Source organism: Streptodolium elevatio (genome assembly GCF_053592165.1).
Genome location: NZ_JBSFVE010000013.1, coordinates 1 through 57,671 on the forward strand (window position 1 = coordinate 1; position 57,671 = coordinate 57,671).

The 57,671-nt window shown below is 72.3% G+C and carries 49 protein-coding genes and 2 pseudogenes (1 of these 51 running past the window's edge); 33 read left to right on the forward strand and 18 right to left on the reverse strand.

Features of this window, described 5'->3' with window-relative positions; genetic code table 11:
• The first annotated feature begins 290 nt into the window (after positions 1-290).
• From ACWD12_RS23215 to ACWD12_RS23245, 7 genes and pseudogenes are all read left to right on the forward strand, one after another.
• Positions 291-2,420, forward strand: coding sequence for a S9 family peptidase (locus ACWD12_RS23215; protein ID WP_450101125.1), 2,130 nt, complete (start codon positions 291-293; stop codon positions 2,418-2,420).
• A 288-nt stretch (positions 2,421-2,708) separates the two neighbouring features.
• A complete protein-coding gene (locus ACWD12_RS23220; protein ID WP_358359342.1) occupies positions 2,709-3,011 on the forward strand; it encodes an urease subunit gamma in 303 nt (100 codons plus the stop codon).
• A gap of 116 nt (positions 3,012-3,127) precedes the next feature.
• Positions 3,128-3,454, forward strand: a pseudogene (locus ACWD12_RS23225) (urease subunit beta); the annotation flags it as partial.
• Between the two features lie 134 nt (positions 3,455-3,588).
• Entirely contained in the window at positions 3,589-5,310 is a 1,722-nt protein-coding gene (locus tag ACWD12_RS23230) for an urease subunit alpha (protein WP_450101126.1), read from the forward strand.
• A gap of 116 nt (positions 5,311-5,426) precedes the next feature.
• The gene (locus tag ACWD12_RS23235) at positions 5,427-6,116 is read left to right on the forward strand and encodes an urease accessory protein UreF (protein ID WP_358359334.1); all 690 of its coding nucleotides are present in this window, start codon (positions 5,427-5,429) and stop codon (positions 6,114-6,116) included.
• Positions 6,106-6,777: pseudogene (gene ureG, locus ACWD12_RS23240) on the forward strand (urease accessory protein UreG); the annotation flags it as partial. The gene ACWD12_RS23235 and the pseudogene ureG, both read left to right, overlap by 11 nt.
• A gap of 154 nt (positions 6,778-6,931) precedes the next feature.
• A complete protein-coding gene (locus tag ACWD12_RS23245; protein ID WP_450101127.1) occupies positions 6,932-7,876 on the forward strand; it encodes an urease accessory protein UreD in 945 nt (314 codons plus the stop codon).
• Positions 7,877-8,060: 184 nt separating this feature from the next.
• On the opposite strand, the gene ACWD12_RS23250 is transcribed toward ACWD12_RS23245, so the two are convergent.
• The 6 genes from ACWD12_RS23250 to ACWD12_RS23275 all read right to left on the reverse strand — a co-directional run bounded on the left by ACWD12_RS23250 (position 8,061) and on the right by ACWD12_RS23275 (position 15,333).
• Positions 8,061-9,158, reverse strand: coding sequence for a hypothetical protein (locus ACWD12_RS23250; RefSeq protein ID WP_450101128.1), 1,098 nt, complete (start codon positions 9,156-9,158; stop codon positions 8,061-8,063).
• Positions 9,159-9,284: 126 nt separating this feature from the next.
• Positions 9,285-10,259, reverse strand: coding sequence for a substrate-binding domain-containing protein (locus ACWD12_RS23255; RefSeq protein WP_435839134.1), 975 nt, complete (start codon positions 10,257-10,259; stop codon positions 9,285-9,287).
• 163 nt (positions 10,260-10,422) lie between these two features.
• Positions 10,423-11,913 carry a GH1 family beta-glucosidase gene (locus ACWD12_RS23260; protein ID WP_450101129.1) on the reverse strand — a complete coding sequence of 497 codons (1,491 nt, stop codon included), beginning with the start codon at positions 11,911-11,913 and terminating at the stop codon, positions 10,423-10,425.
• Positions 11,914-11,970: 57 nt separating this feature from the next.
• Complete coding sequence (locus tag ACWD12_RS23265; protein ID WP_450101318.1) at positions 11,971-12,888, reverse strand: carbohydrate ABC transporter permease; 918 nt, start codon at positions 12,886-12,888, stop codon at positions 11,971-11,973.
• Positions 12,889-12,902: 14 nt separating this feature from the next.
• Complete coding sequence (locus ACWD12_RS23270) at positions 12,903-13,871, reverse strand: carbohydrate ABC transporter permease (RefSeq protein WP_450101130.1); 969 nt, start codon at positions 13,869-13,871, stop codon at positions 12,903-12,905.
• Positions 13,872-14,019: 148 nt separating this feature from the next.
• Entirely contained in the window at positions 14,020-15,333 is a 1,314-nt protein-coding gene (locus ACWD12_RS23275) for an ABC transporter substrate-binding protein (RefSeq protein ID WP_358359320.1), read from the reverse strand.
• 465 nt (positions 15,334-15,798) lie between these two features.
• Between ACWD12_RS23275 and galE the strand changes: the two genes are divergently transcribed.
• The 4 genes from galE to ACWD12_RS23295 all read left to right on the forward strand — a co-directional run bounded on the left by galE (position 15,799) and on the right by ACWD12_RS23295 (position 17,980).
• The gene (gene galE, locus ACWD12_RS23280) at positions 15,799-16,749 is read left to right on the forward strand and encodes a UDP-glucose 4-epimerase GalE (protein ID WP_358359317.1); all 951 of its coding nucleotides are present in this window, start codon (positions 15,799-15,801) and stop codon (positions 16,747-16,749) included.
• A gap of 162 nt (positions 16,750-16,911) precedes the next feature.
• On the forward strand, positions 16,912-17,121 hold the full coding sequence (locus ACWD12_RS23285; protein WP_450101131.1) for a type II toxin-antitoxin system VapB family antitoxin: 210 nt from the start codon (positions 16,912-16,914) through the stop codon (positions 17,119-17,121).
• A gap of 242 nt (positions 17,122-17,363) precedes the next feature.
• A complete protein-coding gene (locus tag ACWD12_RS23290; protein WP_450101132.1) occupies positions 17,364-17,564 on the forward strand; it encodes a type II toxin-antitoxin system VapB family antitoxin in 201 nt (66 codons plus the stop codon).
• On the forward strand, positions 17,561-17,980 hold the full coding sequence (locus ACWD12_RS23295) for a PIN domain-containing protein (RefSeq protein ID WP_450101133.1): 420 nt from the start codon (positions 17,561-17,563) through the stop codon (positions 17,978-17,980). The genes ACWD12_RS23290 and ACWD12_RS23295 overlap by 4 nt, the downstream gene beginning before the upstream one ends.
• 71 nt (positions 17,981-18,051) lie before the next feature.
• On the opposite strand, the gene ACWD12_RS23300 is transcribed toward ACWD12_RS23295, so the two are convergent.
• The gene (locus ACWD12_RS23300; RefSeq protein ID WP_450101134.1) at positions 18,052-19,734 is read right to left on the reverse strand and encodes an N-acyl-D-amino-acid deacylase family protein; all 1,683 of its coding nucleotides are present in this window, start codon (positions 19,732-19,734) and stop codon (positions 18,052-18,054) included.
• A complete protein-coding gene (locus ACWD12_RS23305) occupies positions 19,731-20,915 on the reverse strand; it encodes an amidohydrolase family protein (protein WP_450101135.1) in 1,185 nt (394 codons plus the stop codon). Before ACWD12_RS23305 ends, ACWD12_RS23300 begins: the two co-directional genes overlap by 4 nt.
• 114 nt (positions 20,916-21,029) lie before the next feature.
• On the opposite strand from ACWD12_RS23305, the gene ACWD12_RS23310 reads away from it, so the two are divergent.
• The gene (locus ACWD12_RS23310; protein ID WP_358359306.1) at positions 21,030-21,659 is read left to right on the forward strand and encodes a TetR/AcrR family transcriptional regulator; all 630 of its coding nucleotides are present in this window, start codon (positions 21,030-21,032) and stop codon (positions 21,657-21,659) included.
• A gap of 138 nt (positions 21,660-21,797) precedes the next feature.
• Here the strand turns inward: ACWD12_RS23310 and ACWD12_RS23315 are convergent, their stop codons facing one another.
• Positions 21,798-22,961, reverse strand: coding sequence for an aromatic ring-hydroxylating oxygenase subunit alpha (locus ACWD12_RS23315; protein WP_450101136.1), 1,164 nt, complete (start codon positions 22,959-22,961; stop codon positions 21,798-21,800).
• Between the two features lie 217 nt (positions 22,962-23,178).
• Here ACWD12_RS23315 and ACWD12_RS23320 point away from each other — a divergent pair, with 217 nt between their 5' ends.
• Complete coding sequence (locus ACWD12_RS23320) at positions 23,179-24,084, forward strand: alpha/beta hydrolase (protein WP_450101137.1); 906 nt, start codon at positions 23,179-23,181, stop codon at positions 24,082-24,084.
• A gap of 10 nt (positions 24,085-24,094) precedes the next feature.
• On the opposite strand, the gene ACWD12_RS23325 is transcribed toward ACWD12_RS23320, so the two are convergent.
• Positions 24,095-24,427: an ATP-binding protein gene (locus ACWD12_RS23325; RefSeq protein WP_358359301.1), complete on the reverse strand. Its 333-nt coding sequence runs from the start codon at positions 24,425-24,427 to the stop codon at positions 24,095-24,097.
• A gap of 330 nt (positions 24,428-24,757) precedes the next feature.
• Between ACWD12_RS23325 and ACWD12_RS23330 the strand changes: the two genes are divergently transcribed.
• The 3 genes from ACWD12_RS23330 (at position 24,758) to ACWD12_RS23340 (ending at position 29,672) form a co-directional block, all read left to right on the forward strand.
• Complete coding sequence (locus ACWD12_RS23330; RefSeq protein WP_450101138.1) at positions 24,758-25,633, forward strand: helix-turn-helix domain-containing protein; 876 nt, start codon at positions 24,758-24,760, stop codon at positions 25,631-25,633.
• Positions 25,630-25,884, forward strand: a complete 255-nt coding sequence (locus ACWD12_RS23335) for a DUF397 domain-containing protein (RefSeq protein ID WP_450101139.1) — start codon at positions 25,630-25,632, stop codon at positions 25,882-25,884. Before ACWD12_RS23330 ends, ACWD12_RS23335 begins: the two co-directional genes overlap by 4 nt.
• A 206-nt stretch (positions 25,885-26,090) precedes the next feature.
• Positions 26,091-29,672: an AfsR/SARP family transcriptional regulator gene (locus ACWD12_RS23340; RefSeq protein ID WP_450101140.1), complete on the forward strand. Its 3,582-nt coding sequence runs from the start codon at positions 26,091-26,093 to the stop codon at positions 29,670-29,672.
• A gap of 41 nt (positions 29,673-29,713) precedes the next feature.
• On the opposite strand, the gene ACWD12_RS23345 is transcribed toward ACWD12_RS23340, so the two are convergent.
• Positions 29,714-30,373 (reverse strand): maleylpyruvate isomerase N-terminal domain-containing protein, encoded by a 660-nt coding sequence (locus ACWD12_RS23345; protein ID WP_450101141.1) that lies wholly within the window; start codon positions 30,371-30,373, stop codon positions 29,714-29,716.
• Positions 30,370-31,386 (reverse strand): sigma-70 family RNA polymerase sigma factor, encoded by a 1,017-nt coding sequence (locus tag ACWD12_RS23350; RefSeq protein ID WP_450101142.1) that lies wholly within the window; start codon positions 31,384-31,386, stop codon positions 30,370-30,372. The genes ACWD12_RS23345 and ACWD12_RS23350 overlap by 4 nt, the downstream gene beginning before the upstream one ends.
• Positions 31,387-31,591: 205 nt before the next feature.
• Between ACWD12_RS23350 and ACWD12_RS23355 the strand changes: the two genes are divergently transcribed.
• Entirely contained in the window at positions 31,592-33,139 is a 1,548-nt protein-coding gene (locus tag ACWD12_RS23355; RefSeq protein ID WP_450101143.1) for an MFS transporter, read from the forward strand.
• Here the strand turns inward: ACWD12_RS23355 and ACWD12_RS23360 are convergent, their stop codons facing one another.
• The 3 genes from ACWD12_RS23360 to ACWD12_RS23370 are packed head-to-tail and all read right to left on the reverse strand — an operon-like array spanning position 33,140 to position 35,153.
• Positions 33,140-34,045, reverse strand: a complete 906-nt coding sequence (locus ACWD12_RS23360) for an ABC transporter permease (RefSeq protein WP_450101144.1) — start codon at positions 34,043-34,045, stop codon at positions 33,140-33,142. It abuts the gene before it with no gap.
• The gene (locus ACWD12_RS23365) at positions 34,042-34,191 is read right to left on the reverse strand and encodes a hypothetical protein (protein WP_450101145.1); all 150 of its coding nucleotides are present in this window, start codon (positions 34,189-34,191) and stop codon (positions 34,042-34,044) included. Before ACWD12_RS23365 ends, ACWD12_RS23360 begins: the two co-directional genes overlap by 4 nt.
• The gene (locus ACWD12_RS23370; protein WP_358359275.1) at positions 34,188-35,153 is read right to left on the reverse strand and encodes an ATP-binding cassette domain-containing protein; all 966 of its coding nucleotides are present in this window, start codon (positions 35,151-35,153) and stop codon (positions 34,188-34,190) included. The genes ACWD12_RS23365 and ACWD12_RS23370 overlap by 4 nt, the downstream gene beginning before the upstream one ends.
• Before the next feature lie 244 nt (positions 35,154-35,397).
• Between ACWD12_RS23370 and ACWD12_RS23375 the strand changes: the two genes are divergently transcribed.
• The 9 genes from ACWD12_RS23375 to ACWD12_RS23415 all read left to right on the forward strand — a co-directional run bounded on the left by ACWD12_RS23375 (position 35,398) and on the right by ACWD12_RS23415 (position 48,098).
• The gene (locus tag ACWD12_RS23375) at positions 35,398-36,213 is read left to right on the forward strand and encodes an ABC transporter ATP-binding protein (RefSeq protein WP_450101146.1); all 816 of its coding nucleotides are present in this window, start codon (positions 35,398-35,400) and stop codon (positions 36,211-36,213) included.
• A gap of 265 nt (positions 36,214-36,478) precedes the next feature.
• The gene (locus ACWD12_RS23380; RefSeq protein ID WP_450101147.1) at positions 36,479-37,810 is read left to right on the forward strand and encodes a hypothetical protein; all 1,332 of its coding nucleotides are present in this window, start codon (positions 36,479-36,481) and stop codon (positions 37,808-37,810) included.
• Entirely contained in the window at positions 37,807-38,841 is a 1,035-nt protein-coding gene (locus ACWD12_RS23385; RefSeq protein ID WP_450101148.1) for a glutamate ABC transporter substrate-binding protein, read from the forward strand. Before ACWD12_RS23380 ends, ACWD12_RS23385 begins: the two co-directional genes overlap by 4 nt.
• Positions 38,838-40,244 (forward strand): hypothetical protein, encoded by a 1,407-nt coding sequence (locus tag ACWD12_RS23390; RefSeq protein WP_450101149.1) that lies wholly within the window; start codon positions 38,838-38,840, stop codon positions 40,242-40,244. The genes ACWD12_RS23385 and ACWD12_RS23390 overlap by 4 nt, the downstream gene beginning before the upstream one ends.
• Positions 40,231-42,516: a tetratricopeptide repeat protein gene (locus ACWD12_RS23395; protein WP_450101150.1), complete on the forward strand. Its 2,286-nt coding sequence runs from the start codon at positions 40,231-40,233 to the stop codon at positions 42,514-42,516. The genes ACWD12_RS23390 and ACWD12_RS23395 overlap by 14 nt, the downstream gene beginning before the upstream one ends.
• Positions 42,507-43,781: a PP2C family protein-serine/threonine phosphatase gene (locus tag ACWD12_RS23400; RefSeq protein WP_450101151.1), complete on the forward strand. Its 1,275-nt coding sequence runs from the start codon at positions 42,507-42,509 to the stop codon at positions 43,779-43,781. The genes ACWD12_RS23395 and ACWD12_RS23400 overlap by 10 nt, the downstream gene beginning before the upstream one ends.
• Positions 43,782-43,786: 5 nt before the next feature.
• Positions 43,787-45,103 carry a VWA domain-containing protein gene (locus tag ACWD12_RS23405; RefSeq protein WP_450101152.1) on the forward strand — a complete coding sequence of 439 codons (1,317 nt, stop codon included), beginning with the start codon at positions 43,787-43,789 and terminating at the stop codon, positions 45,101-45,103.
• A 93-nt stretch (positions 45,104-45,196) separates the two neighbouring features.
• Positions 45,197-46,378 (forward strand): FHA domain-containing protein, encoded by a 1,182-nt coding sequence (locus ACWD12_RS23410; RefSeq protein ID WP_450101153.1) that lies wholly within the window; start codon positions 45,197-45,199, stop codon positions 46,376-46,378.
• A gap of 70 nt (positions 46,379-46,448) precedes the next feature.
• The gene (locus ACWD12_RS23415; protein WP_450101154.1) at positions 46,449-48,098 is read left to right on the forward strand and encodes a beta-N-acetylhexosaminidase; all 1,650 of its coding nucleotides are present in this window, start codon (positions 46,449-46,451) and stop codon (positions 48,096-48,098) included.
• Positions 48,099-48,138: 40 nt separating this feature from the next.
• Here ACWD12_RS23415 and ACWD12_RS23420 read toward each other — a convergent pair whose 3' ends face one another.
• A complete protein-coding gene (locus ACWD12_RS23420; protein WP_450101155.1) occupies positions 48,139-48,795 on the reverse strand; it encodes a DsbA family oxidoreductase in 657 nt (218 codons plus the stop codon).
• A 138-nt stretch (positions 48,796-48,933) separates the two neighbouring features.
• Here ACWD12_RS23420 and ACWD12_RS23425 point away from each other — a divergent pair, with 138 nt between their 5' ends.
• The 7 genes from ACWD12_RS23425 to ACWD12_RS23455 all read left to right on the forward strand — a co-directional run bounded on the left by ACWD12_RS23425 (position 48,934) and on the right by ACWD12_RS23455 (position 55,236).
• The gene (locus ACWD12_RS23425; RefSeq protein WP_450101156.1) at positions 48,934-49,587 is read left to right on the forward strand and encodes a class I SAM-dependent methyltransferase; all 654 of its coding nucleotides are present in this window, start codon (positions 48,934-48,936) and stop codon (positions 49,585-49,587) included.
• 50 nt (positions 49,588-49,637) lie between these two features.
• The gene (locus ACWD12_RS23430; RefSeq protein WP_450101157.1) at positions 49,638-50,258 is read left to right on the forward strand and encodes a MarR family winged helix-turn-helix transcriptional regulator; all 621 of its coding nucleotides are present in this window, start codon (positions 49,638-49,640) and stop codon (positions 50,256-50,258) included.
• A gap of 160 nt (positions 50,259-50,418) precedes the next feature.
• On the forward strand, positions 50,419-51,621 hold the full coding sequence (locus ACWD12_RS23435; RefSeq protein ID WP_450101158.1) for a cupin domain-containing protein: 1,203 nt from the start codon (positions 50,419-50,421) through the stop codon (positions 51,619-51,621).
• Positions 51,618-52,502: a hypothetical protein gene (locus ACWD12_RS23440; protein WP_450101159.1), complete on the forward strand. Its 885-nt coding sequence runs from the start codon at positions 51,618-51,620 to the stop codon at positions 52,500-52,502. Before ACWD12_RS23435 ends, ACWD12_RS23440 begins: the two co-directional genes overlap by 4 nt.
• The gene (gene fahA, locus ACWD12_RS23445) at positions 52,499-53,722 is read left to right on the forward strand and encodes a fumarylacetoacetase (protein WP_450101160.1); all 1,224 of its coding nucleotides are present in this window, start codon (positions 52,499-52,501) and stop codon (positions 53,720-53,722) included. Before ACWD12_RS23440 ends, fahA begins: the two co-directional genes overlap by 4 nt.
• Positions 53,723-53,830: 108 nt before the next feature.
• Positions 53,831-54,604: a CoA transferase subunit A gene (locus tag ACWD12_RS23450; RefSeq protein ID WP_450101161.1), complete on the forward strand. Its 774-nt coding sequence runs from the start codon at positions 53,831-53,833 to the stop codon at positions 54,602-54,604.
• Positions 54,604-55,236 (forward strand): 3-oxoacid CoA-transferase subunit B, encoded by a 633-nt coding sequence (locus ACWD12_RS23455; RefSeq protein WP_450101162.1) that lies wholly within the window; start codon positions 54,604-54,606, stop codon positions 55,234-55,236. Before ACWD12_RS23450 ends, ACWD12_RS23455 begins: the two co-directional genes overlap by 1 nt.
• Positions 55,237-55,243: 7 nt before the next feature.
• Here ACWD12_RS23455 and ACWD12_RS23460 read toward each other — a convergent pair whose 3' ends face one another.
• The gene (locus ACWD12_RS23460; RefSeq protein WP_450101163.1) at positions 55,244-56,203 is read right to left on the reverse strand and encodes a helix-turn-helix domain-containing protein; all 960 of its coding nucleotides are present in this window, start codon (positions 56,201-56,203) and stop codon (positions 55,244-55,246) included.
• Positions 56,204-56,609: 406 nt separating this feature from the next.
• Positions 56,610-57,671 carry the 3' portion of a glycosyltransferase family 39 protein gene (locus ACWD12_RS23465; protein WP_450101164.1) on the reverse strand. The gene runs 1,233 nt beyond the window's last position, so only the last 1,062 of its 2,295 coding nucleotides appear in the window; its start codon lies off the right edge, out of view; its stop codon occupies positions 56,610-56,612.

Here is a 57,671-nt window from a genome sequence, read left to right on the forward strand (position 1 = left end):
TACCTGGCGGTATCACGATCTTTTGAGTGGCTCGTCCGGGGGCCGCGCCGCCCCCGGCGGGGCGGCCCCTCCTCAACCGCCCTCCTCCGACCAGCCTGCTCGACGGCCCTGGTCGGCCGCGCTGCTCGGCTCGGCTGGTTGGTGTTGGATTTTTTGGGATGGGGTTGGGGGAGTGAGTTGGCGGGGGTGGGGCACGTGGGGGTGGGGCGGGGCGTTGGAAGAGGGAAGGGTCCGGTGGTACCGGGGTTGCGGGCGGACTCGTGCCGCGGCAAGACGACAGAATCGAGCTCATGAGTACTCAGACCGAACTTCCGTACGGGTCCTGGCCGTCTCCCATCACCGCGGAGGCGCTGGTTGTCGGTGCCGCTTCACCGGGCGAGGTGCGGGTCGACGGGCGCGATGTCTGGTGGTCGGAGTCGCGTCCGTCGGAGGGCGGGCGCGATCAGTTGGTGCGGCGCGCGCCGGACGGGACGCGGGCGGACGTCCTGCCGGACGGCGTCTCCGCCCGTACGCGCGTGCACGAGTACGGCGGCGGCGCGTGGGCCGTGCGCGACGGGGTGCTCGTGTACGCGAACTGGGCGGACCAGCGGCTCTACCGCCTGGACCCCGGCGCGGCGGAGCCCGTGCCGGTGGCGCCGGAGCCGAGCGTCGCGCACGGGTGGCGGTACGCGGACGCCGAGATCGTCCCCGCCGGCGTGTGGGGCGAGCGCGCGTGGATCGTCGCGGTGCGTGAGAGCCACGAGCCGGAGGTGGTCGAGGCGCACGGGGAGGCGGTCAACGAGCTGGTCGCCCTGCCCTTGGACGGGGCCGCCGTCGCCGATCCCGCGCAGGTGCGCGTGCTGGTGACCGGCCCCGACTTCGTCTCGTCGCCGCGCGTGGCGCCCGGCGGGACCGCGCTCGCCTGGACGCAGTGGGACCACCCCGCGATGCCGTGGGATGCGACGGAGCTGGTGGTCGCGCGCGTGGACGTCGTCGGTGGCGTGCCGGAGCTGACCGGTGCCGAGGTGATCGCGGGCGGGCCCGGCGAGTCGGTGCTCCAGCCGACGTGGGCGCCCGACGGGTCGCTGTGGTTCTCGTCGGACCGCCGCGACGGGTGGTGGAACCTGCACCGTGTCGGGGCGGGTGGCCAGGTCGAGGTGGTCGCGCCGGTGGACGGCGAGATCGGCGGGCCGCAGTGGGTCTTCGGCCAGCGGCAGTTCGCGTTCCTCGCCGACGGGCGGGTGGCGTGCGCGCTGGAGAGCGACGGCCTGTACGATCTGGCCCTCGTCGACCCGGCACGCCCCGAGCAGCCGCCGCAGGCGATGGTGACCGGCCTGACCTGGGTGGACCAGGTCGCGGCGGGCCCGGAGGGCGGCGCGGACATCGTGCTCATCGGCGCCGGCCCGGCCGAGGAGGCGGAGCCGCTCGGCATCTCGCTGCCGGACGAGCACGAGCGTCCGGTCGCCGACGAGTCCGACCCGGTCTTCGACCGCGACATCGACGACACCGAGACCGACATCGGCGATTTGGGCGAGGAGCGCGAGGGCGGCGGTCACGCGCTGCTGGAGCGCCTGCGTCCGGCCCGCGCCGCGGTGGTCACGCCGGACTGGTTCTCGATCCCCGAGCCGATCTCGTTCCCGTCCGCCGACGGCCGCACCGCGTACGGCATCCTCTACCGCCCCCGCCATCCGGAGGTACGCGCGCCCGAAGGCACCCTGCCTCCGCTGCTCGTCACGATCCACGGCGGCCCCACGTCCATGGCCCGGGCGATGCTGACCCTCGACGTGCAGTACTGGACGACGCGCGGTTTCGCACTCGTCTCGGTGAACTACGGCGGCAGCACCGGGTACGGCCGCCCGTACCGCGAACTCCTGAACGACGCCTGGGGAGTTGTGGACGTCGAGGACTGCGACGCGGCCGCCCGCCACCTCGCCGCGACCGGGGTCGTCGATCCCGGAAGGCTGGCGATCCGGGGCGGTTCGGCGGGCGGGTTCACGACGCTCGCGGCGCTGGCGTTCGGCGACACGTTCGCGGCCGGGTCCAACCACTTCGGCGTCGCCGACCTGGCGGCACTCGCGCGCGACACCCACAAGTTCGAATCGCGTTACCTGGATGGGCTGGTCGGCCCGTACCCGGAGGCCGCGGACCGCTACAAGGAGCTGTCGCCGATCAACCACACCGCCGAACTGACCTGCCCGCTCGCGGTGTTCCAGGGCCTGGAGGACAAGGTCGTGCCGCCCGCGCAGTCGGAGATGATCGTCGAGGCGGTCAAGGCGAAGGGGCTGCCGTACGTCTACCTCGCCTTCGAGGGCGAGCAGCACGGCTTCCGCAAGGCGGAGAACATCATCCGCACCCGCGAGGCCGAACTGTGGTTCTTCGGAAAGGTGTTCGGATTTGAACCCGCCGACGCCGTCGAACCCCCGCCGGGCGGTGGCTTCTGACAGAACGTCACTTCGCAGGTACGCCCGTGCCCGACGGGGCCGATTCGCGCGCGTGAGAGCGCGTGCATCGGACAACGCGCGCCGACCGCTCACCCGTTCGGCCGGGCGTGCCTGCGATGTGGTCGACGTCTCACCCGGGAAACCGCTGGTCAGCCACCCCAATTGCGGGGAATGAAAATTTGGATACCTCCCGGTAACAATGACCGCACCAGCGGGTAACACGAGCCGTGAATTCTCGAGTCAGCCAGGAGGACACACCGGTCGACTTGAGGAACGGGGGACCGACGCGTGCTGCTCACCCCGCACGAGCAAGAGCGCCTCATGCTCTCGTACGCCGCCGATCTCGCCCAGCGGCGCAGGGACCGCGGGCTGCGACTCAACTACCCGGAGGCGGTCGCCGTGCTGTCCTCCTTCCTGCTCGAAGGGGCCAGAGACGGACGGTCCGTCGCCGATCTCCAGGAGGCCGGGCGCCACGTCCTCGGCCGGGACGACGTCATGGACGGCGTCCCCGAGATGCTGGGGGAGGTGCAGGTGGAGGCGACGTTCCCCGACGGCACCAAACTCGTGACGGTGCACCACCCGATCCCGTGACCGGCGCGTCCTCGCCGACGGGCGGCACCAACTCCGGTTCTCCCGGCGGCGGTACGCCCAGCGGCGGCAAGTCCCGCACCGGCTCGCCGGGCGGCCGGGCGAAGGCCCCCCGTCCCGTCGTCCCGGGCGAACTCCTCCTCGGCGCCGACCCGGTGCCGCTCAACCCCGGCCGCCCGGTCACCGTCCTGCGCGTGCTCAACACCGGCGACCGGCCCGTCCAGGTCGGCTCGCACCTGCACTTCCCGGCCGCCAACGACGCGCTCGACTTCGACCGCGGCGCGGCGTGGGGGCGGCGGTTGGACGTCCCGGCGGGCACGGCGGTCCGCTTCGAGCCGGGCGTCGCGCGCGAGGTCTCCCTCGTGCCGCTGGCCGGCTCACGCGTCGTACCGGGCCTCAAGGCGGGTCGCGGCGGCATCCTGGACGGTACCGACGAGACCGGCAGCACCGACGGCACCGGCACCACCCCGGCGACAACCGGCGGCACCGCGGCCGCCGGCCCACCCGCCCCCGCCGCCGTCCCCGAACCCTCCGCCAACGGACAGAGCCCGCAGGCGACTCCGACGTCGGAGGTGGAGAAATGAGCTCGATCGACCGCCACCGCTACGCCCTGCTGTACGGCCCCACCACCGGCGACCGCATCCGCCTCGCCGACACCGACCTGGTCGTCGAGGTCACCGAGGACCTGTGCCGCCCGCACGGCGCCGGCGGCGACGAGGTGATCTTCGGCGGCGGCAAGGTGATCCGCGAGTCCATGGGCCAGTCCGTGGCCACGCGCGCGGACGGCGCACCGGACACCGTCATCACCGGCGCGGTCATCCTCGACCACTGGGGCGTCGTCAAAGCCGACATCGGCATCCGCGACGGCCGCATCGTCGGGATCGGCAAGGCCGGCAACCCCGACACGATGGACGGCGTACACCCCGACCTGGTGATCGGCCCGTCCACCGAGATCATCTCCGGCAACGGCCGCATCCTCACCGCGGGCGCCGTCGACTGCCACGTGCACCTCATCTGCCCGCAGCAGTTCGGCGAGGCACTGGGCGCGGGTGTCACCACGATGATCGCGGGCGGCACCGGGCCCGCGGAGGGCAGCAAGGCGACCACCGTCACCCCCGGCGCGTGGCACCTCGCGCGCATGCTCGAATCGCTCGACGAGATCCCGATCAACTTCGTGCTCCTCGGCAAGGGCAACACCGTCTCCGAGGAGGCGATGTGGGAGCAACTGCGGGCGGGCGCCGCCGGGTTCAAGGTGCACGAGGACTGGGGGTCGACGCCGGCCGCGATCGACGCGAGCCTGCGCGTCGCCGAGGCCGCGGGGGTCCAGGTCGCCCTGCACAGCGACACGCTCAACGAGACCGGCTTCGTGGAGGGCACCCTCGCGGCGATCGGCGACCGGACGATCCACGCGTACCACACCGAAGGCGCGGGCGGCGGGCACGCGCCCGACATCATCACCGTCGCCTCGATGCCCAACATCCTCCCGTCGTCCACCAATCCGACGCGGCCGCACACCGTCAACACCGTCGAGGAACACCTCGACATGCTCATGGTGTGCCACCACCTCAACCCGTCGGTTCCGGAGGACCTCGCGTTCGCCGAGTCGCGGATAAGGCCGTCGACCATCGCCGCCGAGGACGTGCTCCACGACCTCGGCGCGATCTCGATGATCGGCTCGGACAGCCAGGCCATGGGACGCGTCGGCGAGACGATCATGCGGACCTGGCAAACGGCGCACGTCAACAAAGTTCGGCGCGGTGCTCTTCCCGGTGACGGCGTGTCAGACAATTTGCGCGCCCGCCGCTATGTGGCGAAGTACACAATCTGCCCGGCCGTCGCGCACGGGCTCGACGACGAGATCGGGTCGGTCGCGGTCGGCAAGCTCGCCGACCTCGTCCTGTGGGAGCCGGCGTTCTTCGGGGTACGGCCGCACGCGGTGCTCAAGGGCGGCGCCATCGCGTACGCGGCGATGGGCGATGCCAACGCGTCGATCCCCACCCCGCAACCGGTGCTCCCGCGCCCGATGTTCGGCGCCGCCTCGCGTACCGCCGCCGCGACGAGCCTGCATTTCGTCGCGCCGGCGGCACTCGAATCGGGGCTCGCCGACCGGCTCGACGTGCGGCGTCGCCTCGTGTCCGTCGCCGACGTGCGGGGCCGCGGCAAGAGCGCGATGCCGCTCAACGACGCGATGCCGCACATCGAGGTGGACCCTGGCACGTTCGCCGTGCGCATCGACGGCGAGAAGGTGGAGGCGCAACCGGCGGCAACCCTGCCGATGGCGCAGCGTTACTTCCTGTTCTGACGGCCCATTAACAATGGGCGGGTAGCTTGACAGGAGCGTCGACGGACGACGTGGACAGCAGCGGTGACCGGCCAGATCCCGGAATCGACGGCTAGAACGGTAAGAGGTGGTTGGCAATGGCGGCAGGACTTCTCCTCCTGGGCGACTCACGACTCCCGGCGGGCGGGCACGCCCACTCCGGCGGACTCGAGAACGCGGTGGCACGCGGCGAGGTGCACGACCTCGACACGCTCACCGACTTCCTGCTCGGACGCCTGTACGGAAACGGATCCGTCCAGGCCGCATTCGCCGCATGCGCGGCACTCGTCGCGGGACCGTACGGGCTGAGCACGGACGGGCCCTGGGCGGAACTCGACACCGAATTGGACGCACGTACCCCGTCCGCACCCGCCCGCGCCTCCTCGCGCGCCCAAGGCCGTTCGCTGCGCCGCATCGCGCGCGCCGCCTGGCCCGAGGAGCCCTGGACCGCACTCGGCGTCTCGCCGCACCACGCGATCGTGCTCGGCGCCGCGGCCACGCGCGCGCGGCTCGACGAGCGCGAGGCGGCCGTACTGGCCGCCACCAACACCGTCAACGGCCCGGCCTCGGCCGCCGTGAAACTCCTGTCCTTCGACCCGATCGCGGTCACGGTCGTCCTCGCCGAGATGGCCGGGCACTGCGACCAGGTCGCCGAGGAGGCCGCGACCGCGGCCCGCACCGTGCTTGCCGACGGCGACTGGGACCGCCTGCCCGCGTGGTCCGCACCGGGCTTGGACGTATGCGCCGAACTGCACGCCCGCGAGGAGGTCGTTCACTTTGCATCTTGATCACGACAGCAGCTCCGGCGGTGGCGGGCACACGCATCGGGTACCCGCGGTGGTGCCCGGTTCGCGCCCGCTGCGGGTGGGCATCGGAGGGCCGGTCGGCTCGGGGAAGACGGCGCTGGTGGCGGCGCTGTGCCGGGCTCTCGTCGGCAAGGTCTCGCTCGCGGTGGTGACCAACGACATCTACACCACCGAAGACGCCGACTTCCTGCGGGCCGCGGGCGTACTTGCCGCCGACCGCATCGCGGCGGTGCAGACGGGTTGTTGCCCGCACACCGCGGTACGCGACGACATCAGCGGCAACCTCGACGCCGTCGAGGACCTCGAAGCGGCCCACGCGGACCTCGAGTTGGTGGTCATCGAGTCGGGCGGCGACAACCTGACGATGACGTTCAGCCGGGGCCTCGCCGACGTGCAGTTGTTCGTGATCGACGTGTCGGGCGGCGACAAGGTGCCGCGCAAGGGCGGTCCCGGCGTCACGCGGTCCGACCTGCTGGTGATCAACAAGACCGACCTCGCCCCGCAGGTCGGCGCCGACCTGGGCGTCATGGACCGCGACGCGGCCCGGATGCGGCCGGGGACTCCGGTGGTGTTCCTGTCCCTCCGCGGCGAACCGGGGGCGGCGCCGGTGACCGAGTGGGTGCTCGCCCAACTCGGTGCCTGGCAGACGGGCACCGCGGTCCCGGTGGCCGCCGCGATCGGCGTCACCCCCGGCGTCACCTCGGGCGGCGGCTCAGGCCGCAGTTCGGGCGACAGTTCGGGCGGCACGTCCGCGGCGCCGACGGTGTCGACCGCGTCCACGGCGGGGTGACCTGACGATGGAGGCCGGCGCGGTCGTCCGGGCGGAGACGGCGCCGATGCGCCGGGGAGGGCGCGGCTCCGGGCCGGTGACCCGGATCGTCGAGGTACGCGGCCAAGTGCCGCTGCTGCCCCGCATCGCCTCCGTGCCCGGCCCGGGCGCGGAGGTGGTCTTCGTCGCGGGCGCCGCGGGGCCGCTCGGCGGCGACGAACTGACGGTACGCATCGAGGTCGGCCCGGGCGCGCGCCTCACGGTCCGCACCGCCGCTGCCGCCGTCGTGCTGCCCGGCACGGGCGAACCGGCCCGGCAGTCCGTCGAGATCGTGGTCGACGACGGCGGCGAGCTGGAGTGGCTGCCGGAGCCTGTCGTGGTGGCGGCGGGCGCGCGCTACGAATCCTCGGTGAAGGTCACTTTGGGCCGCGCGACTCGGCTCCTCATGTGCGAGACCCTCGTGCTGGGCCGCGCCGCGGAGCCCTGCGGCGACGCGGTCTCGCGCTGGGACGTCGCCGCGGAAAGCCGCCCGCTGCTGCGCCAGCAGTCGGCGTACGGCCCGGCCGCCAAGCCCGGTTGGCGCGGTCCCGCCGGTACCGCGGGGGGCACGGTCGTCGCGAGTCGGCTGCGCTTCCCGGACATCCCGGGCACCACGCCGCGACTGCCCAGCGCGGTAGGCCGGGCCGTGTGCGAACTGGCCGGGGGAGGGCTCCTGACGACGGTGACCGCCGCCGACACCCTTACCGCCGAGCGGCTGTTGAACGAGGACGCCCCGCAATCGCCCGCGCCGGCCACGGCTTCGGCTTCGGCTTCGGAACGTCGTCCTCCGACCGACGACGCGCCTGCCGGGCCTTCCGCACCGGCCGCGTCCAGCGGGCCGAACGAGCCCGGTCCCGACGGACCCAACGGTCCCAGGGGGTCGAGAGGGTCCACAGGGGCCACCGCCTCCCGGCCGACCGCTGTGGCCCGCTGACACGACTCGTCGGCTCGGCCCAACCCGGACCGTTGACCGGTCCCGGGCCTGGCCGTCGACGGAGCCGGAGTCGGAGCTAGACCGGCCCCGGTCCCGGTCCCGGTCCCGGTCCCGAATCCGGAGCCGGCCTGGCCTGGCCCCCGAGCGGGACCTGACGCCCCGCCAATTCCCGCGTACGCCCCGGCTACGGCTCCTCGTCGCTGCCGAAGGCGACCGCGGGGAGGTGGACCGTACCGAAGTCCGGATGGTCGAAGGACGGCTGCACGGGGCGGAGTTGACTCCCAAAACCGTCCGGGGCGAGCATCCCGGTGGCGGAGAGGACCGCCTCGATACGGCGGATGGCGGCGGGCCGCCCGGTGACGGCGACGCGGACGGCTCTGGGCTCGCGGCGCAGGAAGTGGTTCTCGTGGCGCTGGATTTCGATGTCGGGCAGCGGCGTCTCGGCCATCTGCCGTACGAGGGCGAGCAGGTCCTCGGCGGTTACCGGCGACGTCGGCGGGCGCGGTTTGCCGGTGCTCGGGTCGATGTCGCCCCGCCACACGGCTGCCGGATGAGGGCCGGCCCTGCCCTTCAACTGCCCCCAGATACCGTCCTCGGCCAGACCGAAGTCGACGCGCAGGGCCTGCCCGGCGGTGTGCACGTGCCTCACCGCGCTGTCGAGGCCATGCCAGAAGACCAGGCGGCGTCCCGCGAGGGCGGCGCGCAGTTCGTCGGCGCCCTGCTGGGCGGGGAGTGCGTCCGCCGGGGCGTCGGGGTGGGTGGACGGGATCAGTTGCGTGAACACGCCTGCCAGTGGCCGACCTTCGCGATCGATGACCTCGATGTGCCCGGCGGCGGGACGGGTGTGTTCCGGGCCGCGGCCGGGGACCGGGACGGCGCCGACGAGTCGTACCGCCAGCACGGCCAGGGTTTCGTCCGCCAGATCCGCCCGGGCGGCTTCGATGTACATCGCCCGCAGGCGCATGTTGGCGCGTTGGGCGTCGCGCAGCCGCACGATGTGGTCGCAGGTCTCGCACAGCGGCCGGTTGTCGACCCACGTGCACGGTGACTCGCAGAACGCACCGCAGTCGGCGCACTCGTGCGCCATCGGTGGGCATTCGGCGAGAGCGTACAGCGGCAGGACGCGGTACTCCGGGGTGCGTACCTGCCCGCGTACGCGGCCGCCGGGCACCCGGGGGTACGGCAGGCCGGCCAACTGCTCCGGCGTCAGCAGTCCTTCGGGGACGTCCTCGAAGCGCGCGTACAGAGGCTGTTGGGGGTACTTCGGCGGCTTGTAGGGCATGCGGCGTCTCTCCCGTCCGGTCCGCCCCCCAGCATGCCCGGTGCGAGCGCGGGCGCGTCCCACGCCCATTGCCTCACGCTCCTCTGCCCCAGGCCTCTCCGCCCCACGCCCTGCCCGCTGTGCGGGTCAGGCCGACGCGCGGGTCACGAGGTGGGTGGGCAGGATCACCGGCTCGGCCCCGCTGCCCGCGACGACGTGGTCGAGGAGCAGGCGCGTCATGCGTCGGCCCTGCTCGTGGACCGGCTGGTGCACGGTCGTCAGCGGCGGGTCGGACCACAGCGCGGCCTCGACGTCGTCGAACCCGACGACCGCGACGTCCTCCGGGACGCGGCGGCCCGACTCGCGCAGCACCGACACGGCCGCCGCGGCCATGAGGTCGGAGGCCGCGAAGACGGCGTCCACGTCGTCGGCGGTACGCAGCAGTTCGCGCATCGCCGCAGTGCCCGAGTCGCGCGTGAAGTCGCCGTGCACCACGACCGGTTCGCCGTCGACCTCGTCCAGGTAGCCCTTCAGCCGGTCGATGCCCGCGCACATGTCCTGCGGCCCGGCGATGGTCGCGATCCGCCGCCGACCGCGCTCGTGCAGGTAGCGGGTGGCAAGCCGGGCGCCGCCCACGTTGTCGGCGTCGACGTACGTGATGCCCTCGGCGCGGCCGAGCGGCCGACCGCCGACCACCACGGGGATTCCCGCCTGGACAAGGCGGTTCGGCAGCATCGCGTCGCCGTGCAGCGAGACGAGCAGCGCCCCGTCGACGTGTCCGCCGCGCAAATAGCGCTCCAGGCGCTGCTGGTCGGCGGACGTGCGGACCATCATCAGGACCAACTGCGTGTCGGTGCCCGAGAGTTCCTCGCTCACCGAGCGTACGATGCCGGTCAGGTACGGGTCGCCGAACAGATGGGTCTCCGGCTCCTGGATGACCAGCGCCACCGAGTCGGTCCGCCGCGTGACCAGGGTCCGTGCGGCGCGGTTCGGCACGTACCCGGTTTTCGCGATCGCCGCCTCGACGACCTCGCGGACCTGCGGGCTGACCTTCGGCGAGTTGTTGATCACGCGCGAGACGGTGGCGCGCGAGACCCCGGCCACCGCGGCGACCGTCTCCAGGGTGGGGGCGTCCGGCGGGGGCGGCGCCGTACCGGTCGCCCGCGCCGAACCGACCGCCGAACCGACCGCCGAACCGACCGCGGAACCGGCGGTGGAACCGGCCGCGGAACCGACCGGCGACCCGTCCGACGGTCCGTCCGGCGCCCCTCCCGGCGTCGTCTCGTCAGGCACCCTGCGGCTCCCCGTTCCCGTTGCGGCCGCGGTGTGCGGCGATGACCGACGCGTACCAGTGCGCGCTGTCCTTGAGGGTACGGCGACCTGATGCGAAGTCCACGTGGATGATGCCGAACCGTTTGGCGTAGCCGTACGCCCACTCGAAGTTGTCCAGCAGCGACCACACGAAGTAGCCGCGCACGTCGGCGCCGTCCGCGACGGCCCGGGCGACTGCCGCCAGGTGGGCGGCGATGTACGCCTGCCGGCCCGGGTCGGCGACCGTGCCGTCGGGGCCGACGGTGTCGTCGTACGCCGCCCCGTTCTCGGTGACCAGCAGCGGCAGCCCGGGGGCTTCGGCCCGCACCCGCATGAGCACGTCGTACAGCCCGGTCGGGTCCACCGGCCAGTCCATCGCGGTCCGCGGCCCGGGCGCGTGCCGGAACCGCACGTCGTCGCAGCCGGGCCAGGGCGAGTGCGCGCTGACGCCGTGGCCGTCGTTGCGCGGCTCGCCCGGCTTCGCGCCCCCGCCGACGAGTGAGGGCGTGTAGTAGTTGACGCCCATCTCGTCGATCGGCCGGGAGATCGCGGCCAGGTCGCCGTCCCGGATGTGCGACCAGTCGGTCAGGGACGCGGTGTCGGCCAGCACGTCGGCCGGGTAGGCGCCGCGTATCACCGGACCGAGGAAGATCCGGTTGGCCAGTCCGTCGATGCGCCGCGCGGCGTCCACGTCGACCGGGTCGTCCGAGGCCGCGCGTACCGCCGCGGGGTTCAGGACCAGCGAGATCCGTCGGCCCGCGGGCAGTACGGCACGCAGCGCGGCCACACCCTCGCCGTGTGCGAGGAGCAGGTGGTGATGGGCCGTCAGCGCGGCGGCGGGATCGGTGATGCCGGGCGCGTGCACCCCGGAGGCGTAACCGAGGAACGCCGCGCACCACGGCTCGTTGAGCGTCGTCCACATGGGTACGCGGTCGCCGAGCGCCCGGCCCACGGCCTCCGCGTACTCGGCGAACCTCGCGGCGGTGTCGCGGTTGGTCCAGCCGCCGGCGTCCTGGAGGTACTGCGGCAGGTCCCAGTGGTAGAGCGTGAGCGCCGGTACGACACCGGCCTCCAGCATGGCGTCCACGAGCCGGTCGTAGAAGGCCAGCCCTCGCGCGTTCGGCCGACCGCCCGGCTCGGGGACCACGCGCGACCACGCGACGGAGAAGCGGTAGGCGGACAACCCGAGTTCGCGCATCAGGCCGACGTCGGTGCGGTACCGGTGGTAATGGTCGGCGGCGACGTCGCCGGTGTCCCCGTTGTGCACGCGGCCGGGCGTACGCGAGAAGGTGTCCCAGATCGACGGCGAGCGCCCGTCGTCGGCGACGGCGCCCTCGATCTGGTAGGAGGCGGTTGCCGCGCCCCACAGGAACCCGGCGGGCAGGGCGGCGGCGAGTTGGGCGGGGGCGGCTTGCCCGCCGGGCAGCGCGCTGGCGGGGGAGTCTTCGTCGGCGGTCGTACGCACGCGTCGTCCTTCTCTGTGCGGGGAGTTGGTGGGGGGTGGTGGCACGGCGGGCGGAGGTCAGCCCTTCACGGCGCCCTGCATGATGCCGCCGACGATCTGGCGGCCGAGCAGGCCGAAGACCACCAGGACGGGCAGCGTGCCCAGGACGGTGCCGGCGAGGATGACCGACTGGTCCGGCACATAGCCGCCGCCGAGCGAGTTGATGGCCACCTGCACGGTGGGGTTGTCCTGGCTGAGCGCGATGATCGGCCAGAAGAAGTCGTTCCAGGTGGTCATGAAGGTCAGCAGGCCGAGGACCGCCATCGCGGGGCGCGCGATCGGGATCACGATGCGCCAGAAGATCCGGAAGTACGAGGCGCCGTCTACGCGTCCCGCCTCGATCAGCTCGTCCGGCAGCGCCTCGGCGAGGTACTGCCGCATGAAGAAGACGCCGAACGCGGTGACCAGGGTCGGCAGGATCACCGACTGGAGCTCGTTCCCCCAGCCGAGCTTCGCCATCATCATGTACAGCGGGATGAGGCCGAGTTGCGGCGGGATCATCATCGTCGCGACGGTGAACGACAGGAGTGCGCCGCGGCCGCGGAACCGCAGCTTCGCGAACGCGAATCCGGCGAGCGTGCAGGCGAGCACGGTACCCAGCGCGACCGTTCCGGACACGATCGTCGAATTGACCAGTGCCTTGGTGATGTTCGCCTGCTCGTTCGCGCGCTCGAAGTTGTCGGTGAGCCCGCCGACGGGGAGGAACGGCGGCGGCACCGAGTTGATCTCGGCATTGGAGCGGGTGGCGGCGACGATGGACCAGTAGAAGGGGAAGGCGGAGACGACGGTGGCGAAGATGAGGATCGCGTACGTCACGACCCCGGCCCGGTCGTGGGCGCGCGGGCGCCGCCGCTTGGCGCGTCGTTCGGCGGGCGGCGAATCCACGCTGTCGACACGGGACTTGGCGGTAATCGGGCTCGCGGTCGCGGCGGTCATGTCGGTCACGTCGGTCACCCCTTCCCGTTCCGCGACTTGGCCGCGGTCAGCTTGGAGCGGTAGCGGGCGATCGCCGCGTTGGCGCCGATCACCAGGACGATGACGAGGAAGAGCAGCCACGCGATGGCGGCGGCCTTGCCGAGCGAGAAGTACTGCCAACCGGTCTGGTACATGTAGAGGCCGGTGGTCTGGTACTGGCGCGACGCCCCGCCGTTCATGCCGGTGGTGCCGCCTTGCAGCAGCAGCGGCTCGCCGAAGATCTGGAGTGCGCCGATCGTCGACACGATGATCGTGAAGATGATCGTCGGGCGCAGTCCCGGCAGCGTCACGTGGCGGAACTGCCGCCAGGCGTTGGCGCCGTCCATCATCGCGGACTCGTAGCGGTCGCGCGGGATGGCCTGCATGGCGGCGAGGTAGATGAGCGCGTTGTAGCCGGTCCAGCGCCACGTCACGATCGTCGAAACGGCGATCTGCGACGGCCACTTCTCGTTGAACCAGTCGACGGGGTCGACGCCGACGAGGCCGAGCGCCCAGTTGAGCATGCCGTAGTCGCGGCCGAACAGGCCGGCGAAGACGAGAGTCGCCGCGGCCACGGAGGTCGCGTACGGCAGGAGCAGCACGACCCGGAAGAAGGTCCGGCCGCGCAGACGGTAGTTGAGCAGGTGCGCGAGCCCGAGGGCGAGGCACAGCTGCGGGACCGTCGAGATGACCCCGATGGTGAAGGTGTTCTTGAGCGAGTTCCAGAAGAACTCGTCCTTCAGCAGCGTCGTGTAGTTGTCGAGGCCGACCCAGGCCATCGCGTCGGGGTTCTGCAGCCGTACGCGGTGCAACGAGACGTAGCCCGTGTAGATCAGCGGGAACAGCCCGAACGCCGCGAAGAACACGAAGAAGGGGGCGACGAACGCGTACGGTGCGGCCTTGGTGCCGCGCCGCCGCCACAACTGGCGGCGGGTCGGCACCGTTGCCGGGGACGAGACGGCCATGCGGGAAGTCCTCGGGTCGCGGGGGAGGGGTGACGCGGTGCGGCGGGTGATTCGGCGGAACGGAGGGCCGGCGCCGGGGCCGTGCCGGACGGCGTGATGCCGTGCGAACGGCGGGGGCCGTGACGGCCCCGGCGCGGTCGGCCCGGGCTCAGCCGAGTGCGGCCTTGACCGACGCCTTGGCGTCCTTCCAGGCGTCATCCGGCTTCACGCCCTGCGCCTCCACGGCGTTCAGGGCGTTCTGGATCGCCACCTTCACGTCGTTGTCGCGAACGCCGAGCGTCTGCGCGGGCATGGCCTCCGCGGACTTGCTGAAGATCTGCCCGATGGGCGCGTTGTTGAAGTACGGGTCGGTCGTCCCGGCGACCTGCGAGATGGCCGTCGTGCGGGACGGGAACGAGCCGCGCTTCTCGAACAGCTTCACCTGCTGCTCCTTCGCGGTCAGCCAGGTGAGCAGCTCGTACGCCTCCTTGGCGTGCTTGGCCCCCTTGGGGATCGCGAGGTACGAGCCGCCCCAGTTGCCGGTGGCGCCGGGTGCGGCGGCGACGTCCCACTTGCCCTGCGTCGCGTCGCCGGCCTTCTCCTTGATGTAGCCGATCATCCACGACGGGCACGAGACGGTGGCGAAGCCGCCCTTGGCGAACGCCTGGTCCCAGTCGGTCTGGAACTGCACGAGCTTGGCGCTCAGTCCGTCCTGTGCCGCCTTCGCGGACAGGTTGAAGGCGTTCTGGACGGCCGGGTTCGTGTCGTAGATCAGCTTGCCCGAGGCGTCGTAGTAGAAGGTCTGCTGCTGCCCGATCATGGCGTTGTACATGCCGGTGACGCTGTCCATGTACGCCGAGCCCTTCGGCGCCTTCGCCGCGAACTGGCGGCCCACGTCGAGGTATCCCTCCCACGTCGACCAGCGCTGCGCCAACTCGTCGCGGCCGGTGGGCAGTCCGGCCTGCTGGAACAGGTCGGTGCGGTAGCAGATGGCCATCGGTCCGATGTCGGTGCCGAGCGCGAGCACCTTGCCGTCCGGGGTGGTCGCCGCCTTGGACTTCCAGCCCAAGTATTCGGCGGTCTGCGTCTGCGCGCCGAGGGTGTTCAGGTCGAGCCACTTGTCGGCCTGGTTGTTCGCCACGTCGACGATGCGGCCGACCTCGATGCCCTGGATGTCGTCGAGGTCACCGCCGCCGCCGAGACGCGTCTGCAGCGCCGGCCAGTAGACCTCTTCCTTCTGGGTGGCGTTCTGCTTGATCTTGATGTTCGGGTGGAGGGCCTCGTACTCCTTGTAGAGACCGGCCTCTTCGAAGCCGAACGAGCCGAACAGGCCGACGCTGAGCGTGATCTGCCCGCCGGGGTCGCCGGAGGCGGACGGGTCCTTGTCGTCGTCGTCGGAGCCGCAGCCGGCCAGGGCGGAGCCGGCGAGGACGGCGGCGCACAGTACGGCCAGCGTTCTGGAGCGGCCGGAAGGCAAGCGCATGGGGGACCTCCTGGGACGGGGATCAGGCGGGAGTGGGCGTGCGGATGTGCGGACGTGCGGACGAGCAGGCGTGCGGGTTGGGCGGCGTACCGGAAATGCGGGCTTGCTGAAGCCGTGCGGGCGTGCTCAAGCTGTGCGCGGGTGCTGCGTGGTGTGCCGCGCGTTCGTATGCGCGGTGCCACGCGCGGAGGATCGTGAGCCGTGCGGTGGTTCAGCGCGTGGAGAAGGGCGCGGCAAAGCCTGCTGCGGGAGCGCTCTATCCTGCTGTGAGAGCGCTCTCACAGCAGTGAGACTGACGCGTACCGCGCACAGTGTCAAGGCTCGGAACCAAGCGTGACCCGCCGAACCGGGCGATCGCCGGCACCGGACCGGCGGACCGCTCACCGGACGATCACCGGTTTCTCAGCGGGATCTCAGGCCCGCGGCGCATCCTGGTCACTCGGCGCACAAGCGAAGGTGGATCAGATGCGACTTCTCGTCACCGGCGGGGCCGGCTACATCGGCTCGGTGACCACGGCGGTTCTGCTGGCGGCCGGACACGACGTCACGGTCCTGGACGACCTGTCCACCGGGCACCGCGACGCGGTCCCGCCGGGCGCCGGGTTCGTCGAGGGCGACGTCGCCGACGCGGGGCTGGTCCTGGCCGCCGAACGCCACGACGGCGTCCTGCACTTCGCGGCGCGCTCGCTGGTCGCCGACTCGGTCGCCGACCCCGCCGAGTACTGGCACGTCAACGTCGGCGGGACACTGGCCCTCCTCGACGCGGTCCGCAAGCACGACGTGCCGCGCTTCGTCTTCTCCTCGACCGCTGCGGTCTACGGCGAGCCGGCGACCACGCCGATCCCCGAGACGGCCGAGACGCGTCCGACGAACCCGTACGGCGCCTCGAAGCTGGCCGTCGACCACCTGCTCACTTCGTACGCGAACGCCTACGGCCTCGCCGCGGTGTCGCTGCGCTACTTCAACGTCGCCGGCGCGTACGCGGGGCTGGGCGAACGCCACGTCCGCGAGACCCACCTGATCCCGATCGTGCTGCAGGTCGCCGAGGGCGTACGGGAGCACATTCAGGTCAACGGCACCGACTGGCCGACCCACGACGGCACCTGCGTCCGCGACTACCTGCACATCGCCGACCTGGCCCGTGCGCACGTGCTCGCCCTCGACGCGGCCGCGCCCGGCCGCCACGAGATCTGCAACCTCGGCAACGGCGTCGGGTTCTCCGTCCTGGAGGTCGTCGAGACCGCGCGCCTGGTCACCGGCCACCCGATCCCCGCGGTCGAGGCCCCGCGCCGCCCCGGCGACCCGGCCGTCCTCGTCGCCTCCGCGGACCGCGCCCGCAACCTCCTCGGCTGGAAGCCCGAGCACCCCGACCTGGCCCGCATCATCGCCGACGCCTGGGCCCTCACCGCCCCATAACCCGAGCGGCCACCGACAGGTGGCCGAAAACCACCGCAGGGCCGCAGGAAGGCCGCGGGAAGCAACAGCACCAAAAAAGCGGAAGGGCACCCGGCCAAGGAACCCGCTTGATGTTGGTCGTGTGCTCCTTTTTGTACATAACCAACAGTCGCTGGAGCGGCCGTGTCCGTCACGCAGATCGACATCGACGACGATGCCTTGGAACGTGTCAAGGCGCTGTCCAACGCCAAAACCAAGAAGGAGGCGGTCGGTCTCGCCCTCCGGTACTACGCCGAGCACCAGGAGCGTGCCGCGCGCATCAGCCGCCACTTCGAACGCGCCCGTAGCGGGGGGCGGTGGAGGACGCCGAGCGGAGGCACCGGGCGCGCCTGATCTGAGCGAGCACAGCATCTACGACGTCGGCTGACAGCGACCGCCGTCGGCGCCGGAAAAGCGGAAGGGCGCCCGGCCAAGGACGCCCTTCCATGCGAACTACACAGGTTCGCGAGCGACGCCAGCGTATCGCACGCTGTCGCGCAGGTTGATATCAGGCGGAGTGACTGCTTGATATCGTGGTCTCGCTCGCTACTTGTCATGACGAGTGACGTCGTAACGTTGCTGTCGGGAGGTCGACTATGAGCCGCACTGTGATTGATGTGGATGACGAACTCCTGGCTGAGGCGCAGGAACACTTCGGTACCGCAACGAAGGTCGCCACTGTCAACGCTGCCCTGTTGGAGGCGGTGAAGCTGGCAAGGCGCCAGGCGTTCGCCCAGGCGATCATTGATGGAGAGTTCGACCTGCTTGAGCGCGAGCCCAGGCCGGACGCCGGGTGACCACGAGCCGCTACCTGGTGGACAAGTCGGCGCTGGCCCGCTGGAATCGACCGGCAGTTGGCGAGGTTTTGAGCGACCTGTCCCACCGAGGACTCTTGGCCGTCACCGGCGTCGTCGAGTATGAGGTTCTCTACAGCGCACGCAGCCTTGACGAGGCCCGGCGTATGCGGCGGCTCCTGAGTGGATTCGACTACGTCCACTGCGGCGATGAGGTCTGGGATCGTGTCCGAGAGGTGCAGGTTCGGGCGATCGAGAAGGGCTTCCACCGCACCTTGTCGATGGCCGATGCGCTGATTGCCTCTGCCGCGGAGCGACATGACCTTGTTGTGCTGCACTACGACGGCGACTACGACATGATCGCGAGCATCACCGGGCAACCCACGCAGTGGGTGGTGCCCGCAGGGCAGGCCGACTGAGTCATGGGCGAAGCCCGTCCCGCGGCCGCCACGGTGCGGAGGTGGGACGGGCTTCGTTGTCGTGGGCGGGGTCAGTTGCGGACGGGGACTCGGACCACCTGGCCGGGGAGGCCGGCGTTGGCGGTTCGGGTGCCGTCTATTTGGATGGCGTGGCCGTTGACGAGGACGTGGCGGATGCCGGTGGGCTGGTCGGCGGTGAGGCGTTCGCCGTCCGCGGGGAAGTCGCGGACGCGGCGGATGGGGCCGGGGGCGACGGTGGCCGGGTCGAAGACGACGACGTCGGCCCAGTAGCCGGGGCGCAGGTAGCCGCGGTCGGTGAGGCCGAGAATGTCGGCCTGGACGCCGGTCAGCTTGCGGACCGCCCGCTCGACCGGCATGAGGTCGCGTTCGCGGACCCACTTGCCGAGGAAGTCCGTGGCCTGCGGGGCGTCGCAGAGCTGGCCGACGTGGGCGCCGGCGTCGGACAGGCCTAGGGTGCAGTTCTCCTCGGCGAGGATGCCGAGGAGCGCGTCGACGTCGTCGTTGGCCAGGACGCAGCGCATGCGCAGGTTGAGGCCGGGCTCGTCGAGTGCGAGGTCGAGCAGGGTGTGGAACGGGTCGGTGCCGCGTTCGGCGGCGATGTCGGTGAGCGGGCGGCCCAGGAGCTCCGGGTGGGCCGAGGACTCGTCGACGGTGTACGTGCCCCAGCGGGGGACGAGGAACGCGCCTTCCGCCTGCCAGGCGGCGAGCGCCCGCTCGCGGAAGGCCGGGTCGGCGTACGCCGCCCGCCGCTCGTCCGCGCCGCCCGCCATCAGCTCGCCGAAGACCGGGTTGGAGTTGAGGGTGAAGGGCTCGGCGAGGGTGAAGGAGAAGGTCAGCGGCCGCGGGCTGACCTGCGGCCAGACCTGGGCGCCCTTCGCCCAGCCGTCGCGGTTGAGCTGGACCAGGCGCTCGTGCGCGCCGGTGGGTGTGGTCATCAGCGCGGTGTAGGTGAACGGGACGCCGATGTCCGGCTGGATCTCGTACAGGTCGTCGATGCCGAGCTGCTCGCCCGGGGTGAACTCCACGACGCCGCGCCGCTCTTCGCGTACCACGGCGAGGAGCGCGTCGATCTCGGCGCGGTCGGCCAGGCGCGAGGGCACCGGCTTGCCGTCGATGCCGCGGTGGGTCTTCGCGAAGCTGGTGGCGAACCCGGCGGCCCCGGCGCGCAGCGAGGTGCGCAGCACCTCGCCCATCTCCGCGACTTCCGGTGCGGTGGCGGCGCGTTCGTAGGCGTCCATGCCCATCACGTACAGACGCAGCGCGGTGTGGCCGATGTACGCGGTGTAGTTGAGGCCCACGCCGCGCCGCTCGACCGAGTCCAGGTAGCCCGGGAAGTCGCTGAAATCCCAGGGGATTCCGGCCTCCAGAGTGGCGACGTCCATGTCCTCGACGTTCTCCAGGGTGCGGGCGATCACGCCGTGGTGTTCGGGGCGTGTCGGGGCGATGGAGAAGCCGCAGTTGCCCGCGACGACGGTCGTGACGCCGTGGAAGCAGGACGGCGTCAGCGCCGGGTCCCAGAAGACCTGCGCGTCGTAGTGGGTGTGGATGTCGATGAAGCCCGGAGCCACGATGTGGCCGGTGGCGTCCAGGGTCTGACGGCCGGTCAGCCCTTGGCCGATGGCCGAGATGCGACCGTCCGTGACCGCGACATCGGCCGCGTACGGTGCCGCGCCGGTGCCGTCCACCACCGTGCCACCGGTGATCACCAGGTCGGCGGTCCTGTCAGCGGTCATGCCGGTATGTCCTTTCGTGCGGGGGACTCGCCGGTCTCGGGGGCCCGGTGAGGGAGGGAAAGCCCGTACAATTCGGCGCAGTTGCGCCACAGGATGTCGTCGCGCACGTCCTCGGCCAGGTGCGCGGTGTGGTCCGCGAGCACCTGCTGCGAGTGCGGGAACGTCGAATCGGAGTGCGGGTGGTCGTTGGCCCACATCAGACGGCGGTGGTCCATCAGATCGGTGACCCGGAACGCGACCGCGTCGTCCTGGAACGTCAGGTAGACGTGGTCGCGGATGTACTCGCTGGGCAGCCGGCCGAGCGCGCGGTCGCCCAGCCAGTTGCCGTGGTAACGGACGGCGTGGTCGGCGCGGTACATCCAGTGCGGCATCCAGCCGGCGTCCGCCTCGACGCACACGACTTTCAGGCGCGGCTCGCGGTCGAAGACGCCGCCGAACACCATCGTGCCGATGACGTCCTGGCAGCCGCGCATGATGCCCAGGAAGCTGTTCATCTTCGGCCCGCGGTACTGCTGCGCGCCGAGTTGGTCGTTGCCGGACGTGAGGATGTGGAAGGCGAGCGGCAGGCCGAGGTCGGCGGCGGCGCGCCACAGCGGGTCCCAGCGCGGGTCGTCGTAGTCGCCGGCTTCGCCTTCGCAGGCGGCGTGGCCGGGCATCATGACGCCGCGCAGGCCGAGTTCCCTGATGCGGGCGAGGTCGTCGACGCCTTCCTCGACGCTGCGCAGCGCGGTCTGGCCCATGCCGATCAGGCGGTCGGGGGCGTGCCCGGCGAACTCCTCGGCCATCCACAGGTTGTACGCGTCGAAGCACGCCTTCTTGTAGTCCGCGTCCGGGTGGTTGCACAGCAGCATGCCGACCGACGGGTACACGACCTCGGCGGCGACGCCGTCCCGGTCCTGCTCGGCGAGCCGGGCGACGGGGTCCCAACCGCCTTGGTGCAGCTGGTCCCAGTCGGTGTACTCGAACGGGCCGACGGTCTCCGGGGGCCGCCCGGCGGCCGCCACCATGCCGTACGGGATGCGGCTGCGCCCGTTGTCGATGTCCATCACCGCCCCCATGCGCGGGTCGGTCGTGGCGACGGGCGCGCGGTCGCGGAAGGCCGGGTCGATGCGGTCGAGGTAGCAGTCGCCGGGCTCGGTGACATGCGAGTCGGCGGATATCGCGAACAGGGGCGTCCCCATGGCGGTCCTCTCACGTGCGGCCCCGGGCCGCGGAGTGCGGCTTCGGAGCGTGTGGCGGCGGGCACGCAATTGATGAGTGCACATTAAGTACGGGGTCCGTTAGTTTCAACACTCGTGGGACGCAATCCAGAGGCCACGCGCCGAGAACTGCTCGACAGCGCCGCCCGGCTGTTCGCCGAGCGCGGCATCGCCGCGGTGTCGCTCAACGAGATCAACACCGCGGCCGGGCAGCGCAACGCGTCCGCGCTCCAGTACCACTTCCGCTCCCGCGAGGGCCTGCTGCGCGCGATGCTGGAGCGGCACATCCCCCAGGTGCGGGCGCGGCGCGACGAACTGCTCGCGCTGGCCGACGCACACCCGGAGAAGGTGCGCAGGTCGGCCGAGGCGTTCGTGCTCCCGCTGGCCGAGCAGTTGGACGGCGACTGGCGGGGCCGCGCGTTCCTGCGCATCACCGCCGAGCTGATGGCCGACCCGTCGCGCAGCGCGCCCGAGGTGCGGGAGCTACTGACGCAGACGCTGGCGGACGAGGCGTACGCGCGCATCTGGAAGCACGGCCACCACGTCCCGGCGCTGCTGCGGCCCGAGCGGATGCGCGTCGGCGGCACGATGGTGCTGCACGCGCTCGCCGACCGGGCGCGGCTGCTGGAGTTCGCGGGCAGGCCGACGCAGATCGCCCCCGAGCTGTTCGTGGGCAACCTGGTCGACATGTTCCTGGCGGCGACGCTGGCTCCGGTCGCGCGCTGAGCGCCGTCGCGGACGCGTCCCCGGGCCGCGCGGGTTCGCCCTGAGTCTGGCCGGGTTCGTCCCGGTCGGTCCCGGGTCCGTGCGGGACCGGCGACGCGGAGGAGCCGCCGGGCCCGCAAGGACGATTTCGGGGTGCGGTCAGGACGCGTCGGCGAGCGCCTTGTCCCACACGTTGTGCCAGTGCGCGACGGCCGATTCGCCCATCCCGACCACCATCGTGTCCAGGCCCGACGCGAACCCGCGCTGACACGCCTCGGCGCCCGGGAAGTCCTCGTTCCGCAACACGCGCTTGTTGGTCTCGTGGTTGTTGCGGGCGGTGGCGATGCTCTGCTCGTCCAGCGGGTCCCACGTGCCCTCGGTCATGGTGATGTACGACTCGCCCGGCACCTGTCCCGGGTAGATCCGCAGCATCGTCGTGCTCAGCGGGCTCTCCAGCAGCACGGTCGACGGCAGCACCGTCTGCACGTTCACCATCGGCAGCCGGGCCGGCCAGTTCTCCTCGGGCAGCGCCGCCAGCGACTCGAAGCCGGCGATCGGCACCGCGAACCGGCTGTGCGGGCCGAACGTGTCGACGATGCCGTTGTTGAGCACGATGCCGTGGATCGTGGCCTTGTGCAGGAAGGGGATGTGGTAGCCCTCGAGGTTGATGTCGACGGTGAGCTTCCAGTTGGCCTTGAGCCTGAACGTCTCGTTGACGACCGTGCGGGTGCGGTCGTACGGGAAGCCCGCGAACGCGTCGGCCACGTCGTCGAGCGCGCCCGCGACCTCGACGTCCGGCCGCAGGCCGACCACGATCAGGCCCGCGGAGATCGCCACCGGCAGCTTCTTGAGGCCGAACCCATCCGGGTCGATGCCGGGGAACTGCGGTCGCGACGGCAGGCCGACCAGCGAGCCCGCCGAGTCGAACTGCCAGCCGTGGTAGCCGCAGATGAACCGGCGCGCGCTGCCGCAGCCCGTCCCCTCGGTGCCTTCGCGCGCGGAGTCCTCGGCGGCGACCGGCATCCCGCGGTGCGTGCAGGCATTGAGGAACGCGTGCATTTCGCCGTCCTGGTCGCGCGTCACCAGGACCGGCACGCCGTCCACGTCGCGCGCCAGGAAGTCGCCGGGCTCGGCGACGTCGCCGGCCCAGCCGACCACCTGCGGCGTACGCCGGAACAGCACCTCGCGTTCGCGGGCCAGGCGCTCGGGGTCGGTGAAGACCGAGGCGTCCACGCGCAGCGGCGCCTCGCCGAGGTCGAGCGTGCGTTCGGCCAGGTGGTCGATGATCCGGCGGCCCGTGCTAACGACGTCCTCGTGCTTCATGGCCCCTACTCCCGTGCCGTGTCGTGTGCGTTGCCGTATGCGTTCCGGATGCCTTGTCGCGTGCCTGTCGCGTGCCCGGTCGCATGCGCTGCCACGTGCCCTGCCGGGTGCCCGACGGCGAACTAATGAGAGTTCATTATGTGAAGGGGGTCATGACACCGTCAATGACGTATGTGGTGTCATCGGAGGGAGAGATCACGCGGAGGTCGGCGCACGCATGCAGCACCAGGTCGAGACGGTCCACTACGACGTGGGCGACGTACGCCTTTCCGGGCTCCTGGCCAGGCCCGCCGCGGGCCCCGGGCGGGGGACGGTCCTGGCCCTGCACGGCGGCGGCTCGCGCGCCGCGTACTGGCACCGCGACAACGCCGGCGAGGCCTCGCTCCTGGTGCTCGGGGCCGCACTCGGCTGGACCGTCCTGGCCATCGACCGGCCCGGGTACGGCGCCTCGGCCGGGATGCCGCGCGACCGCCAGAACCTCGACCACCAGGTGGGCGTGGTGTTCGGGCTGATCGACGCGCTGCCCGCGCACCTCGGCGACGACCACGGCGGCGGCGTCTTCCTCGCCGCCCACTCGATGGGGGCACTGCTCGCGCTGCGCATGGGCGCGAGCGACGACGGCCGGGCGCTGCTGGGCATCGCGGCAGGCGGCGTGCCACTGCGCTACAGCGCGGAGAAGTCCGCCGCGATGGCCGCGGTGCCGACCGACCGCTGGGACATGGTGCCGCCGATGCGCGGGCCCGGCACCGGCTCGGCGACCTTCTTCGGCCCGCCCGGTTCGTTCGACCCCGCGCTGCTCACCCGCGAAGGCCGCATCGTCGCACCGGTCCCGATGGCCGAGTTCATCGACGCCCGGGACAACCCGGAGACCATTCCCGGTGTGCTGGGCAAGGTACGGGTGCCCGTGCACTGGACGATCGCCGAGTTCGAGAACTCCAACCAGGCGGGCCCGGAGGCCCTGGCCGAGGCCGGGCGCCTGCTCGTGCAGGCGCCGCGCGTCGAACTGCACACGCAGCCCGGCGTCGGGCACAACATGAGCCTCCACCATGCGGCGCGGGCCTATCACCTCCGAATCCTGGCCTTCGCCGAGGAGTGCCGGGAGGCCCGCGCCAACTTCACCTGATCGGGTGAACTTAGCCGTCGCCCCTGAGGGTGAACCAGACGACCTTGCCGTTCGGGAGTGCGTCCGCGCCCCAGGTGTGCGCGAGGCACTCCACGAGCGCCAGCCCGCGGCCGAACTCGTCGTCGAGCCCCCCGCCGCGCGACGCCGGCAGCCTCGGACAGGCGTCGCGCACCTCGACGCGCAGACACGAGCCGTCGTGGCGCACGGTCAGCGAGTGCCAGGACCCCGGGCCGACGTGGATCAGCACGTTGGTCAGCAACTCGCTCAATAACAGCGTTGCGACGTCGGCAAGTTCGCCGATGTCCCAGGTCCGCAGCAGGTGTTCCACCTCCCCGCGGGCCATCCGGACACCCCGGTCCGAGGCCGAGAGTTGAACGCAGTAATGACGGACGTCTTCCGTCAACACCGGCATAGTCATCCTCCGAACACACACGCATGGACTGCGTGAGATCGGGGCCGAACCGGTCGGGGAGTTGGCGACCGAGAGCGACCCTAAGGCGACGGTGAGTCAGATCGGACATTCAGGTTGCCGTGCGACCACTAAGCCTGCAACTCCCATTCTTGGATTGTCGGGCGTTTTTCCGTAGTGGTCACGAAGCGGGCCAACGTGGTGCACACTGTCCCCCCATCGCAGCCGCGAAATCCAACCGGCTCCACCTCTTGGAGGCGCACCGTGGCATTAGCCCCCAACCCCACCGTCCGCCAACGCCGGCTCGGCACCGAACTGCGCAGGCTCCGTGACGCGTGCGGCCTGAGCCTGGAAGCCGTCGCCGCCCGCCTCGAATGCTCCGACTCCAAGGTCAGCCGCATCGAACTGGGCCGCAGCGGCGTACGCCCCGTCGACCTGCGCATCCTGCTCGACCTGTACGCCGTCGACGACGAGGGCGAGCGCGAGGCGCTGCTCACGCTGGCCCGCGAGGCCAAGAAGCGCGGCTGGTGGCGCAGTTACTCGTCGGTGCTGCCGCCGTCGTACACCGAGCTGCTCAGCCTGGAGGCCGACGCCTCGGGTATGCGTGGCTTCGAACTCTCCCTGGTCCCGGGCCTGTTGCAGACCCCCGACTACGCCCGGGCGGTGATCTCGTCGGTACGCGCCGACCTGACCCAGGACGAGGTCGACACCCTCGTGCGGGTCCGCGCCGAACGGCAGACGATCCTCGACCGGGTCGGCTCCGACGGCGAACCCAGCTTCCAGCTCACGCTGGTGCTCGGCGAAGCGGTGCTGCGGCAGGCGGTCGGCGGCCGCGAGAGCATGCGCGCGCAGTTGATGCACCTCGCCGAGGCGGCAAATCGCCCGAACATCCGCATCCAGGTTCTGCCGTTCGCCTCCGGCGCGCACCCCGCGATCGAAGGCGCCTTCGCCATCATCGATTTCCCCGCATTGTCCGATCTGGACGTAGTGGTTGTAGACACGCGCACGAGTAGCCTCTATCTCGAGGAACCCGACCACGTCCGCGTCTATCAGCGGATGTTCGAGGACATCCGCGCTTCCGCGCTCTCGTACGGGGACTCGTCGTCCATGATCGAGCACGCTGCAAAGGAATTGTCTTGAGCAACGCACAGCACGATCCATCTCCCCGAAGGCTCGTCGCGACGGAGGCCGTCGCCGCAGCTCACGCGGGATTGTCCTGGCATCGCAGCACATTCAGCGGCGGCGCCAACAACTGTGTGGAAGCCGCAGGAACCAACGAGTTCATCCGGGTCCGCGATTCCAAGTCGGTACCCGGTCCGATCCTCCCCGTGGCATCTGCCGCGTGGTGTGAATTCCTGGGTCGGGTGCGCTGCGAAGGCTCGGCAGGCTGAGCTTTTCGCCCTGGCGAATTCACTCGTAAGAGTGGTGGTTATTACCCGGACGAGTGAATTCTCACGATGATCGTTTTGGTCTCCGATGCGGTCTCGTCCTGAAGCGGGCCCGCGACGCCTCGGCCCCGAGTCCGAGGACGACGCGTACGCTCCCCCGCCGCGGCACCCGACGCCCCGTTCCCGGTTTCACCTGGAAGAGTGGGGGTGTGTATGTCTCGGTGCTGGGCCCGCTTCAGGTGCGGGACGACAGAGGGGACCCGGTAGCGGTCTCCGGTGCGCGCCTGCGCGTGCTCCTGACCCGCCTGGCGCTCGACCCCGGGCGTCCGGTGCCCTCGGACGGCCTCGTCCGTGCGGTGTGGGACCAGGACGAGCCCTCCGGGGCCGCCAACGCCCTTCAATCCCTCGTCTCCCGGCTGCGCCGCATGCTGGGCCCGGAAGCCATCACTTCGGGCCCGGCAGGATACGTCCTGGCGCTCGCCCCGGACGCCGTCGACGCCCACCGCTTCGAGCGGGCCGCCGGCGAAGGCCGCCGCCTCCTGGCAGCCGGTGACCCCACGGCCGCGGAGCGCGTCCTCACCGACGCGCTCGACCTGTGGCGCGGCGCCGCGCTCGCGGACGCCATCGAGTCCGGCTTCGCCGCCGGGCCCGCCGCGCGCCTCGAGGAGCAGCGGCTCACCGCGGTCGAGGACCGCGTGGACGCCCGGCTCCGCCTCGGCCGCGCCGCGGAGGTGGTACCCGAGCTCGAACAACTCGCCACCGAACACCCCCTGCGCGAACGCCTGCACGGCCAACTCATGGCCGCGCTGGACGCCGTCGGACGCCGCGCCGACGCCCTCGCCGTCTACCACAAACTGCGCACCGAACTGGGCGACGCACTCGGCATCGACCCGTCGCCGGAACTGGACGCGGTGCACATGGCCGTGCTGCGGGGGGAGAGGGTGGCGGCGTACGCCGACCACGCGCGGGTCGGGAACACCGGTGCCGGCAGCGGTACGAGCGGCGGCGGGCGCGGAGGTGGGCACAGCGGCGTTTCGGCTGCGGCGGTCGGCGCGCTGCCCGCGGATTCGCCGGCTGCCGATGCCAGTCCCCATGCAAATCCCGACGCCAATGCCAATGCCAATGCCAATGCCGAGGCTGCCGCCGCCTCCGTCGCCCCGGCGGCGGGCGCAGGGTCTTCGCCCCCGGAGTCCGCCGACACCAGTTCCCCGGACGCAGGGACTTCCGGCACGCGTCCCTCCGATGTCGGGCAACGCCCCGCGGCCGACCGGCCGTCCACGGCGCAGCCGAACGCCCAGGCCGCCTCGACGCCCACGACAACCCCGACCGCCCCGACGTCCACGACTTCGCCGACGAACCTCACCACGCGCCTCACCAGCTTCGTCGGCCGCGACGACGAACGCCTCCGGCTCGCCCAACTCCTCCGCGATTCCCGCCTCGTGTCCGTCGTCGGTCCCGGCGGCGCCGGAAAGACCCGGATCACCGTCGAGACCGGCACCCAACTGCTCGCCGAATTCCCGGCAGGCGTCTGGTTCGTCGAACTCGCCCCGGTCCACGACCCCGCCGACATCCCGCAGGCCATCCTCGGCGCCCTGGGCCGCCGCGAGTTCGGCATCATCAGCTCCATGGCGGACACCTCCGGCAGCATCAACGCCGGAGACGCCCTCGCCCGAGTGATCGAAGTCCTCGCCCGCCGCCCCGCGTTGCTCATCCTGGACAACTGCGAGCACCTGGTCGCCGGGGCCGCCGACATCGCCGACACCCTCCTCACCGAGGCGCCCGCGCTGCGCATCCTCACCTCGACGCGCGAACCGCTCGGCATCGTCGGCGAGGCGCTGTACCCGCTCGGCCCGCTGTCGCTCCCGGACGCCCACGCCGACACGGCGACCGTGCTCCGCTCCGCGGCCGTACGTCTGTTCGCCGACCGCGCCAAAGCCGTGCGGCCCAGCCTGAGCATCGACGGTGCCAACGTCGCCGCCGTCGTCGAGATCTGCCGGCGCCTCGACGGCATGCCGCTCGCCATCGAACTCGCCGCCGCCCGCACCCGATCGCTCACGCCCACGCAGATCGCCCGGCGGCTGGACGACCGTTTCCGGTTGCTGACCGGCGGCAGCCGTACCGCGATGGCGCGCCACCAGACGCTGCGCGCGGTCGTCGAGTGGAGCTGGGACCTGCTCGACGACCGGGAGCGCGCGCTGCTGCGCAGGCTCTCGGTGTTCGCGGGCGGAGCCTCCCTGGAAGCCGCCGAGACGGTGCTCGCCGACGGCGAACTGGTGCACCGGGACGACGTCCTCGACCTCCTCGCCGGTCTCGTCGACAAGTCCCTCGTGGACATGTTCGGAACCGGCGAGCCGCGCTACCGCATGCTGGAGACCATCGCCGCGTTCGCCGCCGAGCAACGCGACGACGACGGTGCGGACGCCGGCGTCGCGCGGCGGCACGTGGCGTGGTGCGTCGCGATGCTGGAACGCGCCGATCCGATGCTGCGTACCGCCGACCAGTTGGAGGCCATCGCCGCCATCGTCGAGGAGCACGACAACGTCGCCACCGCGCTGCGGTTCGCGGTCGACACCGGTGACGCGGCGTCCGCGGTACGCCTCGTCGCGCTCATGGCCTGGTACTGGACCATCCGCGGCTACCACCGCGAAGCCACCGCGTGGCTCGGCGACGCGCTCACCATGCCCGGGGCCGAAGACATCGAGGACCGCGAGTCACAGATCCTCGCCGGCTGGTTCTACGGCACGACCCTGGTCGTCACCACCAGCGAGATGCAGGGCCTGCGCTGGATGATGCGCAGCCGCTGGCACCTGCGGCACTTCACGCCGTCCCCCGAGCACCCGGTGTTCGTGCTCATCGAGGCCATGAACGAGGCGTTCCACGACTACACGTCGGGCAGGGGACGGCCACTGGCGAGCGTCGAGGAACACCGGGACCCGTGGGTCCGCGGCGTCATCGACCTGATGCGCGGGCACATCTCGATCAACGCCGGACGCACCGAGGAGGGCCTCGACCGCCTGCGCCGCGCCCGGCTGCGCTTCGTGGAACTGGGCGACCGCTGGGGGCGCTCGTCGGCGGTCGCCGGGCTCTCCGAGGTGTACCGGTACACCGGGCGCTTCGCGGAAGGTCTTGCCGCGATCGACGAATGCCTGGAGCTGGTCGCCGAGTTGCGGTCGGACGAGGACGTGCCGTTCCTGTTGCTGCGCCGCGGGATGATGCACCTGCAACTGGGTGACACGGACGCCGCCCGCGAGGACCTGGCGGCATCCGTGGAGACCGCGCAGAGCGCCGAGACCGTCGGCGGCCTCCTGATCGGCTACGCGGGCAGCGGCGACCTGGCCCGGCTGCTGGGCGACCGCGAGGAGGCCGACCGGCGGTACGCCCTGGCGCTGGCCGAGTTGCCGCGTGCGCGGGTGGTCCCCGGGCAGATGCTCGCGATGCTGCAACTGAGCCTGGCGTACCACTACGGCAGCCAAGGGGAGCGCGGGAAGGCCCGGTTGGCGCTGGATGCTTCGCGCGTCGCGGCGATGGACAGCCACGACATGCCCGTTATGGCGTCGACGACCGAAGGCATGGCGTGGTGGGCGTTGGGCTCCGGGGACGCCGAGCAGGCGGCCGTGCTGCTCGGCGCGGCGGTCGCGCTGCGCGGGCACGAGGACTTGGGCAGCCTCGACACGATCGACACCACCGCCAAGGTGCGTGCGGCACTCGCCCCGGAGGCGTACGAGGCGGCGTACGCGCGCGGCGCGGCGCTCTCCCAGCAGGAGGCGGCCGAACTGCTCGCGCGGAGCTGAGCCGCACGCGCGGGGCCGTGGGCGCTCCGGCGGCCGGGCGGTCAACCGGGATCGCGGCCCAGGAAAGCCACCAGCCGGTCGCTCGGGCAGGCCGTCACGGGCACCTCGGCCTGCGGTGCGAAGAACGGGTGGCGGTCGTTCGCCGGGACCAACACCGCTCCCACCGAAAAGAGTTCGACCGCGACGGCGGCGGGGATCGGCAGGTCGCGCCGACAGCTGCGGGCGATGTCCCAGGCGTGCACCGCGATTTCCAGCGCACCGGCGGCCGCCATCAGGTCGGCGGGCATGGCGCGGTCCGCTACGCCGACCACGCGCGGCGTGACCGTCCAGAGGGAGGGCAGCCGCCGTGCGCGCTGCCGGAAGGTCGTGAGGAGGTCGCGGGGCGGGCCGACGAGAGCGGAATGTCCGTCGGCCCGGCCGTGGCAGGGGCTTGTCGGTCCGTCCGGCTCCCGATGGCCCGACTCTCGTTCGCTCGGCGCCAGTTCGTCCGGCGCCAGTTCGTCCGGCGCCGGCGGCGCGACGTGCCCGGCGACCGCCCCCTCGGCCAGCGCGGCCAGCGACTCGTTGGCGTGCGCGAGGAGCATCGCCAAGTCCCATTCCCGGCAGGGAGTGGGGCGAGACAACTGGGCGTGAGGGATGTCGCGCGTGACGGCCAGCGCGTACCGGACGGCCTGTTCGAGGAGCGGCGGCGCGGCGTTCATGGGACCAGTACCCCGCGGTGCACGAGCGGCAGCCCGAACGTCGGGAACAGCCCGGCGTCGTGGAACGAGACGACATGCGCGACGGCACCCGCGTCCGGAGCCGTGGTGGCGACGCAGTCGAGCAGATGGATGCCCTGCGCGTGGTACGTCCCGTCCTCGCCCGCCATGTAAACGGCAAGCGCCCGCTGCCCGTTGGCGCGGGTCGGCAGTACGCGGGAGCCCCGGAAAAACGCCGGGCAGTGCCGTTCCACCAGGCGCCCGATGGCCGCGCGCCCACGGAACCACGACGGCACGGGCGGCATCTCCCACACCGCGTCGTCGGTGAGCAGCGCCATGAGCGCGTCGATGTCCGAGGACTCGAAGGCGGCCGCGTACCGGTCGAGCAGCGCGCGCTCGGCGTCGTCGGACGGCCGGACGACCTCGTCGGCGACCGGCGCCGCGTCGGCCAGCCTGGCCCGCGCCCGCTGCAACGTGCTGTTGACCGCGGCCTCGCTCGTCCCGAGCAGGTTGGCGACCTCGGCGGCGCGCCACGCGAGGACGTCGCGCAGGATCAACACCGCCCGCTGCCGCGGCGGCAGGTACTGGAAGGCGGCGGTGAGGGCCAGCCGCATCGATTCGCGCGAGCCGACCACGGCCGCCGGATCGGCGGCGGAGTCGGCGGAGGCGACGAGGGCGTCCGGCAGCGGTTGCAGCCAGCTGTGGCCGGGCCGCTCGGGGGCGAGTGGCAGGTCCGGGTCGGCGTCCGGGCCGCCGAGCCCGACGGGCAGATCGCGGCGCTCACGGCGTTCCAGCGCGCGCAGGCACACGTTGGTCGCGATGCGGTAGAGCCAGGTGCGCATCGAGGCGCGGCCCTCGAAGTCGCCGTACGCCTGCCACGCGCGCAGCAGGGTCTCCTGCACCAGGTCCTCGGCATCGTGCACCGAGCCGAGCATGCGGTAGCAGTACGCCAGCAACTCGGGCTGCATCCCGCCCGTGTTCCGGAGGAAGTCCTCGTCGCTGCGCGGCGCTGCCATGACCGGTCCCTTCGTCGCCCCTTGTGAGTACAGACCCGCGCGGCCGCCGAAACTCATCGCGACCGGGCGCCGCGTCGCGCGCGCGTGCTGGGGTCACCGGCCGATGCGAACGCCTCTGACCTGCGCCTATTGCCCGCGGCGATGAGTTCTCGGAAGCCCGCGGATCGGTATTGGTGAGGCTTCGGAACGAACCAGGGAGACGGATATGAGCGGCGAACCGAGGACACAACTCGGAGATACGAAGGGCACGGGCGGTGCCGAGCCGGCCACCACCGCGGTCCGGCGCTGGGCGCTCGCCCTGGGCGCGGTGGCGTCGGTCATGGCGGCACTGGACACCCTGGTCGTGTCGACCGCGCTGCACACGATCCGGCTCGACCTGGGATCGTCGGTGGAAGAACTCGAGTGGACCGTCAACGCGTACAACCTCAGCTTCGCCGTGCTGCTGCTGACCGCCGCCGCGGTCGGCGACCGCTTCGGGCGGCGCCGGATGTTCGCGGCGGGCCTGCTGCTGTTCACCGCGGGATCGGCGGCGTGTGCGCTGTCCGGCAGTGTCGCGGCGCTGATCGCCGCGCGGGCCGTCCAGGGCGTCGGGGCAGCGCTGATCATGACGCTCGCCCTCGCCCTGGTGAGCGCCGCGTTCCCGGCCCATCGGCGGGGCGCGGCCATCGGCATTCTGGAGGGCGTCACCGGGCTGGGCGTGGCGCTTGGCCCCCTGGTCGGCGGCGCGGTCGCCGAGGGCCTGGCGTGGCAGTGGATCTTCTGGATCAACGTGCCGATCGGACTGGCCGCCGTACCGCTGGTGCTGCGCAAGCTACCGGAGAGCCACGGCCCGGACGGCGCGCTCGACCTGCCCGGTGTGGGGCTGGTGACCGCCGGGTCGTTCGGGGTCGTCTGGGCGCTGGTACGCGGCAACCCGGCAGGCTGGGGGAGCGTGGAGGTCGTCGGCGCGCTGCTGGGCGGCGCGGCCCTGCTGGCCGCTTTCGTACGCTGGGAGCAGCGGACGCCCGAACCGATGCTGCCCTTGCGGTTCTTCCGGTCCCGGGCCTTCTCTGCGGGCAACGCCGCGTTGTTCTTCACGATGGCGTCGTTGTTCGTGGCGGTGTTCTTCCTGGCGCAGTTCATGCAGACCGTGCTCGGCCACGGCCCGCTCGGGGCGGGGCTGCGCCTGATGCCGTGGACGGCAACGCTGTTCTTCTGCGCGCCCGTTGCCGGTGCCCTGGTCGACCGGATCGGCGAACGCCCGCTGCTCTCCGGGGGCTTGGCGTTGCAGGCCGTGGGGCTGGGGTGGATCGCGCTGGTGGCGGAGCCGGGGGTGGCGTACGGGACGCTGGTCGCGCCGCTGGTGATCGCGGGCTGCGGGGTGTCGATGGCCATCCCCGCGGTGCAGACCTCGGTCGTCGGCGCGGTGGAGCACGTGGAGATCGGCAAGGCGGCGGGGGCCAACGGCATGATGCGCGAACTGGGCGGCGTGTTCGGCATCGCGGTCGCCGTCGCGGTCTTCTCCGGTACGGGCGGCTACGCGACCGCGGAGCAGTTCTCCGACGGCTTCACCGCGGCACTCGGCGTCGGTGTGGGCCTCGCGCTGCTGGGCGCCCTGGCCGGGCTGTTCCTGCCGGGCCGCCGGTCGGCGCCCGCGGGGTCGGCGGCGTCCGCACCGACTCCGACACCGGCGCCGTCGTCCGCGCACGACGACGCGGCGGCCCCGGCGGAGGAAGACCGCCGGGACCGCCGCGTCACGCGGAGTGCGGGTTGATCAGGTGTTGTTCTTGTAGCGGCGCACGGCCAGCGGGGCGAACACCGCGAAGATGGCGGCGGCCCACAGAAGCGTGGCGACCGCGTGGCCGGCGACCTCGCCGCCGACCAGGAGCCCGCGTACCGCGCTGGTGAGGTGGCTGATCGGGTTGACGTCGACCCACGCCTGCAGCCAGCCGGGCATGGTCTCGGTGCGGGCGAAGATGTTGGCGCCGAAGGTGAGTGGGAAGCCGACCAGCATGGCGGTGCCCTGCACGCTGCGCGGGTTCTTCATGACGACGCCGAGCAACGCGAAGATCCAGCACATCGCGAAGGCGAACACCAGGACCAGGCCGACCGCGGCGAGCGCGGCCAGGGCGTTGGTCTGCACGCGGAAGCCGATCGCCGAGCCGAAGCCGAACACCATGGCGATGGCCACCATGTACCGGCAGATGTCGCCCAGGACGGCACCGGCCAGGGGCGCGAAGCGGGAGATCGGCAGGGAGCGGAAGCGGTCGAAGACGCCCTTGGCGACGTCCTCACACAGTCCGACCCCCGTGCCGAGCGACGCGAACACGACGGTCTGCACGAGGATTCCGGGCAGCACGAACTGCAGGTAGTCGTGCGTGCTGCCTTCGATCGCGCCGCCGAAGAGGTACACGAACATCACGATGAAGATGACCGGTTGCAGCGTGAGGTCGATCAACTGCTCGGGCTGGTGCTTGAGTTTGACGAGATTGCGCCAGGTGAGCGTCAGGGTGTGCCGTACGACCGCGAACGGGTCGGAGCGGCGGGGCACTTGGCTCCGGGCACCGGGTTCGTGCGAGGCGGATTTCCGCAGCGCGGGGCCGCCTGAACCGGAGGAACCGGAGGAGCCGGGGGACTGGGGGGACGATGCGTCGGTGTGCGTGGTGGTGGTGGTGGTCATAGGAAGCTCCTGAACAGGACGAGGAAGGTGAACGCGGCGAGCAGGGCGACGCGTTCGTAGCGGCGGACGACGGTGCGGAAGATCGGGGTCGCGGCAACGTCGGGGCGTCGGCGGCACCACACGGTGTGCGGCGCGGTACGCCTCATGCGGCGGCGGGCGCCTCGGCGTCCGCGCCGTGCCCGGTCAGCTCCATGAACACCTCGTCGAGACTCGGCAGGCGCAGCGCGAGTTCGGTGGCGCGGATGCCGGACTCGTCGAGGCGGCGCACCACGTACGGCAACAGGTCCGGGTCGTGCACCGCGACGGTGACGACCCCGGGCCGGGTGGTCAGGTCCGGCACGAGACCCGTCAACTCGGCGACGATGGCGGCTGTTTCGTCGAGGCGCGCGGTGTCGGCCGGACGGATCTCCAGGCTCTGCCCGCCGATCTGGGACTTGAGCGAGTCGGCGGTGCCGTTGGCGATGACGCGGCCGTGGTCGATCACCGCGATGTCACTGGCGAGCTGGTCGGCCTCGTCCAGGTACTGCGTGGTGAGCAGGACGGTGACGCCCTCGTCGGCGACGAGGCCGCGGACCAGCCCCCACACGTCGCCGCGGCTGCGCGGGTCGAGTCCGGTCGTCGGCTCGTCCAGGTAGAGGAAGCGCGGGCGGCCGACCAGGCTCGCGGCCAGGTCCAGGCGGCGGCGCATACCGCCGGAGTACGTGCCGGGCGCGCGGTTGCCCGCGTCACTCAGCTCGAACCGCTCCAGCAGCTCGCGGGCCCGGGCCTTGGCGTCGGCGCGCGACAGGTCCAGCAGGCGGCCCAGCAGGACCAGGTTCTCGAAGCCCGACATCTCCTCGTCCACCGAGGCGTACTGCCCGGTCAGGCCGATCAGGCGGCGGACCTCGGGGGCGTCGCGGACGATGTCGTAGCCGCCGACGCTGGCGTGCCCGGCATCCGGGGCGATCAGGGTGGCGAGCATGCGGGTGGTGGTGGTCTTGCCGGCCCCGTTGGGACCGAGCAGCGCCAGCACGGTGCCCTCGCGGGCGACCAGGTCGATCCCGGCCAGGGCGGTGGTCTTGCCGTAGCGCTTGACGAGGCCCTCGGCCTCAATTGCGTAGCGGGTCATCGTGGCTCCCGTGGTTCTTCATCAGGTGACGACGACCACGTTGCGCCGGTGTGCTGACAGGGCGCGCACACCCGGCTGATACGCGCTCCGAACCGCTGACACGGCGCTGACACGGGCCGGTCCCGAACGTCGCGGGGCGCTCCACCGCAGTCCGGCCCCTGGACGCCCGCGACAGATACATGCTGTATGCATCTATGGTGGGGGCGGCCTGGGAGGCACCGCCGAGAGACCACCGGGAGGAACCGTGGACGACGTGTCCGAGCAGCCCCGAACCGTCGCCGCCCTGCGCGGCGTCGGTGTGCGCAAGTACACGACGGGCCAGGTGATCCTCGACGGGATCGACTGGACGGTACGCGCGGGCGAGCACTGGGCGCTCCTCGGTGCCAACGGCGCCGGGAAGACGACCGTCCTGCGGCTCCTCGGCGCGACCATGCACCCCACGGTCGGCACCGTCGACGTGCTCGGCCACCGCCTCGGCCGCGTCGACGTGCGGGAGCTGCGGGCGGTCATCGGATTCGTCTCCAGCGCCCAGAAGGTGCCGCTCGACGAGACCGCGCACACGGTCGTGCTCACCGGCGCGACCGGAACCGTGCAGCCGCTGTGGCGCAAGTACGACGCCGCAACGCGTGCGAGGGCCGACGAGCTGCTGGCCGAACTTGACCTCAAAGAACTGGCCGACCGGCCGTACGGAGTGTGCTCCGGCGGCCAGCGCGCCCGCATCCTCATCGCCCGCGCGCTGCTCGCCGAGCCTGCCCTCCTGCTGCTCGACGAACCGTTCAACGCCCTCGACCTGCCCTCGCGCGAGGACCTCATCGACGCGATGCACCGCCTCGCGGCCGCCCGCCCCCGCCTGGCCACCGTCACGGTGACGCACCACCTGGAGGAACTGGCCCCGAACATCGGCCACGCCATGCTCCTGCGCGACGGCCGGGTCCAGGCGTCCGGCCCGGTGGCCGAGGTCCTGACGAGCCCGAACCTCACCAGCTGCTTCGCCCGCCCGATCGAGGTCACCCACCACCACGACCGCTGGGCGGCCCACTCGGCCGGCGCCCGAGGGTAGATCACCCGCACACCGCGGCCGAGGACCGGGCGCCGCGGAGCGAACCGGAGTCGGCGCTCCCGGGCCGCCCCGGTTGTTGCCCCAGGGGCAATCCCGGTCGGCGGCAAGGCGCGTCAGAATCCCTGCTCATGGGTGGATTGAGGGAAGACCATCGGGCGTCGGAGGTGGCGCACGATAACTTCGGGGGTGGGGGCGGACCGACCCTCGTGGCTGCCGATCCGGTCGGGGTCGGCGGGATGGGGGGCGTTCCCGGGGGAGGTGGCGGGTGGTCACAGCGGTAGCCGGACCCGATGCCGCGTCGGTGGGGCGCCGGGCGATCGGGCGGGTGGCGCGCGGTGCGCGGACCACACCCGGGCGACTTGCCCTCGTCGGCGTGCTGCTCGTCGTGTTGTCGCTGCTCGCGGGGTTGTTCGCGTTCCTCGCGGTGCGGGAGCGGTCGCAGGCGGCGGAACGCGTCGCGACGCGGAGCGAACCGCTCGGCGTCCGCACGCAGGAGTTGTACCGCTCGCTCGCCGAGGCCGACGCCGCCGCGGCCGCCGGGTTGTTGTCGGGCGGTGTGGAGAAGAAGGAACTCCGCGAGGACTACGAGCGGTCGGCGGAGACGGCGCAGCGGACCCTGATGTCGGCGTCGTCCGCGGGCGCGTCCGGTCCGGTCGCGGAGCTGCTGAGCCGCCTGGCCGTGGAGATCCCCAAGTATCGCGAGGACGTCGCGCGGGCGAAGTCGGAGACGCGGCAGGGGCATCCGGTCGGCGCGTCGTACCTGCGCGCGGCGAGCCGGCAGATGGAGCGCGTGATCCTGCCGGCCGCCGCCGAGTTGCACGAGATCGCGGCGGGGCGGCTGCGCGACGACCACAAGGCGGCGACCGGTGTGCCGTGGACGGCGTACCTGTCCGGTGCGTTCGCGGTGGCCGCGCTGGTGGTCGCGCAGGTGATGCTCGCCCGGCGGACGAAGCGGGTCTTCAACCCCGGGCTGCTGCTCGCGTCCCTCGCGGTGGCGGCCTCGCTGGCCTGGCTCACCGTGGGACTCTCCGCCGCGCGTTCGGACTTGGCGGACAGCCGCGACGAAGGCTGGCGTCCGGTCGACGTCCTGTCGGACGCTCGGTTCGCGGTGTTGAAGGCCCGTGCGGCGGAGGGGCAGATCCTCGTCCAGAACGGGACCGACGGCGGCGTGTACGAGGCCGCGCTGACGGAGCAGTTCCGGCTTCTGCAGGCCGACGGTCCCGAGGGACTGCTGAACGCGGCCGCGCGCCGGTCGGCGGACGACACCGTCACCTCCGCACGGATTGCCGACGCCCGCGCCGCGGTCGCCGACTGGAAGGTCGCGCACGCCAACGTCAAGGAGCAGTACGACCAGACCAACTTCAAGGGCGCCGTCGCACTCGTGATCAACGACGACGGGCTCTCCCAAGTCGCCTTCGAGCGCGCCGAGAAGGCGCTCTCCGAGGCGATCGCCAAGGACCAGCAGGACTTCGAGAAGGCCGCGGACCGCGGCCGCGACGCCATGGAGGGACTGGCGGTGGGGCTCCTCGTCCTCGCGGTCGCCGCCTCCGCGGCGATCGTCGACGGGGTCCGCCGCAGGCTGGGGGAGTACCGGTGAAGCACACGGGACCGCGCGGACGGTACGGGCGGCGTACGCGGCGCACGGCCGCCGCGCTGGCCACGGGCATCGCCCTCGTGGTCGCGTCGCAGGGCGGCGCCGGCGCGGACGGCGCGCGCCGGCAGCCCCAGGCCGTCCCCGCCGCGCAGTCGGCGCCGGCCGCGCCGGCCGCGACGGACTGCGGCGACCCCAAGCTGAGCCTCCGGCCGCCCGCTTCGCTGCCGGCCCCCGGCTCGTGGCCGCAGGACAGCAAGATGGCGGAGATCGTCCGCCGCGGGTACCTGAGAGCCGGGGTGGACCAGAGCACGTACCCGTTCGGATATCTCGACCCCGTCGACGCGACCCTCAAGGGCTTCGACATCGACCTGCTGCGCGAGGTGGCGAAGGCGATCTTCGGCGACGCGGGGCCGAACCGCATCCAGTTCCGGGTGCTGCGCAACGCCGACCGCGTCCCCGCCGTCGAATCGGGGCAGGTCGACATCGTCGCGATGACGATGACCGTCAACTGCGAGCGCCGCGAGCGCGTCGACTTCTCCGACGTCTACTTCACGGCCGGGCAGCGCACACTGGTGCAGAAGGACCCGGGCCTGCCGGCGCGCGCTCGCACCGAGGGCCTGGCCGGCCTCGCCGGGTACCGCGTCTGCGCGGTCAACGGCTCGACATCGCTCACCCGCATCAAGGAACCGCAGTACCAGGCCATCCCCGTCGAGGGCGAGACCTGGGCCGACTGCCTCGTCAAACTCCAGAAAGGCGAGACGGACGCCATCTCCACCGACGACACCATCCTGGCCGGACTCCAGGCCCAGGACGCCAAGTTCACCGAAGTGGTGGGCGGCAGGATCAGCGAGGAACCGTACGGCATGGCCGTCAACAAGGAGGACCCGGAGTTCGTGCGGTTCGTCAACGCCGTGCTCGCCGACGTGAAGCGCTCCGGCCGCTGGACCGACCTGTACAAGGCGTACATCGGCACCTCGCTCGACGAGACCGTCCCGCGTCCCCCGGCGGTCACCACCTGGCGGACCGAGTCGTGACGACCCCGGGCACCTGGACGCGCGAGGACGTCGACCGCGAGATCGCCCGTCTCGACACCGAGCGCGACGGAATATCCGCCGGACTCATGGCACTCGAGGAGCACCCCGGCCGCCGCCTCCTCGAAGGGGCGGCGCTCGAAGGGCGCACCGAGGAGCGCTGGGTGGCGTGCCGCACCGACATCGCCCGGCTGTGGGAGCTGTACTCCGCCTATGGTGCCGTGCTCGACGAGGCCCGCGCGCTGCGGTCCCGGCGGTCCCGGCCGTCGCGCACCGAACTGGACGAGATGGCACGGCTGCTGACCGGTGCCAACGTGAGTGTGCCCGGCGAGGAGGTGCCGATCGGGCGGCGCGGCCTGCTCGATCCGGCCGCCTCGCCCCGCATGCTGACCTTCGACGCCGTGGTCGCCGAGATGAACACGGTCTGGCGCCGCGCGACCGAACTGGTCGCCTCCGTCGACGAGGTGTGGTCGCTCGTGCTGCCGCGCCTGGACCGGGTCGAGGCGGCGGCGACCGAGACCGCGTCGTTGGTGGACCGGCTCGGCGGTCAGGCCGCCCTCGGCGTGGAGGCCCGCGTGGTCGCCGAGGTGCGCAAGCGCCTGTCCGCCGCCCGCGCCCGGGTCGCCGCCGACCCGCTGCGCTTCGTCGGCGTGACCGCACGCTCCCGGGTCGGCGACGTCGACCTCGACGGCCTCGAACGCGACCTCAAGGGCGTGCAGGACGCCCTGCGCCAACTCCGGCTCGTCCAGGAGCGGTACGAGGAGCGCGCCCAGCGGGTGACCGGCCTCGTCGACGTGCTGGCCGCCGACGAAGCCGAGGCGCACCGCCGCCGCGCGCACGTGCTGACCCGCATCACCCGCGGCGTCCCCGACATCCCGGTCGCCGCCGCGGCGCTGCGCGCCCGCGCCGCGCAGGTGGCCGACCTGCGCCGCCGGGACGCGTGGCCGCAGCTTTCGTCGCACCTCAGCGCGCTGGAACGCGACGCGTCGGCGGCCGGGGAGCGGCTGCGCGCGGCCCGCGGCGAACTCGAGGCGCTGCTGTCCCGCCGCGACGAACTCCGCGGGCTGCTCCAGGCGTACCGTGCGATGGCGGGAGGCCGCGGGCGCGGCGAGGACGAGGTCCTGGAGGGGCTGCACCACCGGGCGTACGACGTGCTCTGGCGCGCGCCGTGCGACCTGGACGACGCGTCCCGGCTCGTCGGCGAGTACCAGCTCGCGGTCACCGCGCCAAGACCTGTGCACCATCGCGCGGTTCGGGTGGACGGGCGGGGCATACACAACGAGACCGGCGCCGGGCCGAGCACCGGGGGCGGGACCGGGACGGGAACGGGCGGCGTCGGACACACCGGCGGCCCGACGAGGGCCGAAGGGCCGAGGGGGGAAGGCGAGGGCAATGACGATCTGTAACCGTTCCGACTGCGGCACCGGGGCCATCGAGGACGGCTACTGCCTCGACTGCGGTCGGGCGCCGCTCAAGGCCGCGACGGATCCCGGCAAGTCCGCCACCGCGGGCGGCTCGGGCCTGGCGAGCGGCCTCGGCGGCGGCCTGGGCCCGAGCGGCCGGTCGGCGACGGGCACCCGGTCCGGCGTCACGTCGGGCCGGACCTCGGGGCGCACTTCGCGCCGTCAGGCCGGGGGCACCGTCGGCCGCCGGCTCGGCGCGGGCCTGGTGGAGATCCCCGCCGTCCCGGTGCGCGACCCCGCCGCGATACTCATGAAGGACCCGGCGATACCGGAGAACAGGCGCTTCTGCCGCAACGAGGACTGCGGCCGCCCGGTCGGCCGCGGGCGCGACGGCAAGCCCGGCATCGCCAACGGCTTCTGCCCGTACGACCGTACGCCCTACTCGTTCGGACCCAAGCTCGAAGCCGGCGACATGGTCGGCCAGTACCGCGTGGTCGGCTGCCTCGCCCGAGGCGGCTTCGGCTGGGTCTACCTGGCCATCGACACCGTGCTGCACGACAAGTGGGTGGTGCTCAAGGGCCTGCTCGGCAGCGGCGACCAGGACGCCCGCGACGCGGTCCTGGCCGAACAGCGGGTCCTCGCGCACGTCCAGCACGCCAACATCGTCACGATCCACAACGTCGTCACACACCAGGACCGCTACACCGGCGACCCCGAGACGTACATCGTCATGGAGTACATCGGCGGCATGTCACTCAAGGACCTGGTCGAGCGCCGCCGCACCGAACTGCAGGACCGCCGCGCGGTGTTGCCGCTCGAACAGGTGCTCGCCTACGCGATCGAGATCCTCCCGGCCTTCGGCCACCTGCACAGCCGCGGCCTGATCTACTGCGACTTCAAGCCGGACAACGTCATCCAGACCGACGACCAGCTCACGCTCATCGACATGGGCGCGGTCCGGCACGTCGACCAGGAGGACGGCGCGATCTACGGCACGATCGGCTACCAGGCGCCGGAGATCGGCGATGTGGGGCCGACCCCCGAGTCCGACCTGTACACGGTCGGGCGCACCATGGCGGTACTGAGCTTCCCCTTCGCGAACTTCACGAAAGAGTGGAAGACCTCGCTGCCGCCCGCGAGTTCGGTCCCGCTGTTCGAGGAGTTCGAGTCCTACCACCGGCTGCTGCTGCGGGCCACGCACGCCGACCCTGAGCAGCGGTTCGCGACCGCCGCCGACATGGCCGAGCAGTGCCTCGGCGTGCTGCGCGAGGTCGTCGCCAAGCGCACCGGCGAGCCCCGGCCCGCGCTGTCGGGCCTGTTCGGCCCCGAGACCCGCGTCGCGCACAGCGACGTCGCGGCCTGGAACTCCCCGGGCGCCCCGGGCGCCGTCGCCGTCGCGGCCGGCCTGCCGGTGCCGCGCGTCGACCCGTCGGACCCGGCCGCGGGCCTGCTCGCCTCGCTGCCGACCAACGACCCGGACGAACTCCTGGCGGCACTCACCGCGGCCGGCGTCGACTCGGTGGAGGCCACGCTGCGCCTGGCGTACGTCTGCATAGAACGCGGACTGGTGACGCGCGCCGAGGCGTTCCTCGACGACGTCGACCCCGACGACTGGCGACTGCTCTGGTACCGCGGTGTGGCGGCGCTCTCCGAGGGCCGCGTCAGCGACGCGCTCGCCGCGTTCGACGCGGTGCGCTCGCTGCTGCCGGGCGAGCGCGCGCCGCGTCTCGCGCTCGGCGTTTGCATGGAGCAGCACGGCCACCACGCGCAAGCCGCACGCGAGTACGAGGGGGTGTGGCACACCGACCGGTCGTACGTGAGCGCGGCGTTCGGGCTCGCCCGCTGCCGCCTCGCCTCCGGCGACCGGGCGGGCGCCGTGGCGACACTGGAGTCCGTGCCGGACACCTCCGCCTACTACGTCGCCGCGCAGACCGCGGCCCTGCGCACCCGGGTGTGCGACCGCGACCCGGCGGAGCCGCTCGAGGAGGACCTGCTGCAGGCCTCGGCCCGCCTGGACGCCCTGCCGATCGAGGGGGAGGCGCACGACCGGCTCGCCGCCGAACTCCTCGGCGCCGCACTGGCCTGGGTGCGCGAAGGGCGCCCCGGGGCGACCGGGCGCGGCGGCACCGTGCTCGACAGCGAGTTGGCGGAGCGGCCGCTGCGGTTCGCCCTCGAACGCACGTTCCGCTCGCTCGCGCGGCACGTCGACGCAACGGAGGAACGCGTGGCACTGGTGGACAAGGCCAACGAAGTACGGCCCCGGACATGGGTGTGATCGGCGTGGGTGCGGGCCAGGCGTCGCGCGGGACGGATCCGGCGGTGGGCGCACCCGCCGGATCCGCCCCGGGCGCGGTGGTCGGGTGCCCGAGCTGCGGCGTGCAGCCGCAACCCGGCCACAACTTCTGCGAGGCGTGCGGCTACGAGCTGCGCCACGCGCCTCCGCCGCCGGTCACCGAACGCGCGCCGCGCAGAGGCGAGTTCGCCAGCGCAACGTGCCGATCGTGCCGGACGTCGTCAATCGGTGCGGACGGCTGGTGCGAGTCGTGCGGCCGGGCCTACAACCCGCGCGACTCGGTCGTCACCGACCTGCGCATCGCCGCCGGCATGAGCGACCGCGGCCTGCGCCACCGCCGCAACGAGGACGCGATGGCCGTCGAGGTCATCGATTCCCCGCACGGCGGACCAAGCGTCGTGGCGGTCGTCTGCGACGGGGTCTCCTCGTCGCCGCGGCCCGACGACGCGTCCAGCACCGGAGCGCGCGCCGCCGGTGCCGCGCTGGTCGCCGCCCTGCGCGGCGGCGCCGGGCCGGAGGCGGCCACCCGGGCGGCGGCCGCCGCGGCGGCAAGTGCGGTGGCCCGGCTGGCGGGTCCGGGCGACGTGGACGGGAACGCTCCCGCGTGTACGTACGTCTCGGCCGTCGTCACCCCGGAGACGGTCACCATCGGCTGGGTCGGCGACAGCCGTGCGTACTGGCTCTCCGTCGACGACCACCCGGTGGGCGACCAGGACAGCACGCTGCCGGCCGGCGGCCCGTCGCGGCCGGCACCCGAGCCGGACCACACGCCGGTCCGCATCGCGCTGCCGGAGACCCCGCCGCCCGCGGCGTTCCCGGAGGCCGTGAGTGCGGACAGCACGATCCGCATGCCGACGCCTTCGGCGCTGCTGACGGAGGACGACTCGTGGGCCGCGCGCATGGTCGCGTGCGGCCAGTTGACCGAGGCCCAGGCGTACGCCGACAGCCGCGCACACGCCATCGTGTCCTGGCTCGGCGCCGACGCGGGCGAGGTACGGGCGCGCGTCATGACCCTCCGGCCCAACACGCCCGGCGCGGTGCTGCTGTGCAGCGACGGGTTGTGGAACTACGTACAGGCGGCGCAGACGCTCTCCGCCTTCGCGCTGCCCTACGGTCTCGCGCAGCCGATGCGCGCCGCACGGGCACTGACCGACTACGCCCTCCAGTCCGGGGGCGCCGACAACATCACCGTGGTCCTCGTCCCCTTCCCGCCCGCCGCCCACGTCGGGCCGGAACCCAAGGAGTAGCCGCAATGGCCGCCAACGAAAGCCCTTCCGGGGCGCCCGACTTCGAAGTCGAGGTCTTTCAGAACCAATACTTGCCGATGGGCGGGCGCGAGGTGCACGCGGTCGCCACGGTCACCGCGAAGGGCGAGGTGTCGGGCGGTGCCGCCCGCGGCGGCCTGGCCGCCGAGGTGATCCTCGTGGACACGTCGGGTTCGATGGACTTCCCCGGTACGAAGCTGAGTTCCGCCAAGCACGCCACCAAGGCGGCGATCGACGCGCTGCGTGAGGGCACGCTGTTCGCCGTCGTGTCGGGCACCGGCATGGCGTCGATGGTCTACCCGGCCGAAGAGCGCCTGGTCGTACTCGACGCGCACACCCGGCGTGAGGCCAAGCGCGCGGTCGACCGGCTGCGGGCGCGCGGCGGGACGGCGATAGGGCAGTGGCTGCTGGCCGCGAAGCGGCTGCTGGCTCCGTACCCGGAGGCGATCCGGCACGCGATCCTGCTCACCGACGGCAAGGACGAGAGCGAGACCGCCGCCGACCTGGCCGCCGCCATCGAGCAGTGCCAGGGCGTGTTCACGTGCGACTGCCGCGGCGTCGGCACGGACTGGGTGGTGGCGGAGCTCCGGCAGGTCGCCTCGGGACTGCTCGGCAGCCTGGACATCGTGGCCGAACCCGCCAACCTGGTCGCGGACTTCACCGCGATGATCGAGAACGCGATGGGCAAGGCGGTCGCCGACGTGGCGCTGCGGCTGCGCACCCCCGGCAGCGCGCGGGTCAAGTTCGTCAAGCAAGTACGCCCCTCCATCGAGGAACTGACGCACCGTCGCCACGACGCCGGGCCCAACATCGGCGACTACCCGACGGGTTCGTGGGGCGCGGAGAGCCGCGACTACCACGTCTGCCTGGAGGTCGAGCCGGGCGACATCGACGACCCGGTGCGCGTCGGCCTGGTGAGCCTGGTCTCGCGCGCCGCGGACGGCAGCGAGACGGAGTTGACCCGCATCGGCGTGTTCGCCGAGTGGACCGACAACGAGGAGCTGTCCACCAAGATCAGCAAGGAGGTCGCCTTCTACACCGGTCGTGCGGAGCTCGCGCAGGCGATCCAGGAGGGCCTGGAGGCGCGCCGGGACGGCCACGAGAGTGCGGCGACCGCGAAGCTCGGGCGGGCGCTCGACCTGGCGAAGGAGTCCGGGGACGAGCACACCGCCAAGTTGATCAAGAATGTCGTCGACGAAGACCCGGTGACCGGGACCATCAAGCTGCGGCGCAAGGTGTCGGACGAGGACGAGATGACGCTGGACACGGCATCGGTGAAGACGTCCCGGTTGCGGACCTCGTAACCTGCCGACCGGCAAAACACCCGAAATTCGTCCGCATGCCGAACCGCCGGGCCCCGGCGCGCGTCGTCGTCACGGAAGACAGGAGGCGCTGACATGGCGATATGCCCGCGCGGCCACAACTCGATCGCCGAGGACTTCTGCGACGCGTGCGGCAGGCCGATCGGTCGGCAGGCCATGCCCCAGCCGCAGTACGCGGGGTCGGCGCCGGAGTACGCCCCGGTGCCCGGCGAACCCTGTCCGGTCTGCCACACGCCGCGCGACAGCGCCACCCGGTTCTGCGAGGCGTGCGGGTACGAGTTCGACGCGGACCCGGGCCCGCAATACGGGGCGGGGCAGTCGTCGCAGTACCCGCAGACCGACGGCGGGCAGGGCTACGCCGCGACCGGGCAGAGCACCGGGTACGACTACTCCGCGGGGCAGCCGCCGCAGCCGGACTACCCGAGCCAGGGCGGCTACCCCGACCCGGGCGGTTACTCCACCCAGGGAGGTCAGAGCGGACAGGGCGGCGGTCAGGGCGGCCAAGGCGGCGGGCACGGCGTCCACAGCGCGCCGACCGGCCACGGCGGACGGCCGGAGCAGCCCGGTTACTCGGGGCAGAACACCGGCGGCAGCGGGCCCGGTCAGCCGACGGCGCCGCCCGGCCCGCAGCAGTACGGGTACACACCGCAGACCAGCACGCCCGCGGGCTACCCGCCGGGCGAGTCGTACTCCGCCGGGAGCTATCAAGAGCCGTCGTACACCGACCAGTGGGGCGGCGGCACGGTCGTCGGCTCGGGGCCGGTCGCGGTGCCGCCGCGGCCGCCCATGCTGCCGGCCGACTACCACCCCGGCACGGCGCCCCCGGCCACCCAGACCGGGTACGTCTGGACCGTGCGGGTCACCGCCGATGCCGAGTATTTCGAGCGGGTCGTGTCCCAGGGCGGCCCGGACGCACACGCGATGCGGTTCCCGCCATACCACGAGACGTGGACCGTCGCGCTGGAGGGCGAACGCATGCGCGTCGGTCGGCGGCGGGCGGGTGCCGCGGGGGCGGACGTCCCGGAGATCGACCTGTCCGGTCCGCCCTCGGACCCGGGCATATCGCACCTGCACGTGGTGCTGATGGGCCGGCAGGACGGATCGTGGCAGCTCGTCGACCCCGGGTCGACGAACGGCACGACGCTGAACGGCGGCAAGCGGGCCATCGAGTTCAACCTGCCGGTGGATCTGCACGACGGCGACCGCATCCACGTCGGCGCGTGGACCACGCTCGAGGTCAATCTGCGGGCCCGGTGACCCCGTCCCGGAACTGATCGCCGTCTAGAGTTCACCGAACCGGCGTTCGGAATCGACCACGGGGGTGTCCATGCGCGGTGGCGCCAAGCGGATCTGGGCAGTTGCCGTCGCACTGCTGCTCATCGGGCTGGCGGCGTGGGGGACCACCGAGTTGGTCTCCGGCGACGACGGCTCCGGCGGCTCGGGTGGATCCGGCGGCGGCGCCAAGGGACCGGCGGCCGCGGCTCCCGCGCGCGTCCCGCCGGGGTACGACACGATCGTGCCGGCCCCCGTGAGCGCCACGGCCGCCCCCGGAGTCACCTGGACACTCGCCGACGACACGGTGCTCTTCACCGAGCCGGGATCCCCCGACGCCGCCCGGGTGGGCGCGCTGCTCGCCGGAATGCTCCGGCCCGCGACCGGATATGCGCTGCCGGTCCGAGAATTCGACGAGGACGCACCGCCGTCCGGCATCGCCCTCGTCCTCGAACCCGACGGCCCGGACGGCGTCGAGGGCTACCGCCTCACCGTGACCGCGGAGGCCGTCGAGATCCGCGCGGCACGGTCGGCCGGACTCGTCAACGGCGTGCAGACGCTACGCCAACTGCTGCCCGTGGACATCGAGTCGAAGACGCGGGCGGCGGGCCCGTGGACCGTGCCGGGCGGCAGCGTCACCGACATGCCGCGGTACGCGTACCGCGGCATGATGCTCGACATCGTGCGGCAGTACTTCACCCCCGAGGAGGTACGCCGCCTCGCCGACGGCATCTCCCGCTACAAGTTCAACTACCTGCACCTGCGCATGACCGACGACCAGGGCTGGCGCATCGCGGTCGACGGGCTGCCCAGGCTGACCGAGGTCGGCGGGGCCACCCAGGTCGGCGGCGGACCGGGCGGGTTCTGGACGCAGCAGGACTACCGCGAGGTCGTGGCGTACGCGGCGGAGCGCGGCCTGACGCTGGTTCCGGAGATCGCGCTGCCGGGGCACACCAACGCGGCGCTCGTGGCGTACCCCGAACTGGGCTGCGACGGGCGTGAGTACGAGCCGTACACCGGCATCGACGTCGGCTTCAGCACGCTGTGCGTGGAGAGCGAGAAGACCTACGAGTTCGTGGACGAGGTGATCGGCCAGATCGCCGCGCTGACCCCCGGGCCGTACGTGCACATCGGCGGCGACGAGGCGCACACCCTCAAGCCCGAGCAGTTCGCGGCGTTCATGCGGCGCGCCCAGGCCATCGTGCAGAAGCACGGCAAGACGGTCATGGCCTGGCACCAGCTCGCCGACGCGCCGCCGGTGCCCGGGGCCGTCGTGCAGTACTGGAACCAGCAGGGGCGCGAGGCGGACATGATCGTCGACGCGGCACAGGCGGGGGCGAAGGTCGTGCTGTCCCCGTCCGACCACGTCTACCTGGACATGAAGTACGACGATGCCGACGAGCTCGGCCTCACCTGGGGCGGGACCGTCGACGTCCGGCAGTCCTACGAGTGGGAGCCGGCCACGCTTCTCGACGGAGTGCCCGCCGAGGCGGTCATCGGCGTCGAGGCCCCGCTGTGGGGCGAGACGCTGAACAGCTTCGCCGACGCCGAGTACATGGCCTTCCCCCGCATCGCGGGCGTGTCCGAGATCGGCTGGTCGGCCCCCGAGGCACGCGGCTGGGACGGCTACCGGACGCGCCTGGCGGCCCAGCTGCCGCGCTGGGACCTGGCCGGGATCGGCTACGCGAAGCGCGACCTCGACTGACGGCGACCGCGTCCCACGGGGCGCCCCCGCGGCGGCCCCGTCAGGCGGACGGCTGCTTGCCCAGCTCCTCGGTCACCTGCTCCAGCACCTGCAGGAAGGTCGCGGTCTCCTGGGCGCCCTGGACCGCCCACTTGCCCTGGAAGACGAACGTCGGGACGGCCGTCACCCCGATCTCCCGGGCCTCGTCGATCGCCTGCCGCACCTGCGCGAGACCCTCGTCGGACGCCAGGAACGCGGCCGTGCGGTCGCGGTCGAGCCCGGCCTCGGCGGCCAGCTCCGTCAGCTTCCCGTGGTCGCCGACGTCGAGGCCTTCGCCGAAGTAGCCCCGCAGCAGGCGTTCCTTGAGGGCGGCCTGCGTCTCCCGGCCGTACTCCTCCAACGCGTGCCAGAGCAGCCGGTGCCCGGTGAAGGTGTTGGCCGACAGCGCGCTGTCGAAGTCGAAGGCGATGCCCTCGGCCTGTCCGATCTCGTTCAGCCGGGCGTGCATCGCGGGCAGTTGCTCGCGGCCGAACTTGACCGCGAGGCGCTCCGACAGCGGCTCGGCCTTCTCGGGCGTGGACGGATCGAGCTGGTACGGGCGGTACACGACCTCGACGCCGGCACCGCCCGGGAAGGCGGCGAGCGCCTTCTCGAAGCGCCGTTTCCCCACGTAGCACCAGGGACAAGCGATGTCGCTGTACACCTCGACCTGCAACACGACAGTTCCTTCCGGTACGCGTCCCCGACCAGGCGCGACCGGCGGCGACCGGCCCGCATCCCCGTTGACCAACAGGGCCGCGTCCGGATTTGTTCCGCCCGGTGGCGGCGGCGTTGGCGTAGGTTCAGGGGTGAGCGCGTGCCGGGCCGGAACGATCCCTGGGGGTACGTCATGGCGGAGCGGGGCCACTGGATCTTCGCGGCGTTCTACCGCCGCATCTGCGACGTGAGCGACCGGGCGGGCTTCGGGAAGGTGCGCGCGAGGCTGATCGGCGGCGCGACCGGCGACGTCCTGGAGATCGGGGCGGGTGTCGGCGGCAACCTGCCGTACTACGCGAACGCCGACCACGTCTGCCTGGTCGAGCCGGATCCCGCGATGCGCAAGGCGCTGGCGGCGCGGCTCGGGCGCTCGCCGGTGGCGGCCGAGATCGGGACGGGCACCGCGGAGGAGACGCCGTACCCCGACGGGCGGTTCGACACCGTGGTGTCGTCGCTCGTGCTGTGCACCGTCGACGACATCGACCGGTCGGCGGCCGAGGCGCGGCGAGTGCTCAAGCCCGGCGGGACCTTCCTGTTCGTCGAGCACGTGGGCTCGCCCGATCCGAAGGCGCGCCGCCGCCAGGAGCGGGTGGAGCCGGTCTGGCGGCGCCTGTTCGGCGGGTGCCGACTGACCAGGGACCCGGTCGCGGCGCTGGAGAAGGCCGGGTTCACCGAGATCCGCACCGAGACGGTCGACCTCGGCCGGCAGCCCGGACTCACCAAGCCGGTCATCCTCGGGAGCGCGCGGGCGTAGGGCTGTGTGTTCGATCCCGCCGGGGTGTGGGCTGCGCGTAGCCTGACGCTGTGCCAGACCCTCCCGCGTCATCCCCGTCGTCGCCGGCCTCGCCGGCTCGCCCGACCGCGCCCCGGACCGGGGCCGCGCCCGCGTCGGCCGCGCCGGGGGAGGCGGACGGCGTCGACTTCCTCTCGTTCGTCGATTTCGCGGTGCGGCGCGCGGCGCGCCGGCAGCCGGGGATCGACACCGAGGCGCTGCGGATGATCCTGCTGATCAACCGGGTGTCGAACGTCGTGACGTACGACCTGGAGTCGGCCGTGCACCGCCCGCAGGGCTGGACCTGGTCGGCCTTCCGGCTGCTCAACGTGCTGTGGCTGGCCGGGCCTACCGAGGGCAAGCGCATCGCCGAGATGTCCGGGATGAGCCGTGCGGCGATCTCCAGTCTCGCCAACACGCTGGAGAAGCAGGGTTTGGTCGCGCGCGAGCCCGCCCCGCACGACGGCCGGGCGGTCACCCTGCGGCTCACCGAGGCCGGCGAGGGCGCGCTGGCGGCCGCCTACCGCGCGCAGAACGCCCGTGAGCGCCAGTGGGCCGAGGCGCTGACGGACGCCGAGCGGGCGACGTTCGTCGAGCTCCTGGGCAAGGTCGCGGCGCACGCGACAGGCGACTGGGTGCGGCGCAGGGACTGACCGCGGTACCAACATCGCCGTTCCGCGAGGCTGGCGGAGGCCGCGAACCCGGTGCTAGAAATAGTAAAAGGTTTTACAGAGTGATCCGATTGGATCCGGCGGATGCCGGGAACGGGACAACGCAGACCGGCACCCGGCGACGAGGACGAAGGTGTGAGTCATGGCCTACTACCGGCGACTGGGGTCCGTGCCGCCCAAGCGGCACACCCAGCACCGCACCCCGGAAGGGGGCCTGTACTACGAGGAGCTGATGGGTGAGGAGGGCTTCTTCTCCGACTCCTCGCTGCTCTACCACCGCGGCATCCCCTCCGCGATCGTCGACGCGCGCGTGTGGGACCTGCCCGACCAGGCCACCACCCCCAACCATCCGCTCAAGCCCCGGCACCTCAAGCTCCACGACCTGTTCCCCGGGCAGGAGTGGAAGGCCGCCGACGCCGTCACCGGCCGGCGCCTCGTGCTCGGCAACGCCGACGTGCGCATCTCGTACGTCGTCGCGGGCGCCCCCAGCGAGCTGTACCGCAACGGGCTGGGCGACGAGTGCGTCTACATCGAGTCCGGCACCGCCCTCGTGGAGACGGTCTTCGGGGCGCTCACCGTCGGCCAGGGCGACTACGTCCTGCTGCCGCGCTCGACCACGCACCGGTGGGTGCCCACCGGCGACGAGCCACTGCGGGCGTACTGCATCGAGGCCAACAGCCACATCGCGCCGGCCCGCCGCTACCTCTCCAAGTACGGCCAGTTCCTGGAACACGCCCCGTTCTGCGAGCGCGACCTGCGCGGCCCCGAGGAGACCCTGACGGCGGAAGGCGCCGACGTCGACGTGCTGGTCAAGCACCGCGGCGCGCACGGCGGCCCGGTCGGCACCCGCTACACCTACCCGGAGCACCCCTTCGACGTGGTGGGCTGGGACGGCTGCCTGTACCCGTATGCCTTCAACATCGCCGACTTCGAGCCGATCACCGGGCGGGTCCACCAACCCCCGCCCGTACACCAGGTGTTCGAAGGCGACAACTTCGTCGTCTGCAACTTCGTGCCGCGCAAAGTGGACTACCACCCGCTCGCGATCCCGGTGCCGTACTACCACTCGAACGTGGACTCCGACGAAGTCATGTTCTACTGCGGCGGCAACTACGAGGCCCGCAAGGGCTCCGGCATCGGGCAGGGCTCGATCTCCCTGCACCCGGGCGGCCACGCGCACGGCCCGCAGCCGGGGGCGTACGAGCGCAGCATCGGCGCCGACTTCTTCGACGAACTCGCCGTCATGGTCGACACCTTCCGCCCGCTCGAACTGGGTGAGGGGGGCACGGCGGCCGAGGACCCCGGGTACGCCTGGACCTGGTCCGGACGGGGGCCCGCCCGATGAACCCGCCCGAACCCGCCGTGATCCCACCGCTGTTCACCGAACTCGTCGACGACGCCGCCATCTTCCCGCCCGGCAACCTCCCGCTCGCCGAGGCGGTCGAGGCCCACCACGCGCACCGCGCCGCCTGGTACGCCGACCTCGTCGGCCAGTTCCTGGTCGGCTCCGCCCGCACCGCCGACCTCGCGGCCCTCGCCGACCCGGAACGCCCGCTGCGGGTGGGCGTCGTGGTCGCGGGCGGCGCGGCGGCCGTCGGCGACGCGGTACGCATCGTGCTGGAGACGCCGGGACTCGTCCTCGCCGGCGTCGAGGCCGCCGGCGACCCGGCCGACATCGTCCGGGCGTACCACGAACACCTGCCCGAGGGCGTTCCGGGAGCCGTGGAGGTCGCCGCCGACGAGAGCATGCCGGACGCCCTCGACGCCCTCGCGGAGACCCGGCACCGCGCCAAGTTCCGCACCGGCGGCACGGTCGCCGACGCGTTCCCCGAGGACGGCCGCCTCGCCGCGTTCCTCTCCGGATGCGTCGCGCGCGAACTGCCCTTCAAGCTGACCGCCGGACTGCACAACGCGGTGCGCCACACCGACCCCGTGACCGGCTTCCGACACCACGGCTTCCTCAACGTCCTGACCGCGCTGCGCATCGCGCAGGCCGACCAGGCGGCCGGCCTGCCACCGGTCGTGCACAGCATCGCTGCGGCCCTGGGCGAGGCCGACCCGGCCGTCGTCGCGGAGCGGATCGGCCGTACCGCCGCCGCGCACGGCGCCGAATACCGGGCCGCGTTCACCGCTTTCGGCTCGTGCAGCATCGCCGAACCCCTCGCCGACCTCGTCGCCCTGGGCCTGATCGCCCTGCCCGCGGACCCGAAGGAGCACACCCCGTGACGTCCACCTGGCTCGCGGTCCCCGCCGACCACCCGTTCGGCATCGGCAACCTGCCGTACGGCGTCCACACCACGACCGAGGACCCGGCGCCGCGCATCGGCGTCGCGATCGGCGACCACGTGCTCGACGCCGGGGCGGTCGCCCAGGCCACCGGCTCCGACCACGCCCCGGTCCTCTCCGCGGCCGACCTCAACCCGCTCATGGCCGCGGGGCGCGCGGTATGGACCACCGTGCGCGCGGAGATCACCGCTTGGCTGACCGACACCGCGTACCGCCGCGAGGTCGAGGCGAACCTGACGCCCCGCCAGGACGTGGCGATGCGGCTGCCGTTCGCCGTCGGCGACTACGTGGACTTCTACGCGTCCGAGAACCACGCCCGCAACATCGGCCGGATCTTCCGGCCGGACGCCGAACCGCTGACACCGAACTGGAAGCACCTGCCCATCGGTTACCACGGTCGCTCCGGAACCGTCGTGGTGTCGGGCACGGACATCGTCCGCCCGTCGGGCCAACGCAAGGCTCCGGCCGACGCCGCCCCGACCTACGGCCCGTGCCTACGCCTCGACATCGAGGCCGAGGTCGGCTTCGTCGTGGGCACGCCCACCCAAATGGGCATGCAGGTGCCCCTAAGCGCCTTTCGCGACCACGTCTTCGGCGTCTTCCTGGTCAACGACTGGTCGGCGCGGGACATCCAGGCGTGGGAGTACGTGCCGCTCGGCCCGTTCCTCGGCAAGTCCTTCGCCACCTCCGTCTCCCCGTGGGTCGTGCCGCTGGACGCGCTCGCCCACGCATGGGTGGAACCACCCGCGCGCGACGTCGAGCCGCTGCCGTACCTCGACGACCGGGCGGGCGAACCCGGCGGCCTGGACCTGGCGATCGAGGTCGCACTCAACGGACACACGGTCTCGCGGCCGCCGTTCCGCACCATGTACTGGACCGCCGCGCAGCAACTCGCGCACATGACGGTCAACGGCGCGTCGCTGCGTACCGGCGACTTCTACGCCTCGGGCACGGTCAGCGGGCCCGAGGTGGACCAGCGAGGTGCGCTCATCGAGATCACCTGGAACGGCCGCGAGCCGGTCAAGCTGCCGGACGGGTCCACGCGCGCCTTCCTGGAGGACGGCGACGAGGTCGTCGTCACCGCCACCGCGCCGGGACCGGACGGCACCCGCATCGGCTTCGGCGAGGTGGCCGGCCGCGTCGTCCCGACGCGCGGCTGACGCACCGGACTTCGGCGGCAGGCGTCCGTCGGCGGATGGCCGTCGGCGGATGTCCCGCGAGCCCGCCGACGGCGACATTCGACGACAGGAATCCGGCAGGGGAATCCCATGAACAAGGTGGCGGCCTCGGCGGCCGACGCGGTCGCGGACATAGCCGACGGCGCGACGATCGCCGTCGGCGGATTCGGGCTCTGCGGCATCCCGTCCGTACTCATCCGAGCGCTGTACGAGCGGGGCACGGGCGCCCTGTCCGTCGTCTCCGACAGCTTCGGCGTGGACGACCTGGGGCTCGGACTGCTCCTCGGCGCGGGCCGCATCGCCCGCGCGACCGGCTCCTGCCTGGGTGAGAACAAGGAGTTCGCCCGGCAGTACCTGGCCGGCGAGATCGAACTCGAACTCACCCCGCAGGGCACGCTCGCCGAACGCCTGCGGGCCGGCGGCTGCGGCATCCCCGCCTTCTACACGCCCGCGGGCGTCGGCACCCCGGTCGCCGAGGGCGGCCTGCTGCTGCGCTACGGCCCGGACGGCGGCGTGGCGGTCGCCTCGCCGCCCAAGGAGGTCCGCACCTTCGACGGCGTCGAGTACGTCCTCGAACACGGCATCACCACCGAGTACGCCCTCGTCCGCGCCGCGCGCGGCGACCGGCACGGCAACCTCGTCTTCGAGCGCTCCGCCCGCAACTTCAACCCGCTCGCGGCGATGGCCGGACGCGTCACCGTCGCCGAGGTCGAGGAGATCGTCCCGCCCGGTGAACTCGACCCCGACGAGATCCACCTGCCCGGCGTGTTCGTGCAGCGCGTCGTCCCCCTCACCTGGGAGCAGGCGGCCGACAAGCACCTGGAGAAACGCACCGTCCGCGCCGTTCCGGCGGGGCCGCGCTGATGGCCTGGACCCGCGACCAGATGGCGGCCCGCGCGGCGGCCGAACTGACCGACGGAACGTACGTGAACCTCGGCGCCGGACTGCCCGCCCTGGTGCCCAACCACGTTCCGCCCGGCGTCGAGGTCGTCGTCCAGTCCGAGAACGGCCTGTTGGGGGTGGGCGGGTACCCGGCCGTGCACGACGTCGACCCGGACCTGATCAACGTGGGCAAGGAGACCGTCACGCTGCTCCCCGGCGGGAGCACCTTCGACTCGGCCCTCGCCTTCGGCATGATCCGCGGCGGCCACATCGACGCCGCGATCCTCGGCGGGCTCCAGGTGTCCGCGCGCGGCGACCTCGCCAACTGGGCCGTGTCCGGCAGCCTGGTCAAGGGCATGGGCGGGGCCATGGACCTGGTCCACGGTGCCCGCAAGGTCATCGTGCTCATGGAGCACGTCGCCCGCGACGGCAGCCACAAGATCGTCGAGGAGTGCACACTCCCGTTCACCGGCCGCGCCTGCGTCCAGCGCATCATCACCGACCTCGCGGTCCTGGACGTCGCGCCGGACGGCCTCCACCTCGTCGAACTCGCCCCCGACGTCACCGAGTCCGAACTCCGCGCCAAGACCACCCCCGACATCCGCACCCGCTGACCCGCCGCTACCTCTCGTCGCCGGCCCGGCTGCGCCAGGCGCTCGGGGTGACGCCGTACGCGGCCCGGAAGCGGCGGCCGAAGTGGGTCGGGTCGCTGAAGCCCCAGCGGCGGGCGATCACCGCGACGGTACGCGTGGCGGCGGCCGGGTCCGCGAGTTCGTCGCGGGCGCCGCGCAGGCGCTCGCCGATGACCCACTGTTCGAGGCTGAAGCCGGCCTGGGCGCAGATCTTGTACAGGTAGCGGACCGAGATGTTATGGGCGGCCGCGACGGATTCGGGGGACAGATCGGGGTCGGTGAGACGGGCGCGTACGTACTCGCGGACCCGGGTGAGCAGGATCTCGGCGAGGACGGGACGTCCCGATGCGCCCGAGCGGCCGGCGGAGACGAGTAGCGCTCGGGCCAACTCGATGCTCGCGGACCCCAGTTCCAAGGCTCCGGCGTCGTCGGACAGCAGCGCCGCCTCGGCGGTGATGCGCCGCACGTGCTCGATCACCAGGTTGTAGACCGGACTTGCCGGCAGCCGGGTCATGGCGCGGCGGATGACGTCGACGGGCACGCCCAGCTGGTCGATCGGCACCTGGAGCGTCGCGGCGCCGCCCGCGCCGGACCACGAGAAGTCGTACGGGGCACTGAGGTCGGCGATCATCAACCCGCCCGGCGGCACCAGCTGTTCGGCGGCGTACTGCACATGGCGGCCGGCCGCGCGGGTCTGCACCGATAATGCGATCATCGGCGACATCGATTTGCGGGACTGCTTGGGGGTGCGCAGGAGCCGGAAGCCCGAGGACGAGGTGCGCAGCACGCGGGCCCCGCCGAGCTGCCATTCCTCGACGCGTGTGTGCAGCGTGTGCGCGGGTGCCTCGTGGATGACGTAACAAGGCGCGACAGCCTCGACCATCGCGGTGTACACCGCGTCGACCCTTTCCGCGACGGGTAGTTCCGTCGTGTCGATGAGGACGGTCATCGCACACCCTTCCGAACGAGGCGCCCCCGTGATCCGGATGTTCCCGGTGCCGGGCGGGTCCGACCGGTCGTGGCCGGGAGTCCCGACGGCGGGGTGCGCGGCCTGATGCACGCGCAGCCGACAAGTGTGCGTGCACAGCCCAGTAGACCGCGAATCCGGCCCGTATGGTCGGAAACGCCGACGCTCGCCGGGTGGCGGATCGGGCGTGTCCGTCGGCGGGCCGCGCGGTCGTGGCGGCCCTCGAATCGCGTCCGTCGCCGCCTCCAGGCCCCGCTCCGCGCGTGGAAAGGGGCTTGCCTGACCGGGGGAGGCGCCGTAGGACGCACGTGGGTCGCGGTCCGCCCCCGGACCGCGACCCACGCATGGCGGTTCGTCCGCCGATTTCACCCCGTCGGGTGACGACCCGTCAGACCGCCGACTTCGGCTGGGTGAGGTCGTACAGCGTGGTGCCGTCGACGGTCTGGGCGGTGAAGTTGTCGGCGACCCACTTCGCGATCTCCTCCGAGGCGCCGCTGCCGCCCATGCGGGTCATGGACATCCCGTTGCCCTGGCCGATGAAGTAGTGCACCTTGCCGTCCGCGACGATCTCCTTGAACCGGTCGAGGGACGGCGCCGGGTCGCTGCCGTTGAAGCCGCCCATCGCCATGACCGGCTCTCCGGTCGCCAGTTGGTATCCCGAGGCACTGTTGGAGCCGACCGCGGCCGCCACCCAGGTGTAGTCCGAGGCGTTCTTCTCGAGCAGGTCGGTGACCGCCTTGCTCGGCTTGCTGCCGTCGAGGAGGCCGCCTGCCGGGCTGTTGCCGGGGCCGCCGTTGTAGCCCCGCACGTTCGGCATGCCCTGCGGACCGCCTTGTCGGGCGCCGTCCTGACCGGTGCCGCCCTGCGGGGCACCCGGCGAACCGTTCTGCCCGTCGGGCGTCTGGCCTCCGGGGACCTGCCCGCCCGGCGCCTGGCCGCCAGGTACCTGTCCATTCGGAGCCTGACCGCCGGGCATCTGCCCGTTCGGCGCCTGGACGGCCTGGCCGTTGGGACCGACGAGGAACAGCCCGGGGCCTCCGCCGCGGCCCGGACCGCCGCGCCCGCCAGGACCGCCGAAGCCCGCCGGACCGGCCGTGGGGATCGAACCCTCGTGCGGCGTCTTGGCCGTCTCGACGGAGTACGCGACCGGTGCCGCCAGGATCGCGGTGAGCGTCAGTCCGGCCGCGCCCACCGCCACGGTGCGGGCCGCGAACCGGGTCGTCGCCAGGAGGGCGACGGCCGCGAGCCCGCCCGCGACGAGGACGGCGTACCGCAGCCAGGGGTGGAAGTCGGGCGTGCGGTCCAGCAGGACGTACGCCCACCAAGCCGAACCCGCCACCGTCGCGGCCAGGAAGACCGCGGCCTTCCACGACCGGCGCTTCTGCCACAGCAGCACGCCGCCCATGCCGACCAGCGCGCCCACGGCCGGGGCGAGCGCCACGTCGTAGTA

Bases quoted from the DNA above. Each gene is read 5' to 3' on its own strand.
- ACWD12_RS23215 (WP_450101125.1), top strand. From the start codon at position 291: ATGAGTACTCAGACCGAACTTCCGTACGGGTCCTGGCCGTCTCCCATC.
- ACWD12_RS23230 (WP_450101126.1), top strand. From the start codon at position 3,589: ATGAGCTCGATCGACCGCCACCGCTACGCCCTGCTGTACGGCCCCACC.
- ACWD12_RS23235 (WP_358359334.1), top strand. From the start codon at position 5,427: ATGGCGGCAGGACTTCTCCTCCTGGGCGACTCACGACTCCCGGCGGGC.
- ACWD12_RS23245 (WP_450101127.1), top strand. From the start codon at position 6,932: ATGGAGGCCGGCGCGGTCGTCCGGGCGGAGACGGCGCCGATGCGCCGG.
- ACWD12_RS23250 (WP_450101128.1), bottom strand. From the start codon at position 9,158: ATGCCCTACAAGCCGCCGAAGTACCCCCAACAGCCTCTGTACGCGCGC.
- ACWD12_RS23265 (WP_450101318.1), bottom strand. From the start codon at position 12,888: ATGACCGCCGCGACCGCGAGCCCGATTACCGCCAAGTCCCGTGTCGAC.
- ACWD12_RS23270 (WP_450101130.1), bottom strand. From the start codon at position 13,871: ATGGCCGTCTCGTCCCCGGCAACGGTGCCGACCCGCCGCCAGTTGTGG.
- ACWD12_RS23275 (WP_358359320.1), bottom strand. From the start codon at position 15,333: ATGCGCTTGCCTTCCGGCCGCTCCAGAACGCTGGCCGTACTGTGCGCC.
- galE (WP_358359317.1), top strand. From the start codon at position 15,799: ATGCGACTTCTCGTCACCGGCGGGGCCGGCTACATCGGCTCGGTGACC.
- ACWD12_RS23290 (WP_450101132.1), top strand. From the start codon at position 17,364: ATGAGCCGCACTGTGATTGATGTGGATGACGAACTCCTGGCTGAGGCG.
- ACWD12_RS23300 (WP_450101134.1), bottom strand. From the start codon at position 19,734: ATGACCGCTGACAGGACCGCCGACCTGGTGATCACCGGTGGCACGGTG.
- ACWD12_RS23305 (WP_450101135.1), bottom strand. From the start codon at position 20,915: ATGGGGACGCCCCTGTTCGCGATATCCGCCGACTCGCATGTCACCGAG.
- ACWD12_RS23315 (WP_450101136.1), bottom strand. From the start codon at position 22,961: ATGAAGCACGAGGACGTCGTTAGCACGGGCCGCCGGATCATCGACCAC.
- ACWD12_RS23320 (WP_450101137.1), top strand. From the start codon at position 23,179: ATGCAGCACCAGGTCGAGACGGTCCACTACGACGTGGGCGACGTACGC.
- ACWD12_RS23325 (WP_358359301.1), bottom strand. From the start codon at position 24,427: ATGGCCCGCGGGGAGGTGGAACACCTGCTGCGGACCTGGGACATCGGC.
- ACWD12_RS23345 (WP_450101141.1), bottom strand. From the start codon at position 30,373: ATGAACGCCGCGCCGCCGCTCCTCGAACAGGCCGTCCGGTACGCGCTG.
- ACWD12_RS23350 (WP_450101142.1), bottom strand. From the start codon at position 31,386: ATGGCAGCGCCGCGCAGCGACGAGGACTTCCTCCGGAACACGGGCGGG.
- ACWD12_RS23355 (WP_450101143.1), top strand. From the start codon at position 31,592: ATGAGCGGCGAACCGAGGACACAACTCGGAGATACGAAGGGCACGGGC.
- ACWD12_RS23360 (WP_450101144.1), bottom strand. From the start codon at position 34,045: ATGACCACCACCACCACCACGCACACCGACGCATCGTCCCCCCAGTCC.
- ACWD12_RS23365 (WP_450101145.1), bottom strand. From the start codon at position 34,191: ATGAGGCGTACCGCGCCGCACACCGTGTGGTGCCGCCGACGCCCCGAC.
- ACWD12_RS23370 (WP_358359275.1), bottom strand. From the start codon at position 35,153: ATGACCCGCTACGCAATTGAGGCCGAGGGCCTCGTCAAGCGCTACGGC.
- ACWD12_RS23395 (WP_450101150.1), top strand. From the start codon at position 40,231: ATGACGATCTGTAACCGTTCCGACTGCGGCACCGGGGCCATCGAGGAC.
- ACWD12_RS23400 (WP_450101151.1), top strand. From the start codon at position 42,507: ATGGGTGTGATCGGCGTGGGTGCGGGCCAGGCGTCGCGCGGGACGGAT.
- ACWD12_RS23405 (WP_450101152.1), top strand. From the start codon at position 43,787: ATGGCCGCCAACGAAAGCCCTTCCGGGGCGCCCGACTTCGAAGTCGAG.
- ACWD12_RS23410 (WP_450101153.1), top strand. From the start codon at position 45,197: ATGGCGATATGCCCGCGCGGCCACAACTCGATCGCCGAGGACTTCTGC.
- ACWD12_RS23415 (WP_450101154.1), top strand. From the start codon at position 46,449: ATGCGCGGTGGCGCCAAGCGGATCTGGGCAGTTGCCGTCGCACTGCTG.
- ACWD12_RS23435 (WP_450101158.1), top strand. From the start codon at position 50,419: ATGGCCTACTACCGGCGACTGGGGTCCGTGCCGCCCAAGCGGCACACC.
- ACWD12_RS23440 (WP_450101159.1), top strand. From the start codon at position 51,618: ATGAACCCGCCCGAACCCGCCGTGATCCCACCGCTGTTCACCGAACTC.
- ACWD12_RS23450 (WP_450101161.1), top strand. From the start codon at position 53,831: ATGAACAAGGTGGCGGCCTCGGCGGCCGACGCGGTCGCGGACATAGCC.
- ACWD12_RS23455 (WP_450101162.1), top strand. From the start codon at position 54,604: ATGGCCTGGACCCGCGACCAGATGGCGGCCCGCGCGGCGGCCGAACTG.
- ACWD12_RS23460 (WP_450101163.1), bottom strand. From the start codon at position 56,203: ATGACCGTCCTCATCGACACGACGGAACTACCCGTCGCGGAAAGGGTC.